This is a genomic window from Paenibacillus sp. FSL L8-0494 (genome assembly GCF_038003695.1).
Classification (GTDB): Bacteria; Bacillota; Bacilli; order Paenibacillales; family Paenibacillaceae; genus Paenibacillus_AQ; species Paenibacillus_AQ odorifer.
Genome location: NZ_JBBOPQ010000001.1, coordinates 3,515,137 through 3,572,807, shown reverse-complemented (window position 1 = coordinate 3,572,807; position 57,671 = coordinate 3,515,137). Strand labels below are relative to the sequence as shown.

Here is a 57,671-nt window from a genome sequence, read left to right as displayed (position 1 = left end):
TCATGCCAATTCTCCCAGAATGTCCCCGTCTGATCTTCCGCATTTACGGCAATGACGAAGTCTTTCCAAGATGAATAGGAGCCATTGCCCTCAGGCCCGATCCAACCATACCCGTTAGTTCCCCCAATATCCGTTTCGGCCATTCTTGTTAAAATGCCGATAATTTCAGGCATCAGCCGGGTTTGTTCCTCTGCTGTACAATCGGAAAGATTGCGACCTTCCATTCGCTCCATGATCAAATAGGTTAACTGATTAGTCCTCCCTAACCCCAAACATTTCGGGAAAGGGATACCTTGGTCGAGTAGCAAATTGGATACAAATTGTTCGGTCTCATATGCTCGTTCCAAATCGCTGAATTTCACAACATAGTCTTTTCCTTCGAGAATAAAAGAAAACACGTTGCTAATATTGCCGCCAGACATCGGTGTAATCTCAGCCGCTCCCTGTCCAAGATGATTCCACAGTACTTTTTCAATTTCACTCATGGTCAATTCCGGTTTTTCGTAAGCCATTTTTACTCCAACTCCTGCTTATTTGAGTCTACTATGAATTTATCCGCAGCATATCAAAAACACCATTATCCTAAATATCTCGTTCCTCATACTCAAAGGGTTCATCACATGAGTAAATTTCATGGAAAAATCCTACATATGGGATATCGTCTTCTATACATTTTATACGATATGACAGCTCTTCATCGCATTCCGGCTCTTCACCATTGTTCCGCATTACCTCGAATGCATCAACGATGTTTTCCATGAGGGTTACTTGGATAAATAATGGTAATGTATCTAACATCGAATCTTCGATCCTGGTCTCGGATCTGTAGCCATCAAGGACTGTTTTAAAATAATCATCCATAAACTTTTTGCGTTTATCAGTATCTTGTTCAAATTGTATCCAGCCCACTCCAAGTGTCCAGAGATTTGCCAGGTCATACATATACCAACAAAAGCAGGAGTTATCGAAATCAAACACAGTTATTTGCCCTGTATTAAAATCGATCATATAATTCCCATCGCAGTAATCAAAATGGACCATCCCAAAAGACTCGTGATCCCTGTCCATCCCTTCTAACGTTGTAAGGAGATCTACCAGCTTCTCCTTCAGCAGAGATAACGAGTCAGGTATTAGCTTATCTATATAATCGGCATTGTATTTATCAAAAAAATCATACCGAGAATGGACAGGCGTATATCCCTTCGATAATTGATGCATTTTCCCAAGAACTTTGCCACAGTTATAATAGTATTCCGTAATAGGAACGCCTTCCCGATACTGATAATTATTTTCCACGAGCATACCCCCCTTGGCCTTTTCAAACAAGCAGACAAAAAAGGTATGATTATTAAGGGTTATCGTTTCCAGTAGATTCCCCTTCTGGGAGTTGACCACATTCGAAACACTGCCGCCATGCTCGTACAAATACCTGATATATTCCACTTCACCCAGAATATCTTCTCGGCTTCTGTCACTTAAGAAGGCAATTCTGATTATTTTTGCTTCAGAATCAGCTTTATCACAGTTATATGCAACATTCCGTCCTCCTTCATGTGCATTGATAAGCCTGATTTCATAACCTTCCAATCCGTACAATTCCATCACTAATGGAAGTATGTGTGTATCAGCAATTTTAATAACCTCGTTATAATTCAGAATATCTCTCCTCTCCACTTCTTCAATATATGGATAGTTTACCAGTTCCAGCTGATAAACTGCATGGAGAAAACAACTATAACTGAAATATCCTGCTTCATTAGGTCATCGTTCCTAGGTACACACGAATTAAAATATCTTGGTCATGGTTACCGAATCCAGCCCCATAAAGTGTCAAACCACCAACATTAACAGCCTTCTCGTCAACTGCGAACCGAAGCGTCCAGAACTGTTCCCGTAGCAAAATATCTGCGACAGTAATGTCCGACATCCGTTCTTCATCAATAAATGTGCCCGAAGTATCAATGCGGATCGTCTTCAATAACCCGTATTGATTTACATTCCGATGCCACCAATCCGGAGTATATATGCCTCGTGCCGCTCTTCCAAAGTCTGCCGGACTGGTCCAAGTTCCAAGCTTCACACCGTTAAAAAAGAACTCAATATCCGAAGGCCAATGATCTCTCAAGCCCGGGGCTTCAGAAGCAATTTCCATTGAAATCTCGATGGCGTCGGGCATTTGACCGGGAAGTAAGTAGTTAGGCGTTTTGTACTCTACGTAACCTCTCCCAAACCACAAAATGCCGGCGTTGACCCGCTCGGGATCCAGAAAATAGCGGGGATCGTCCCAAACCCCAATTTCTTTCTCTTGTGTCCCAAGACCACATGTAGGATGAACATCAAACGAAGTATAATGACCGACTGAAATGGTCTGCTCTCTGATCCTCGGGGTTTGAGTGGCAGTGGGGAGTTCGATCTCAACTCTTTTTTGTTTAAGGAAGCACATTTTGTGCGTTCCTCCGTTTAGGCGTACCCTGTGGCTTCCTGTAAGTCCAGCTTGTTCGAGCTTTCGGATATGCATAGTAACTATGGAAGGGCTAAGCTCTAACTTAGCCGCGATCTCCTTCACATTCATTTCATTATCTGCAATGAGGCTCATAATCCTCCATCTGACTTCGCTTGCCAGCGCTTCATACAACGCCATGAATTTTGCTTCGCCGTTTGCTTTGATCATCATCATAATCACCTTACCTGTGCTTATTGAAATTACATATATATTAATTTAATAAATATAACGTATATCTTCAACCCCGATTCATTGAAAACCTATAAGCAATAGTGTTTAATTTTCTTAGTAGTTAAATATATTGAATTCTTATTTATATGAATTTATTAATGAGGTGGAGAAATGAAATACAATAATCCGGTCATCAAAGGGTTTTATCCTGATCCCAGCGCATGTAAAGTTGAAGACACTTATTATTTGGTCTGCAGTTCCTTTCAGTATTTTCCCGGTGTTCCGATTTTTGAAAGCAAAGATTTAATTAATTGGACCCAAATCGGTCATTGCTTAACCCGAAAAAACCAGATTCAACTGGATACTGTGGACAGCTCCGGTGGTGTATTCGCCCCCACCCTGCGGTACAATAATGGACGATTCTACATGACGACCACTAATGACACTTTGCGCCAGAACTTCTATGTCTGGACTGACAATATTTACGGCGAATGGTCTGATCCGATTAATGTAGATCAAGGCGGTATTGATCCGGACTTGTATTTTGAAGACGGCAAAACGTATTTCATGAGTAATGGGACAGACGATTACGGAGTTAATGGTATAATCCAATGTGAAATTGAAATTGAAACTGGGCAGAAGCTGTCGCCAAGCCGTTCAATCTGGCAAGGATCCGGTGGGCGTTATTTGGAGAGTCCTCATTTATACAAAATTAATGAACAATACTATCTGCTAGCAGCTGAGGGCGGAACCGAATATGGGCATATGGTCACTTATGCAAGGGGCAATTCTCCTGCTGGCCCATTCGAAGCCTATCCGCATAACCCCGTATTGACTAATCGAAATTTAGGCGGTTACGAGCTTCAGGGTGTTGGTCACGGAGATTTGGTACAAGATCATGAGGGGGATTGGTGGCTGTTACATCTTGGATTCCGGCAGACTGGCCAGTATCTTACCTATCACCATTTGGGGCGTGAGGTTTTTCTAACTCCGATTACCTTTGGCGAGGATGGATGGTTTACAGCAGGTCATGAAGGTACCACTCTAATAAGTTTCGAGACTGATCGTATTGCGGACACAGTCATTCAGCAGGAGAAAGAAGTCTATACGTTCGAGAACACAGATTGGAATTTGGACTGGTGTTACCTGCGTCACCCGGTTACAGAAGATTATCGGTTAGAAGCTGATAAAGTAAAGCTTAAAGGAACTCCAATAACGTTAGATATCCCGGCTACCCCGACATTTATTGGTATTCGTCAAAAAGACTTTAACGCGATTATTTCATGCGAAGTCAGCCTTACGAATGGTGAAGCCGGAATTACGCTTTACATGGACGAAAATCACCATTATGACTTGGCCTTGCGTAAACATCCAGAGGGTTATAAGATTATCGAACGGCTGAATATCGGAGATATCAAATCCATTGAAAAAACAAAAAATATAGGTCAATGCAACCATGCTTCATTAGTTGTCAAAAGCAGTCCAACGCATTATCACTTTTATATCCAGGTAGACGGTACTGAGATCTTACTCGGAGCTGCGCAAACCAAATATTTATCCTCTGAAATAGCCGGAGGATTCACAGGTGTGCTTATTGGTTTGTACGCCACTGGAGAAGACCAAGATTATAATGCGATATTCACAAATTTTAGCTGCCTTTATTCTTAAACCTCCAAATTAGAATGAACTGTACAAGGCTAAGGGTGTTCTTATAAATAAAAGACGGGTTAACCCCTTAATTATGGTTAACCCATCTTTTATCAAAACCAATAAGTTCCTAAGAAAAATTAGATATCCAGCTGCCTAGTACTTAACGCTTTTACCATTAAAGGATCTCTATGTGAAAAGAACAAACTCTCTTTTGTGTCTAACAGCGCAATTTGTTCTATATCCTCTGAATTTAATTCAAAGTCAAAGATATTAAAGTTTTCAATTATTCTTTCTTTCCGGACAGACTTTGGAATCATAACAACTCCTCTTTGCGTCAACCAGCGTAAAACTATTTGGGCAACAGATTTATTATATTTTTGAGCTATTGTTACTAATACTTCGTTCTGGAACATGTTGTTTTTACCTTCAGCAAATGGACCCCATGATTCGATCTGAACATTGTTTTCTTTCATGAATGCAGCACTTTCAATTTGTTGACAGAATGGATGTGTCTCAACTTGATTAACGGCAGGTGTTACTTCATTATGAATAATCAAATCAATCAGACGATCGTTCTGGAAGTTACTTACGCCAATCGCTCTGATTTTTCCTTCACGGTACAATTCCTCCAGCGCCCGCCAAGAACCATGCACGTCGCCAAAGGGCTGATGAATTAAATACAAATCCAAATAATCAAGTTGCAATCTTGAAAGGGATTTTTCAAATGCTTCCTTTGTACGTTCGTATCCGGTATCTTGAACCCATAATTTCGTAGTAATAAATAGATCCTCTCTTGGTACTCCACTCCGTTTGATGGCTCTTCCCACCGCTTCTTCGTTTAGGTAAGAGGCTGCGGTATCTATCAGTCGATAACCTGACATGATCGCATCGTAAACAGCTTGTTCACATTCAGCTTCATCTTGAATTTGAAAAACTCCAAAACCAAGTATCGGCATTTCAACACCATTGTTCAAAATAACTTTTTGCATAAAAAATCCTCCTATTAGTTGATGATACACCTCTAGTTAGAAGTGTGTACTATCAATTTCCATTTTAGACAAAGCTTCATTTAGTCTATCTACATCTTCCTTTGTTAATTTCAGATCAGCTCCATATAGGTTTTCTTCTAATCTGTTTAATTTTGTAGTGCCTGGAATTGGAATGATATATGGTTTTTGAGCTAATTCCCACGCTAATACGACTTGAGCCGGTGTTGCATTTTTACTTTCTGCAACTTGAGTAATTAAATCTAATAACACTTGGTTATGATCAATCACATCAGGTTTGAATCTTCCCATGAAACTTCGATAGTCATCTTCATCATATTTGGTTTCCTTAGTATATTTACCACTTAAGAAACCATTTCCTAATGGGCTGTAAGCAACAAAAGCAATTCCTAACTCTTCACATAGTTCAAACAACTCTTTTTCCGGTTCACGCCACATCATGGAGTACTGATTTTGGGTTGCAGTAATCGAACATACAGCATGTGCTCGTTTCATATAGTCAATCGGTGCATTTGAGACTCCCCATGTTTTAATCTTCCCTTCAGCTATTAAATCTTTCATTGTTTCTGCGACAGCTTCAGGTTCGACATTCGGATCCACTCGGTGCTGATAATATAAATCAATGCAATTAACCTTCAACCTTTTTAATGAATCTTCTATTTGTTCACGAATAGAATCTGGTGTGCTATTTAAAATAAGTTGAGGTTGACCGTCTACAGCTTCTTGTCCTAAAATTCCAAATTTAGTTGCAATCACAACTTGATCTCTTTGTGGTGCAAGAGCTTCGCCTACTAATTCCTCATTGGATTGTCCATAAAAAGCAGCAGTATCAAAGAAATTACATCCTAGTTCAACTGCTCTGCGAATTAATTTAACCATTTCATTACGATCTGCTGGCTTTCCATAGGCATGATCCATTCCCATACAGCCAAGCCCTATTGCCGAAACTTCCAAGCCACTATTTCCTAATTTACGCATTTGCATCTGTGATCTTCCTTTCGCATGAAGTTCAGTCAAAGTTCAACGTTCGACGTAGTCTGCATTATTTTCAGCACGTTAATCCAGCTAAATTAGTTTGGGTACTATTTTAGTATGCAACAATTTTTCACAAAACAGATATCATAATAGTATTAAATCATTGCCTATTCCTCTCATTTTAACGAATAGACAGATATATGAGTCACTTTATAGCGACTACAAGGATTTCAAACCAAATCTTAAGATTAGATAAATATTGATTCTGCTCCCTTTAAAACAAAATCCCCACAGGTAATAATGGATACAAACCTACTATTGGAGTGAACAGTAATGATTAACATACTCGTTGTTGAAGATGATAAGCATGTAAGAAGACTTCTTGAAGCTGTTCTGAAACGCGAAGGATACGATGTAGTAACTGCTGAAGACGGAGTTAAAGCTTTGGAGGTCCTAGATTCACAACATATTGATCTGATCATTCTGGATATTATGATGCCTAATATGGATGGTTATGAATTCGCCAAGGAAGTAAGAGATGCCGATAGCTTGGTCCCCATTCTTATGGCTACAGCAAAACAGCTGCCTGAAGATAAGAAAAAGGGGTTCCGGATTGGAACTGATGATTATATGACCAAACCCATTGATACCGAAGAAATGCTGCTCAGAATCCAAGCGCTGCTTCGCCGTTCGCAAATCGCAAGTGCCCGTAAATTAGTAGTGGGTAAAGTGATCCTTGATTATGACGCATTGACAGTAACCCGGGAGGACGAGAAACAAACGCTTCCGCAAAAAGAATTCTATTTGTTGTATAAGTTATTGTCCTATCCTGAACGGATTTTCACGCGCATCCAGCTTATGGACGAAATATGGGGCATGGAAAGTGAAAGTACGGATACAACCGTTAATGTACATATCAATCGCCTGCGGAAACGGTTTGACGCTTATCCAGAGTTTGAACTGGTTTCCGTCAGAGGTCTTGGATACAAGGCGGTGCGAAGCCAGTGAGCAAAATAAGTAACAAGCTCAGCAACAGAATCAGCCTTCCCATCTATTTTTCTCTTATCATATTTTTCATCTTTCTTATTACCGTTGTGATTACAGGACTACTCTTCTTTCTCGCACAGGTTTTTGGTTTGTTGAACGAAGAGCTTGCCCAGGATGGATTCGTACTACCCATAATGGTATTAATCGCTTGTACAATTATCGGTACCACGATATCAGCCATCACAAGCCGGAAAATGGTAAAATCCATCCGGATATTTATTGAGGCCACAGAGCGTCTTGCCAGCGGTGACTTCTCCATGCGGCTTCAGCTCAAAAGCCCGCCGGAGTTTGAAATTCTATCAGAGAACTTTAACCGGATGGCTGAAGAGCTTGGGGGTATTGAAATTCTGCGAACCGATTTTGTGAATAATTTTTCCCATGAATTCAAAACACCGATTGTATCTATCAAGGGATTTGCCGAAGTCTTAAAGAACGATGATCTTACCAAAGAAGAACGGAATGAATATCTAGATATTGTCATTGAGGAATCGACCAGACTTGCCTCCCTTGCTTCGAATGTACTGGAGCTGACACAAGTTGAGACGCAAAAGATTCTGACAAACAAAATGAGGTTTAATGTTGGGGAACAAATTCGCCAATCTGTGCTTTTGCTAGCTGCTAAATTTGAGAAGAAGCACCTGAAGCTGAACGTTAATATTCAGGATTATGAACTCTCCGGCAATAAAGAGCTTTTAAATCAAGTTTGGTTAAATTTATTGGATAACGCGATCAAATTCACTCCTGAACATGGCGAAATTGAAGTTACCATGAAGAAAAACGAAGATAACCTGGTGATTCTAGTTCGTGACTGCGGAAGCGGTATTCATCCGGAGGCTCTTCCCAAGATATTCGATAAATTTTATCAGCAGGATACTTCCCATTCGACTGCGGGCAATGGACTTGGATTAGCAATTGTTAAAAAAATCATTCATCTACACAATGGAACCATTTCTTGCGAAAGCATTCCATTACAAGGAGCCACATTTACAGTTACGATTCCGATTGGAATGTAGTACGAGCCCTGGAGAACCTCATCGTTCTTTCAGGGTTTTTTCATTTTTCAGAAAAGTTAACTTTCAGTTTATCTTCTTTCGTTATCATTTAAGCAACGCCACATAAAGGAGTCAGATGTATGGTAACTATACTTAAGTACTTAAAACCGAAGGAATGGACCCTAATCGGTATCAGCATCCTGTTCATTGTCACACAGGTATGGCTGGATCTGGAATTGCCCGGTTATATGAGCGAGATTACTCGTCTTGTACAGATACCAGGAAGTGAAATGAGCGAAATCATTACAGCCGGAGGCTGGATGTTGCTCTGTGCCCTCGGCAGCTTAGCTACATCAATCATAGTGGCAGGGATCGCCGCTAAAATTGCCGCTAACTTCTCTTCAAGATTACGCTCCAAATTGTTTGATAAGGTACAATCTTTTTCTATGGAAGAAATCAACAACTTCTCTACAGCTAGTTTAATTACCCGTTCAACGAATGACATTACACAAGTGCAAATGCTTATTGTCATTGGTCTGCAACTGCTGGTGAAGGCTCCCATCCTTGCCGTTTGGGCAATGCTCAAAATTACAGGCAAGAGTTGGCAGTGGTCGCTTGCTACCGGTGTCGCCATTGGGGTATTGATTCTTATTGTCGGCATAGTGATCGTGCTTGTGCTTCCGAAATTCCAAAAATTGCAGCAACTGACTGATAATCTTAATCGTGTTGCAAGAGAGAATCTTACCGGACTTCGTGTCATTCGTGCGTATAATGCGGAAAGCTACCAGGAAGATAAATTTAGCGTAGCCAACAGCGAGCTTACCCGAACGAATTTATTCGCCAATAATGTACTGTCCATGATGATGCCAAGTATTTCTCTCATTATGAGCGGTTTAAGTCTCGCAATATATTGGATTGGTGCTATTTTGATTCAAAATGCCAATGGTACGGCGAAGATGGGCTTATTTTCAGATATGATTGTCTTCTCATCCTATGCGATGCAGGTGGTTATGGCATTCATGATGCTGATCATGATTTTTATCCTGATGCCTCGTGCCCATGTATCCGCTAAAAGAATCAATGAAGTGTTGGATACTAAGCCAAGCTTAGAGAACGGATCACTTACTACCTCCAAGACAAATCGGTTGGGTGAAGTCGAATTCAAAAAAGTCAGCTTTAAATATCCGGATGCAGAAGAATACGTTATTGAGGATATCAGCTTTACGGTGAAAAAAGGAGAAACTGTGGCCTTCATCGGTTCAACCGGATGCGGAAAAAGTACTGTAGTGAACCTGATCCCTCGCTTTTATGATGCTACAGCAGGTGAAGTGTTGGTGGACGGTATTAATGTTAACCAATATGAGCAAACTGCACTGCGCAATAAAATGGGATATGTATCTCAGAAAGCGATTTTGTTTGGCGGCACGGTGAGCTCTAATGTTGCTTTTGGCGACAATGGCAGTGATCTGTCCTCTGATGTTGTAGATGCCATTTACACCTCTCAAGCTTCAGATTTTGTTGAAAAGATGGAAGGAAGCTACGAGGCTCATGTCTCTCAAGGCGGTACGAACTTGTCTGGCGGTCAAAAGCAACGTCTTTCCATTGCCCGAGCCATTGCCCGTCGTCCTGAAATATTGATCTTCGACGATTCCTTCTCAGCACTTGATTATAAGACGGATCGCAAATTGCGTAGTGAATTGAAGAAGAAATCCAGCGGTACGACGATACTAATCGTTGCGCAGCGGATCGGTACAATCAAAGACGCAGATAAAATCATTGTACTGGAAGCCGGACGAATGGCAGGCATGGGAACACATGATGAATTGATGCAGACCTGTGATGTCTACCAAGAGATTGCTTACTCACAACTTTCAAAGGAGGAGCTAGCTCAATGAACAAAAGCAAAGAGCAACTCAACACGTGGAGCAAACTTCTCCACTATTGCAGAAAATATATCCCTGTAGTCCTTATAGCTATTATTAGTGCAGCAATCGGTACGGTTCTGACTTTGCTTGGACCGGATAAGCTTTCGGAGATGACAGACTTGATCACGGCGGGCCTCGTCACCGGAATTGATATGGAAGCAGTAACTTCTATCGGCCTTTTCCTTGTATTTATCTATATCCTTAGCGCTGTGTTATCTTTGGTACAAGGATTAATTATGTCCGCAGTTACGCAAAAGGTCTCCAAAAACTTAAGAGCAGATCTCTCACGCAAAATGAACAAACTTCCGATTTCTTATTATAATAATTCTACAACCGGTGACATTCTGTCCCGGGTTACCAACGATGTGGATACGATCGGGCAAGCTTTAAACCAAAGCGTCGGTACACTGGTAACTGCCCTTGCCCTCTTTACGGGATCCATCATCATGATGTTCAAAACAAATGTGATCATGACTATTACGGCGGTTGTTGCAACTATCATTGGCTTTGGCCTCATAGCGGCAATTATGAAAAAATCCCAAAAGTATTTTCAAAGTCAGCAAGAATACTTAGGGAAAATCAATGGTCATGTGGAGGAAGTATATACAGGACATACTGTAGTGAAAGCTTACAATGGTGAATCACAAATGCGCAATACATTTGAATCCCTGAATATGAATCTTAAAGATAGTGCATTTAAAGCGCAGTTCCTCTCCGGTCTTATGATGCCGATTATGATGTTTATAGGCAATCTAGGTTTTGTGGCCGTTTGTGTCGTTGGTGCTGTACTTGCTATGAACGGAACGATATCCTTTGGGGTCATTGTAGCCTTTATACTGTATGTCCGTTACTTTACACAACCGCTCTCTCAGATTGCTCAAGCCGCACAAAGTCTGCAATCGGCTTCCGCGGCAAGCAAACGTGTCTTCGAGTTCCTCGATGCTGATGAAATGGACAATGAAAGTCATAAAGAAAGACATCTTAAAACTGCAACGGGCAAAGTGGATTTTGAACATGTGCAATTTGCTTATGAAAATTCAGATAAACTTGTGATTAAAGATTTTTCTGCAGAGATTAAGCCTGGGCAAAAAATTGCTATAGTCGGCCCTACCGGCGCAGGTAAAACTACACTGATAAATCTTCTAATACGGTTTAATGAATTAAAGGGCGGAGAGATTTATATTGATGGTACCCCCATCAGCAGCTTAACAAGAGAAAACATCCATGATCTATTCTGTATGGTCTTGCAGGACACCTGGCTTTTTGAGGGCACTATCAGGGAAAATCTGGTGTACAACAAAACAGGTGTAACCGATAAAGAAGTTGAAGATGCTTGTAAGTCGGTAGGCTTGCATCATTTCATTCAGACCTTAAGTGCCGGTTACAATACCATACTAAATGACAAGGTTAATTTATCCACCGGCCAAAAGCAACAGCTTACCATCGCCCGCGCGATGCTCAAGAATGCTCCAATGCTCATCCTCGATGAAGCTACAAGCTCAGTCGATACAAGAACAGAGCTCTTGATTCAGCAGGCAATGGATAAGCTTATGGAAGGAAGAACCTCCTTTGTTATTGCGCATAGACTCTCAACCATTAAGAACGCCGATGTGATTCTGGTTCTGAAGGAAGGCGATATTCTGGAAAGCGGCAGCCACGAAGAACTACTTGCCAAAAATGGTTTCTATGCGGAGCTTTATAATAGCCAATTTGATCAAGCCTCTTAAATCCTAGTTGAACTGTGAATTATATAGCGAAAGGACCTGCTTATTGTTCAGTATAAGAACAATAAGCAGGTCCTTTGTTCGCTATGAACGCATATTACCTACTGGCAAGGAATTCATCAAGCTGTTTTTGCTTTTCAGCAATGACTTTATCTAGGCCGGCCGATTTTTGGGCGGCGATAAATTTCGGTAATTCTTTGTCCAGATCAACCGAGCCGGTCTCAAGCATCTTCTGATATTCTCTTAGGACGTTTGCTAGTGCTCCAACTTCTGATTTGACTGGCTCACTGTCAAAGGTGAAGCCCAGCGCTGGTGACGATTTGGCCCCTTCGTTGAACTTTTTGAACTGCTCCCACTTGTCCGGAGCTTCCGAGCTCCAGACATAGTTGAGGAACTGATTTCCCAGCTCCCAAGCGACGCCCGGTGCGTACTGTCCTGACTTCTCCGTCTGCGTCATAACATTACCATTAAGTGTGAAATGTGTACCTTCAATACCGAAGTTAAGCAGATTAATAATCTCTTGATCTGTATGAAGCAGGTTAATCAGCATCATGGCGCGTTCCGGGTTCTTGGACGTTGATGAGATGGCTAACATGGCACCGGTAGTCTCCGATGTGGCGACCGTTTTACCTGTCAAAGTAATTTGTGCAAGCTTGCCATCAAGTCCTGTCGCGGATGCGATTTCCTCTGCTTTGCCTGGCTTGAGAGGCTCTACAGTGGAAAATACGTTGCCCGTCTTATAAGCATCAAGGGATGACGTTTGGGAAGTGGCCGCATCTTTGTTTAGATACCCCTTCTGGAAGAAATCACGGGTTACTTTTAATGCATTTAAGTATTGGGGATACTCTTCGGCCGGTTTGACTGTCGCCTCCGTGCCATTCTTATCGATAGCGCCAGGTATCGTCGTATCACCTAAAAAATCCAATTCCACAAAAGAGTGAGAGGCGAACGTGCCACCCGTTGTATACAGCGGATACATGGTTGGCTTCTTCTCTTTAACGATCTTATAAACGGCATCTAAATCTTCGATTTTTTGCACTTTACTCATGTCGATGCCGAGTTCATCGGCAATGTCCTTCCGGTACACAATGCCCCCTGACGATGCCAATTCTTTATTAGTAGGAACTGCATAATTTTTGCCGCCGATTTTGGAGCCATCGAGAAAAGCTGGATCCAAGCTATCCTTAATGCCCTGGCCATACTGATCGAGCAAGGGACCGAGATCTAAGTAAGCACCTTTGGCAACGTTCTTTGCATACCCGTTCCATGAGGCTGTAAATAGAATGTCTACGGGCTCTCGAGAAGCGATGATGAGGTTAGTCTTATCATCCCATGCTCCCCAATCGATTGGTGCGATATCTACCGTCGCGTTGATTTTTTCGGTCAAGATCTTGTTCAGCGCTTCCTCGACGATAGCCTCGTCCGCCTGTGGAGCTCCTTCGTAGACCAGCTTTAGTTTGTAGGGTTCCAGCTTCGAGGGCTCATTGGATGTGTTATCGGTGGTTGAATTCGCTGATGAGCTCGGTGTGGCGCTTTCTTTTCCGGCATTATCCGGTGTAGCGTTGTTCGAGTTGTTTGAATTGCCGCAAGCCGTAGTGGCTACTGCTGAGATAAGCATCAGTGTGAGAAGCAGTGAAGCCTTGCTTTTCGTATCCTTCATTTTCAAGTAATCCCCCCATAAAATAGAATGATATGCTAAACCATATACTGGTTTTAGCCGTTTCCGTGCCCACGTAAGTGATCGGCAATCTTAGCCTTTAACGGAGCCTACTGTCAGGCCTCTGATAAAGTATTTCTGGAAGAACGGGTAAGCAAATACAATAGGTCCAACACCTACAACCACCATCGCCATACGCACGGTTTCACTTGGGAAGTTAATCATTCCGCCAGCTCGGGTAATTTCAGCCATCGCGTTCGGGTTACTGGATAAGTACTGGATGTTGACCATCATCTTGTAAAGAAAGTACTGCACGGATATATTGTGGTTGTCTGTAATAAACATTAGGCTTAGGAACCAGTCGTTCCAGTATGTCAGTGTTTGGAACAGTGCTACGGTTGCCAGAACCGGCAGAGATAAGGGCAAGACAATTCGGATAAATATCCGTAGCTCCCCTGCCCCATCTATTTTGGCTGACTCCAGCACAGCTTCAGGTACGGTCTCCTTAAAGAAAGTGCGCATGATCAGTACCCAGAATGCGGACATGATCAGCGGCATGATCAGTGCCCAAAGTGTATCTTTTAATTCCAGCATCTGTACGTATACCAAGTACCAAGGGACTAAGCCGCCGGAAATCAGCATCGTTAGAAAAACAAAAAATGTAAAATACTTAGCCTGTGGGAAATTATTCCGGGAAATGGGGTACGCATACAGTGCTATTATGATGACGCTTAGTATCGTGCCGATCACCGTGACAGTTAGTGAGATTCCATAGGAATGAACGATTTGACTGATATCTTTCATTAGGAATCGATAGGCTGCCAGATTGAAATTTTCGGGCATAAATCGATATCCGTGTGTCATAACGGACTGCTCATCGGAGAACGATACCGAAAGAATCAGCAAAAGCGGTAGGATACAGAGCGCCGAATAGATGACGAAGAAGATGTTGATGAGGGTTGACGCCCATCCCGACAGCTGATTCTTTGGATTGGACCCAGATAAGGATTTACTCTTTGTATTGTTCATAAGGGCTCCTCTCTTAGAACAGCGCGTTCTCGCGATTAAAGCGGCGAACGACCCAATTAGATACAAAAACCAAGATGAAACCAACTACTGATTGGAACAGGCCTGCTGCTGAGGAAAGTCCGATATCCCCAACGGTCAGGAAGGTGCGGTAGACATAGGTATCGATAACGTTTGTCACAGGGAACAATGCCCCCGATTCACGCGGCACTTGGAAGAATAGGCCAAAGTCAGCATTGAAGATCCGGCCAACCTGCAGCAAAGTCATAATCGTGAGGACAGGCATGATCAAGGGAATCGTGATTTTCTTGATCTGTTGCCACTTGTTCGCCCCGTCTATCGTCGCGGCTTCGTAGTACTCCTCGTCGATACCAATGATTGCTGCCATGTACACAACCGTGTAGTACCCCATGTTTTTCCACGTGTTAATGATCGGCAAGACGATCGGCCACACTTCTTTCGTGAAGTACCAGCGTACGGAATCAAGACCAAGCGCCGGCAGCAATGTGCCGTTGAAGTATCCTCGCTCGTCGCTCATGAACCCATACACCAAGTACGAGATGACGATCATCGACAGGAAGTATGGCAGGAACATGATCGTTTGGTGTAGCTTCGAGAGGAAGCGGTTCTTCATCTCGTTAAGCATCAAGGCGAACCCTAGTGGAAGCGCCATGTTCAATACAATAAACAGCGAATTATAAAGTAATGTGTTGCGAATGATGATGTACGAATCCTTCGAGGCAAACAGGTATTCGAAATTTTTCATCCCTGTCCAGGGGCTTCCCAGGATTCCGTCCTGGTAATTGATTGTCTTAAAGGCAATAACGATCCCGAACAAAGGGATGTAGTTATTTATTACAAGCAGAACGATTCCCGGCAGCATCATTGCGTAGAACATCCAGTAAGTACGAAGATTCTTCACGATGGAAAAATTACGTACAGTACGTATCGGTTTCCTATTTGTAGGAAGTGGCATAGCTTTCAATAGAGTTGTTGCACTCCTTTCACTGTCTTACACACTCCCCACACCGTTGTTTAGGCGGTAATGGGGAGTTCAGGTTTTCGCTATTGAGCCGTAATGGCAATTGTGACGTTACTTATTGAGGTTCTGTTCCCCACTGAAGAGCGCCTGCAACATAGCCAGTCGTATGACTCCAATCGGTGTAAGTCGAATCGGTCGGATCGAAGGAGTAATCGCCCGTCTGCGTGTAGTTCGTCCAATCGGTCTTGTTCATGCGGATCTGAAGCTCAATGCTGTCTCCAGCAGCCAAACTTCCAGCTCCGCTCGTAAAGCCGATTTCCAGATAATGATCAGCTCCTGTCAAAGGAGCCGGCAACTTGACGAAGGCGCCAGTTACGTTGCTACTGCCGACAGTGGACCAATCGCACCAGAAATTCTGGTCCTTCTCCCCATCGATCGTGTAATAATAATGAAGCTTCACGTCGGACAGATTGATGGCAGTGGTACCGGTGTTCTTCAGCTTTATCCGTGGGCTCAACGAATTGCTCGTTGCCGTAACAGGAGAATTGTACTGCTGCACTGTGATAGAACCACTTCCGGTAGAGGAGGTATCGACCACGGAGACCGCAAGATTCGCACTTGCTCCTGTGCTAAAGTTGAAAGTCAGTGTCGTTGTTCCCACCGGTTGGGCAGCCAGATAAGCCTTCTGGATCGTCACTGTCGTGCCTGATACGGTGTAGTCCGTACCAGCAACTAGGGCAGTCGTGCCATTATTAATGCCGATGAGTGTGTTATCGTTCAGCGTCAAGGTCACCGGAATGTCGGTCTGATTCGCGGTTTGCTTGTCAAAGGTAGCGGTCGTCGGACTGATCGTCGAGTTAATAACCGACGAATCGTTCACAGCAACGGATAGCGTAGCAGATGAACCGGCGTTAAACTGGAAAGTGAGGTTGACCGTGCCGATTGGCTGCTGCGCGAGATAGCTCTTGTGTAGAGTGACCGTGTTACCCGAAACGGTATAGTCCGTGTCCACAACCAGAGATGTCGTACCGTTCTTAATGTCGGTGAGCGTGTTGCCGTTCAACGTTAGGGTCACCGGAATATCAGCTTGATTTGCGGTTTTCTTATCAAAGGCAGCAGTCGTTGGATTAATGGTCGAATTGGTGCTATTTCCGGTTGCGAATGCGGCAATGAATACCAACCCTGAATTCCAATAAACGGTATGTTCATTTGTAGTCCATTCTTGGAAGTTATCGGTATAGTTCTTGGCTGCAAATCTTGATATCTGGTTTCCTACAGTTATGTCATTGGAGTATTTATTCGGTCCTCCGACCAGATATCCCTTAGGTACACCAGGTAAACCATCCGTTCTATACATGATGCTGAACGGATATTTCACGCTGTTATCGCCGTAACCTGATACAAAAGATACGCCTACCGGGTTCTGCCCCAGAATCCAGTCTAACTGGCTATTGTTAATCTCATTAATGATAGCGCGGTTGCTCTCAAAAGTTCCCAGCAATTTCGTACCGATGATCATTTCCATCGGTGTGTCCGCAACCTGCATGGTAATTCCCCAATAGTAGTTACCATCTTTTATGATGCTTTTCCAAGGGCTGTCGTTGTATCTGCTCACTTTGTCATTGAACCATTGCTGGAATTTATCCGAATACCAGCTTAAGACTCCAGAGTCCGGATTAGCGGCTTTCAGATAGCTGAAGAAGCCTGTATTCCAGGTGTTTGCCCAACCACTGGCGAAATCAAGGGTATCCTCAAAAAATATTCCCATATCAGTGTAATTCGCCAGGAAATAATCGTTGTATTCGGCATCGCCGGTTGATCGGTACAGGGAGCCTGCAGCCCACAGACGATTCGAAGCGTCATCCGTCACATCGTAAGGCCATCTGCCCGTGTTAGGCGTCCGAATATTTTCCGGATGTGCTTCCAGGTACCCCCATGCGTCTATTGCCGCATCCAAGCAACTTTGGGCAAAAGCCGGATCAATATTCTGATACATTAAGTAGGCATGTGCCAATACACCTGCTGCGGTAGCTGTATCGGCGGTCGTTTTGATATCAGTCCGCGAGCTTACCGTATCCTTATCGATAATTTCTCTGTCTACCATATTGTCGTCATCCTGAAAGGTCACTCGCGCATAGAAACCGCCAGTTGCAGCATCCTGCATTTTGAGCATCCATTCCAGTTCCCACCTTGCCTCATCCAGGATGTCGGGAATGCCGTTTCCGCTCTCAGGAATATTAAATTGATTGTCCGTAAATTTCTCCGGCATCATTTCATAGGCCCAGAAGAGATCCGACAAGGCTTTGGCTCCTGCGTTAACGTACTTGCCTTTATCGCCCGCATCGTACCATCCCTTGGAAACATCTTTTTTGATGGAAGGATTGGACATTAAAGGCACTGCGGTGTCAGGAGTAAAATCTGTTCTTTGATAATTTTGAGTGTATGGGCTGGTAATATTAATCCCGGTTCTCTGGTAATAGAAGTATCTCGTTACGTCATTTAAAAAGGGTTCATAGATTTCGTTAGCTTCGCTGATAGTGAACTTGGGCGAATTCTGAAGACCCTGAACTGAAACATAATATTTTCCCGGAATCGTTAAATTTGTGAAATCGGCGGTAAAAATACGCTCCCCGCTGTCAATAGCATCATAATTCTTGGTGAGTACAAGCGTTCCGGAGTAAGCTGTGGAATTATTTGTGGCGTTAATAACGTTAAACGGAGTACCTGCATCGACCGTGAGCACATCCTCAAAACCGGTTACGAGCGCTTGCTTTACTCCATCTACGGGATAACCTAATTGATTGACCTTGATGGGTGCGTACTCTTTTTCCTTATCGGGAGACGTAACCCTAATGTCATTAAGCCAGACTTTTAAAGGTTGAAAACCATTATTCTTGATGGATAATGCATCTATGGAAGATACATCAATTCCTTGGGAGACCTGAATTAGATCCTTTAACGGGATCTTCACATGGGTCCAACTTGTAGTAATGCTGACGTAGTTGTTAATGTTTACTGTAGTGGTAATTTCATTGCCGGCAGCTCTTTCGAATACCCGGTCTTTGAAGCCCAGTAAAAAGGACTCTCCACCCGCATTTCCTTTGATATTAAACTCAAGGAATCCATTTGGATGATAAGAGGTAAAGTCATACGCTTTCCAGCCGGCAACCGTAATTAAAGCGTTGTACCAGGAAGGACTGGTAGGCGTCTTCGCATTCAACAATAATGAAGGCAATCCATTGTACATTGCTGTAGAATCTATGGGCAGCTTGCTGTTCTCCGTCTCCAATCCAAACCCGCTATCTCCTGCCCAGCCATCGGATATATTACTGAATATTTGGTAATCTAGTAAGTCTCTCCATCCTGCAGGCGCTTCGGGGGTTGCCGCATTAGTCTTGATCGGATTTGAAAAAAAGATAGTCACAAACATAGTTAATGCCAGAAACACGCTTACTTTTTTCCTCATTACCTCTCCTCCTAAAAAGTTTTGTGAGCATAAACTGCTTCGCTCCGCTTCAAACAAAACTCAGTTCGAAAGTTTACACTTAGTTGTGAGAGTTACTCTATGATTAGCTTCGTATACCATCACCTCTTTTTATTGAAAACGCTTTCTAATAAAATCATTTTAATTCAATAAGTTAATCCTGTTATATAGAAGAAATAAAGGAACATAGAAGAAAACAAGCCACAATATTATGGCTTGTTTTCCATGTACCAATTATTTACTTCTCTCGTGATTACGTCGCCGCCATTCTTGTAAAATTGGGCTACGAACTCATCAAAGTAGGAGAGCGGCTTCTCGCTATAAATGATGCTCAGATAACTCTCCGTTGCGAGTTTCTGCAGGAACACTCCGTGTTTCTCCATCCCGTCCGTTAAAGGTCCGTGGTACCGGTTCGGGATTTCGAGTCCCTGCTCAGCAATCGCCACCCCAGCCGCCGTAAGTTGAGCCGAGTTCAAACCTTTAATGGCTTGTTCGATCGGCGTCGTCACTATGGCTTCCGAATTTTCAGATAATTTTCTGATTGCATCCGCATTCATATAAGGCAAGGCTGGAGCGCCACCTGTTAGCGGATAGAGCATCCAGCGCATATCCATTGAAGACCCGTCCGCAAGCGGCCACTTATCATTCGGCACGCCTTCAGTCGCAAAATTGACAGTAATGACCTTGTCGTTCATGATCACATAATCGTAACCTTCGTGAAACCCTTGTGCGAATCGGGGATCGAAGTACGGATCATCCGGTCCGAAATTTTTGGCAAGCAACTTGTTATAATAAGCGAACCAGGCTTCCATATTCGTGAAATCCTTGCTGAACACCGTATAGATACCGTACAACGGCTTTTGTGCCTTGCCCTTTAACCCATCCGGTCCGGCAGGAAGGGAATAAGCCTCCCAATCCGCTTCCGGGTCGACCTTCACTGTATCGCCGAGCGGCCAGGCTCCCATCCAAAACGGGCCGAACATGACACCAGCCATTCCGTTAACCGCCAGTTCGGACGCTTGGCTCGGGTCCTGCATGCCTGCATCCCTGTCCATGTAGCCCTTCGCCATCCAGGACGCCATCGTTTCCAGGTATTTCTTAGCATCCGGATGTACGGCGCCAAAGATCAAGCTGCCCTTCTCGTCCTCATTCCAGAACAGTTTGATGTCAGACGTGCTAATCATCTGCCTTGAAAAAGCTCCGGCGATCGCATCTGTCTGCCCCATCCAGCTCCAGGGACCTTCCTTTAGCGGAACCGCCAGACCAACTTCGTCATCTTCGCCATTCCCATTAGGATCTTGTTCAGAAAATGCCTTCAGCACGTTCTCCAACTCACTTATCGTCGTAGGCGGGTTCAGCGACAGTTTCTCAAGCCAATCCTTACGGATCCACATGACCGTTCCCTCATCTCCTGCACTAAAACGGGGAAGTCCATATATCTTGCCGTCTTTGGTTACTTCTGCCATAGTATAAGCGTACTTCTCGAGCGCTTCTTTTAGCTTAGGATGCGCATACTTCTCGATGGCATCATCCAGCGGAAGCAGCTTGTCGGCTTTCAGCAGATACTTCAGGATGTCTCCTTCAGCGCTAAGGGTGTCCGGCAGCTTGCCATTCACAGCCAGCGCCAGCCGAATTTTGGTATCTGCATCCTCGAACTTGCTGACAATCCAATCAAACTTCGTGACGATTCCCAGATTATCTTCCATCCAGCGGGTGTGCACGTTGTCTGTAAGGCTCTCATCTGGCTTGAATGCGTTAGGCCGATTCTCGTCCACGATTCCTGTTGTGATCGTTATAGGCGGATCGTATTTAAAGTCCCATACCGGCTTCGTTTCCCCATTGGATGTACTGTTCTGTGCCGTTTTCCCTGTGTTACTTAAACAGCCGGAAACTAGCAGTACTCCGCTCAGAACTGCCCATAGAAATCTGGCCTTTCTTTTTTGCTTCTTCACCGGCTCAATCACTCCATTCCCGATCGGTATCTATCCCTGAATTCCTGCGGCGTCACCTGATAATAGTCACGGAATTTCCGAATAAACCAGTTGGTATTGGGATAGCCAATACTTTCACCAATATGGTAGATTTTATTATTTGTATGCTTGAGCACCTCGCAGGCTTTGAGCATACGCTGCTCGTAAATATATTGGGATACGGTAGTGCCTGTACACTGCTTAAAGATTTTTGACAGATGGTTAGGATGTACGAAGACGCGTTTGGCCAGCAAAGTAAGTGACAAGTCCTTGTCCAGCTCTTTCTGGATGTAGAGTTGCGTCTTCCGGACGATCACCTGGCTGTGGTCCTCGGTCTCCTCCCCTAGCTTATCGCGAAGTGTGCGTAGTAAGTCGAGCGCCCAGCTTTCCAGCTGCGACGCGTGCAGCATCGCTTTTCCTTTAACGAAAGCCGATTGCTCAGGAGTGAGCATTTGGGCCAGCGTCCTGCCGCTGCGATTCGCGATATACTGGAAGGCATTGGAGAGAAAGAAAAAGACATCGCGCATGAGGTAAGGCGAACCCGTATGCATTAGCGGTGATACAAACGCTCGGATCTTAGCTTCCGCCGCTTCCCATTGCTCCGTTTCCAAAAGATGTGTCAGCAGAGGCGTTTCATAGAGCTTGCGCATAAGACGCGCTTCCTCTTCATTCTGCTCGGGCACCTGCCCACCCGAAAAACCGTCACTATCTAATCGCGATTTAGCTGTCATATAACTAGCTTGCAGTCCTTCCGGGAATAGACAGTCGGTTTCCCCTACAGAAATTTTACCTTTAAGCAAACTCTGTACTTCTTGCTTTAATCGCTCTATCCGCTCAAGCACCCATTCCGGATCGGGTGGTGCTCCTGACAGGTCGTATACCAGAGCGAGCAGGTTTCCTTCATCATCCGCCGCCGACCAGCAGTCATAGCGGTCCATCAGCAATTCTTCCAGCATGTTTGTTACCGCGAACCGGATCAGTGACTGCGAATAGAGGTCTTGTCCATCGAAGGGGGAACCCAATCGGACCAGGCACATCGAGACATGACCTGGTATCGGAAGAGGGAGGTCAAACAGCTTTAACTTCTCTGCAAGCGCCTTGCTATTCAGATTTCCGCTGAGCACTTTGAGCAACAACCCTGCTTTCAGTTCTGCACTATTGTCTCGGTAGATACGGAAGCCCTGTTCGATTGATCGCTCCTGCTCAAGCTGCTTAATGATCCGGCCCATTGCCTTAAGTAGCTGCTCGTCCTTCGCGGGCTTCATCAGGTAATCGAGCGCTTGCAGCTCAATCGCTTTTCGGGCGTAATCGAAGTCCGCATAACCTGTGAGCAGCAGGCACTTCAGCCCTGGAATACGAAGCCTGGCCTGTTCGATCAGTTCCAGGCCGTTCATGCGGGGCATACGGATATCCGTCATAAGGATGTCAATGGGGAAGGTGTCTATCAGAGCAAGTGCCTCGCTCGCGCTGTAAGCCTTCCAAACGCGGGAGATACCAAGTGTCGCCCATGGAATTGTATCTGCCAGACTGTCCGCATAATGTTTCTCGTCATCAACTACAAGCAGGCTATTCATTGCTCTTCCTCCTTCGTTTCGTCTTTCATCCCAAGTCTCCAAATCAGCCTCACGTTTAGCCCCCCCAGTCTGGACGGGCAAAACTCAATTTGAGCGTCTGAACCGAAGTTGCCTTGCAGTCTTTGATATACGTTCCAAAGACCGCAGCCTGCATATTCACTGGCCGGAATATGAAGCTCCATTTGCAGTTGGTCCATCCGTTCTTTATTTAATCCTTTTCCGTTATCCTCCAATTCCAAGTGCAATTGATCTTCATTGACGTAAACTCTAATTTCAACCCGGCCTGGATATTCGACGTTCTCAAGTCCATGCACGATCGCATTCTCCACGATCGGTTGGATAAGAAGCCGGGGAATTCGCAGCTCCGCCAACTCTTCAGGCAGTTCGATGCTGTAGGACAGCGTCTCATTGCGAAGCCGAAGAATCTCGAGGTGAATGCGCACGAACGCCAGTTCTTCCCCCAGGCTGACTCCTTGATTATCCATTCGCGTCGTATACCGGTAATAGTCGGCCAGATGATACGCCATGTCTATGACAGCCCGATTCTTTCCCATCTTGGTCATATTAATGATGAAACCTAAACAATTGTACAGAAAATGAGGATGAATCTGTGCTTGTAGCTGTTTTAGCGTAGCATCGCGCGCAAGGATACGCGATTGTAGGACATTCTCGATGAGATCTTGGATCTGCGTCGCCATCTCGTTAAAGTTCTGCATCAGGAACGTGAATTCATTGTTTGATTTCTTCGGCAGGCGGTAGGCGTAATCGCCTTCCTTAATCCGCTGCACCGCACGCACAAGTTGAAAGATAGGCCGATGTACGTTCCAGTACAAGGCAGACGCGGCGGTAATACAGGATAGGAGCAAAATAATCGAAGAAGCTCCAAACAATAACCGCTGTTGCTTGATAGGTCCGATAATCTGGTTAAGTGGAACAGAATCGACGAGATGCCACTCAAGAATATTGGAATAATAATAGGTAATCAGATAAGGCCTGCCGTCGAAGGAATGAATTAAAAAACTTGAATCCCGGATATTGATCCTGTCGCCTAATTCCGCGATAATTTGGTCCATCTTGGGCCCATCTGCGGATCGGCTGGCGATGATGGCATGTCCTTCTTTGTAAAAAAACGGGTTGTCAGAGTGACCAGATTTGTAGGTATCAAGCAAATTTTCGAAGCTCCACTTGTAGAGGTTAATGCGAACGGCAACATCCAGATCGTCCGTACGGGCTGGTTTGTAACCCGTAGTGACATAAGTTCGAGTAAACCCGGAGCCAATCTCCAAATCTTCGCTGTAGCTCCACCCTAGCGAAAATCGGCTTTCAAACTCTTGAAGGTCATATTCATAGGAGGGGGAAGAAGAAATACTATCGTCTCGTTGCGGGAAATAGACGGTCACGTCATTGCGCCAGTTGCCCGATGCGCTGGCCAGCGACAGCTTCTCTTGGATCAGCAGCCTTGTTTTCATTAGGGAATAATCGCTCACGTTGAGGTTGTAAAGGTACTCCAGCACGTTCGTGTCAACGAGCATAGGTGCGGAGACTAAGTCGAACTTCTCAATGCTGGCATCCAGTTGTGCCACGAAAAGCTCCATCCGGTTCAGGCTGGCTTTGATAAGCTCCTCCTGTATGACGTTGATGCTCTTAGAGGTAGAATAATAGTACAGCGCCACAACCGGAGTTAGCAAAATCAGCAATAACACTAACATTTTCTGAAAAATATTAAATTTGATCCGCATGGGATTTCCATCCTTGTTTTGTAATTACACCTCAACCTGTATTTTACAATGGATAGAAAGCGTTTTCTATACAAATTCTTTGCGTTTCAACAAATTAAAATAACCTCATTCCCAATGAACTCTACTTAGGAATGAGGCTTCGTTAAAATTTAAAGGCATTATCAACCGTTATTTTAGGACTCCCCAAAAAGAATCTCCGCATTAAATATCTAGCGATCCTGCTATTTCCCATCAGTTTCATGCACGCTAGCGAGAAGTTTTTAATCCCTTTAGGGGATTTAACGATCATGCTGATTATCAACTGTTGAGCAAAATGCACAAAACGAATTTCCCGATTACGAATGGGCTGCAAACGATCTAAACGCTTGTATTCATGATTTGGCTCTAATTTTGATGCAACAATAAGTTCAGCTGTGACCAGCGCTGTTTCAAAAGCCAAGGACAATCCGATAGCTCCGAGTGGAGAAGAACAATGTGCAGCATCACCGATTAGAATACAACCCTTATCATGCCAATTGTCCACCATAAAAGTCTCTGATTGGATAGAAACGAACGATTTGAAATCACTGATTTTTTCAATGTCTTCTTCAAGCTCAGGAAAGGCCTTTATGAATTCAAGCTTTAATGGTTCGATGCCTTTTCTTTTTATGGTATTCCATTGGTCTTTCTTCATTGTAAAACCTATTTGCACACAATCAGAGGAATAAGGAAGCCCTATGAAGTTACTAAAATCAGACAATCTGAAAAGGAGTTTTTGATTTAGCTTGAACTCATTAGTCGATATTTTGCACCAGATTAAATCAAAATCTTCTTTTTTATACTTAAAAGAAAAATCGCTAGTCTTCCTAACCGTGGACATCCGTCCATCCGCTCCGACTACTAAAGAAGCATGGATCTCAGTCATTTGTCCATCTACTAAGGCGTTTACCCCGACTGTTCGATTTGTACTTTTAATAGTTGAAGTGACCTTAGCGTTAAAAATGAGCTCAAAATTAGTATAATCCTTTGCTAGATCGTAAAGAAAAGTTAACAGGACGGATTGTTTTATTTTAATTGCGTAAGGTGCCTCCGGCATTTCTTTTTCATAATCAATTTGAGTGATATATTTCTTATTATTCCATATTTCGGCATTAAATAATTTTATATGCTCATACTTTTCAAGACACTGTTCCAGGTTCAGCTCTTTCATGAGCCTTACAAATCGAGGCTGGAGAACTTCTCCTCTAAACTTGCGATTAAAGCTTGTTTGACTTTCCAGTACGGTAACTCTAATTCCGTTTTTGGCTAACAGCAGCCCTAGAAAGAGGCCAGAAGGTCCACCACCAACAATGCAAATCTCCGTTTCTTTAATCATTCCTATCACTCTGTGGGTAAAGAAGCAGCCCGTTCATTTTTTACTGCGGGTTCCCTAGCCGATAATCTAAGAAAAAGAGAGATTAAAAAACCTAATAAAAGAATAGAACCTAATATAGTAAAGGATAACGAATAATTTTCTGTTTTTAATAATTTCAAAGCTAATATCGGGCCTGTGCTAGCGCCTAGGAATAGAATAAATGCATTGAATGAAATAGCAGACCCTCTTGCATTTCCCCCTAATTGACTGACAATTGAGATGATAACGGGAGTTACCAGCGCGATACCAGCCACAAATACAACGCTCATTAGGACAAGAAGTGGCAGGTTCGTGCTAAAACCTAGAGCAAGCAACCCAATTGCAGCTAAAGCTAAGCCTCCCCTTAGAACAGCAGCCATTCCAAGTTTTTGAGCAATTCTTCCGGAAAAGGGTGCTAAAAGCATCCCCGCGATTCCAAATGCACGAATATAAAGGATATCCTGTGAGGAAAGTCCAAACTTAGCTGAGCTTAAATAACTTCCCAAAACGGTGTACATGCCAACTAAAGTTAATAGGAGCATAAAGGTTATCGCAAAAGCCAAAAGCAATTGTGATTGTTTTAGCAGAATTGTCATTTGTTTAAACTTCCGCAGAACATTTTCTTTCGGTCTTAGCATTTCATCTTTAGGAAGGAACCTTATTACAATCACTGAAGTAATACCATACACAATCCCCAAAATAAAGAAAATAGCACGCCAGCCAAGAGCTTCGTTAACAATCCCACTAAAAACCTGGCCTACTATGCCTGCCATTAACAGTCCTGAGCTTATAAATCCAACGGCTGTTAATCTTTTATGAGGCGGGAACATTTCCCCTGCATACACTAGCGCAATAGGTGCAAAAGCAGCAGCCACTAGGCCTTGCACTCCTCTGAGCATAATAAGCCCGTAAAAACTATCCACAAATCCTAGCGCAAGCGTAACTACGGTTAACCCAATAATGCTGGCTACTAAAAATACTTTACGTCCATATCTGTCTGAGAAAGGTCCATACAAAAGACAGCCCAGAGCATAACAAAGAGAAAATGAACTCCCAATCCAAGCCGCCTCACTCGTGCTAATTTGAAAGGCATGTGAAAATACTTCGGATAATGGAATTGTAATATACATGCTAGTTAAAATAACTAATCCACACCAAAATAAAATAATCGTCATTAATGAATAGTTCTTATTGTAATTCTGAACGTCTATCGTCTGATTCATAAAGTGAATATCCCCCGGTTTACTATTAATTTGCAACAGTGATGCCTTCCAAGACATGGATCAACAAATCCTTTATGTAATCCGCATCCGGAATTTTTTTATAGATGAGAATTTGAAAGTAAATGGGACCATAAAGCAGATCTAAAGTTATATCCAGGTTAATTGTTGACTTCAATTCTCCCTTATCTATGTCTGCTTGGAGTAATTGTTTGGCTTCATTTCTTTTAGTCATTAAAAACAATACGTAAAAATCTTTCGCGATTTCTTCGCTCTCTGTAACTATAGTTAAAGTGGATTTCCCGATTTTGCTATTGAGGATACGAGCTAAAGCTTCAAGCTGTTGTTTAAAGTTAACCTCAATGGATTTATTGCTATCAAATTCAAACTCTGATTCTACGGTCATTAGAAAAGCGTCCAATACAAGCCGTGCTTTATTTTCCCACCATCTATAGATGGTTGTTTTGCCAACTCTAGCTTGTGCTGCAATAGCCTCAATCGTTAATGATGAATAACTGTTAGATTCCAACATTTCTAGAGTTGCAGTAAGAATCTCCTTTTTACTTCGAGGTTCTTTGTTTTTCACGTTCAATTTCATTTCACCTCCTAGATGTTATTTATTAAAAGTATGTAATTATAGAACGATACGTATCGTTTCATTTGTTACATTATCTTATATCATTTTCATCAAATTTAAAATAGCTAATTTGAGAATTATTATTTTCTGGATTTAGGCATGCGTTAGATGACTAAACATAACTTGCGCATACAAAAACTAACGCTTCGGAATGGTCCGAAGCGTTAGTTTTTGTGGATATTTGCAATTTAGGATTTGATGACTAGTTTATCAACTATAAACATAATTAAAATAATAACAACAATAATTACGATAATTATACCTACTAGTGATTCGAAAAAAATGAGCATGAAATAAAGTAATATCGTCTCCCAAAATGACCAGTCAAAATCAACCATAGATTCCACCTTTCTGATAATCTTGGCGAAGTGATTAAACCTTCCTGTTCGTGGGACTTGTCCCGAGTGTTATGCTTGTAAGCGTTCCTATTCTATCTTATCAAGAGTCCCAGGCCACTCATTACATAAGGACGAACAATGTCCACAAGTAAATCGGTCTGATCAGCCTCCCCCTCAATTAACCAAGTAAATGCAGCGCCATAGATCGCTGAACCTGTCATTGCTGAAATGATCTTTGTATGTTGGCGGTCTGCGATATCATAATTAATCCCTTTCAAAAATATGTTTTCAATGATTTGCTGCAGCATATTTTTTACTTTCTCATCCACCAGCTTAGCAATAGATTTAGAATCCATTCTGCATTTCTGATAAAAATCAACGATGTACTGATGAGTCAACAAGATCAACTGGTTACATATTTCATCTGAAAACTCCCGTGCATTCATTACTTGTTCAGGAATCATCTGATGAAAAGAATGTTCTGTAAATTCATCGAGTAAAGCATATTTATCTTCATAATGGGCATAAAAAGTAGCCCGGTTTATCGTAGCTTTCTGTGAGATATCTTTTATTGTCATTGAATCAAATCCTTTAGTCTGTAAAAGATTTCTGAAAGCTTCTCTTATTAACAGGCGAGTCCGTATTACTCTCGGATCTTCTTGATGTACCATCTGAGTCTCCCCTTTCTAAAACATCAATTATCGGAATGTGTTGTCTATGCAACTCTTTTCTTACAATGACGGTTGTAAGCATAATCTTGTCATACTATTATCTTATCAAACAGATGTTGCTTAAACAATCAGTGACTAGTTAGTCGGAAGGAATGATAATAGTGAACATAAAACAAAATAGACTTCTAATATTTGGCGCTGGCGTAATTGGCAGTTTATACGCTCTTAGATTTGCACAATCGGGGTTTGACGTCACTTTACTGGCTCGAGGAAAAAGGCTGGATGAACTTAAGCGGAAGGGTTTGAGATACAACGACAACGGTACGATAAAGCAACTATCCATTAAGACGGTCGAAAAGCTTGTAGATGATGACATCTATGATTTTATCTTTGTTCCTGTACGATATGATCAGGCAGAATCTGCCCTGTCTGCGATCAAAAATAATCAGAGCAAAACAATAATTACACTGACCAACACTATTGGTTATAATTCCTGGCTTGAAATCGTGGGTGATCGGTTACTTCCAGGATTCCCTGGTGCAGGTGGAGACATTAAAGAGGATATTTTATACGCTCAATTTGGTTCCAAAACTTATTTTGGTGAAATAAATGGACAAACGACCGAAAGAGTTAAGGAGCTTGCTTTGATATTCGAAACAGCTGAAATGCAGTATGAAATACAAAAAGATATTCAAGCATTTCATGTTTCACATGCTGCACTCGCTGCAGTCAACAAGCATTTTTATACGAATGAAGGAATGGTAGATATTGAGACAGCAATAAGCGAAAGCATTCTTAGCAAAGTAGCTACAGATATCAAACAAAATCTTTACTTGGTAGAGCAAGCTGGAATCTCTGTAATCCCGACTGAAACGAAGTCAATGGGAGAACTGATGGAAGAAGAGATTATATCCCGGTATCGGCAGATGCTGAGTGATGAGTTTATCATTGATGTTAAGTTTGGAAACCAAGCTGTCAGCAGAAAAGCAGAAATAATATTATTGGATGAAATGTTTCATGAGAAGTTTTCGATTTGATCCAAGCAAAATTTTACCATAAAAGTTATCAAATGAGTTCACACCCCATATTACTTAATACTAAAACAATGTAATATGGAGGTGTTAGATTGCCACTGAATCAAGATCAGCAGATCTTTCAACAAAGCACAACAACTCAAAGCTGGGGAAATATCCAGGGACAGACCTTAGTTGCAGGCCAGGGTAGCTTGAGAAGAGGAATGAACTATAAGTTAGGCGCTCAGGCTATGGCACAAATCAATAATTTATTAAATAAATGGGCTGAATTAAAAATATTGGGGAGTGCCGAAGTTTCGCTTCTTCTCCAAGTACAGATACAAACGCCCCTGGATCTATTCGACGAAGCCGGGCTAGCTGGTCGACTTCAAGCCGTTCTTAAAGCGGCGGTAGCGGCTGGATTAAGCATGAATATGACAGTTAAAGAGTTATTGAAAATCCTGAAGAATAAACCGTCAGGAAATGGTTTATCCGGTGAATTGATTGAGCTATTGTTAGAAGAATCAGAGCTCGAAGGTTATTTGTACGCCCAATTTGCGGTTGGTTTTATGGCGTATGCCAATTTTGTTATGCTTGGTAATTTACATAAGACAGCTACTCTAGGGGAATCTGGATTCCAATTTGTCTATGAGGCGGGAATGGGATTTATTGCGGGGGGTGGCTATGGAGGTGGCATCAATTTTAAATTCCCCGATCCTGCAAAACTGGTCAATCGTTATGGGGACCGCTTAATTGAGGGCATTGTTAATAAAGCTATTGACACACAGCAGGAACAAGCATTAATGCTCGGTACTATGCTAAGGATAGGAGTGAAATCAGCCTATGAGGTCAGTAGACAATTAAATGAAGGTACCGGGAGCAATAACGAAAAACTAGCGCAAACCGTTCTTACATTTATTGGCGGACAGTTCCAATCGTTGTTCTTCTTGACTATGAATGTGTTCTTTAAGGAAGAGATCCTTCGTTTAATTGGCCTTGCTTCTTTACCAGCTGAACAAACCTCAGAAGTCATTCAAACCCTGCAAGGTTTTAATTCTTTTCAGTTAGTGCCGGATAACCATGAAATTTTTGTTCGTTTAGACTCATTATCAGCATTAATTCAAAACGAGCAGCTTAAGAAGGAGTTTGTCAGAAGTATTTCTGCTTTGTGGGTATCAGCTTTGTTGCTCCCCCTTGCAGTGCAAGCGGCAGATAAAGCAACCATGCCTACTTTTACGGCACAATTGTCTTACCAACCTCCTCCCGCTGTCAAAAGTGCAATTAATACAGATTTGAACCGTCCGTCTGACACAAATTTGAACCAGGGGGATCTTCTATCATTTCTACTTGATAAACCTTTGACGCTTACCATACAACATGTAGATAGCGTTCGGGAGATAGCAGCAATTCTCAAACCTGCCGTTTCAGGAACGGCCCAAGATGCAATGAAGTTCTTATTTAGTCCCTCATTTCCTTCGACTACAGGGGAAAACTCTTTTAGATCAACACTTGGAGCCATAAATCAAGCTTTCGATCATTACGTGGATACGGAAATAAGTGCTAGAAAAACTGCAATCTCGAACACTTTGGCTGGCGAGGAAGAGATTAAGATTCTATTTGAGCAAGCCCTGATTCCCTGCATACAACTGACTTCTGATGTTCTAATTCCAGAGATCGTTAATGGATTTCAAAATTTTGACATAAAAACTATGCAAGAAGTATTATCCAGCGTATTACTCACAATGCTTGGAAGAAGCGTTATTCATGTCATGGACGGAATTCAGACTTCAGTTAATAAACAAATCGAGGGTCTTCTTCGCGAAGCTGCTGGTCAGGCTGCAAATGTTCTTGGACCACTTGGAGCTCAAGATATTTTAAAGAAACCGTTGGAGGCAGCTGTTAAAATTATTGCGGAAATGGTAGCGCCTTTGACACCTGAAGTACAAGAACAACTTTTTGAGAATGCTCTAAACATATTTACTCCAATAAAAGGTAACGCCGTGGACTTCGCCAACCATTTGCAAAGCGATCCGATGTGGATGCCTCAAATGGCTGAAATAGAAGCAATAGCCAAAATTTTGATAAATCATTTAACTGATCATATGATTCAATTCGCTCTAAAACTGATTCCAGCGTTGTTTCAAGCCTTGATCGATGAGCTCCTGGCCATAATCGAACACTGGCTAAATGTAATAGCCAAGATATTAAATACTATTACCGATTTCATAACTAAGTTAATGCAAGAAAAATTAATGAAAGAACTGATTGAACCTGTAATGGAAATCGCTGAAAAAGCCGCTGACGTATTAACGTTTAACATTTTTTCTCTAATCGGTGCCGGTAAAGTAAAAGATGAATTTTTCAAAGGGTTAAGAGGAGCAGTCGAAGCTATAATTCAAGAAGCAATCATCCCTCCTGTTGTTATGACAGTGAAAGAAATCAAGTTCAATCCTCGTAAGCTCGTGGATCTTTGCCGAGACGTTTCCGACTTTACTTTTACTAAATTTTCTGAGATTTTTAACGATTATATTTTTGGGGAGATCCAGAATCAACTTGAAAAAGGTTTAAATATGAAAAATTTCAAATTGGATATTAAAGTGCCCGTTTCTTTTTCGATTGACTTACCATGGCCTTTAGGGTCACAATCCTTATCTCATACGTTTAGACTTACAGATGTCCTCATTCCGTCATCAATCGTTTTAGACATTGTAATGAATTTAATACGTAACAATCTAAAATTAGGAGGAACATCGGAGTATCTTTTCCAAATGGTTGTAACAACTATCGATAATTTCAAAAAAGTAGATCAATATAAATTGGATATGGCAGAAGCTTTAAAAAAGTATAGTAATTAAAGGAATATCTTTTAATTTTTCAACTTCGAAATGCTGCCTAATTGAAACCTTCTTCGCATTGTTGTATCTTTCAAACTAGCACCATCTATCGGACATAGATGACGCTAAATGCAGTATTATTGCACTTTTGGTAGGCTAACGGTCTTCATAGCCACTATTTGCATGAAATATACCACATATGAACCTCTTTATAAGCAATAGCGTCACTGGAGTCCGAAATGTTGTTCACAAGGCTGAAAATCAGAAAATAGTGTCATCTGAGTCCGAAACCCTCAGAGGCTCAGATAACGATGACACTGTTGAAGCTGGCGGCTACCAATAAACTAAAAGCAGCAAAAAACTAAGAGCAGCGAATCTCTCTTCATTAAGAGAATCGCTGCTCTTCAGTTTTTTACGATGCGACAGTCTGTTTTACTCAAGTGGAGAACGTAGTTTTCACTGTAGCCCCATTGGACTATTCATCCATATGAAATTTGACAGGTAACCTTAGCAATCGCCTGCCTCTGCCTATTGGATCAGCTCAAGAAGTTCTGCAACATTCGCCTTGTACTGTGGCTTGAAATCATCTGATTTCATATAACCCGCAAGACTGAATAAGAACTGTCTGCCTTCCGGCGTATCGCTAACCTTATCAGCATCCAATGCGCATATCAGCAGGTTGCCTGCTCCTACACTGCATTCCACTAGGAAACTCAGCTTATGATTGCGTTCAAAATTATCGATAGTCTGCACAACGGGATTCCAATCGCGGTCAGCTGCATCCATGATGAGCGATTTCGAATTCTCAACAATACTCCACCAGGGATAGGTAGAATATTCCTCGCTCGGGAACTCACGAAGCACCGGGTGCTTGTTATCAATCAACAGCCCCATAGTACCAATGGGTACTGGCCGGTTCATGCTCTCTGAGATCGAGCGGAACATTGGATAACACCAGAAATCTGTGCAGTAATAACCTTCAACGGCATTTTGGAGAGATTCCGGTTTCGGCATAAGCAGCACATTCTCACCTTGCTCCAGCAATGCAAGCGCATCATCAGACAGCTTGTCGAAGACATGGACACCTTCCAGCATGTTGCCACTCTTCACTGGATAAATCCACAGGTCGTAACTCTTACGGATATCTGTTCCCTGTATGGAGAGGGACAATACGATAGTACTCATACGGTCAACTTCAGGTAGTTTTATTGCCAGATCGCAGATATCGATATAATTCGTTCCTGCAGGTACGTCCACCTCGGTTGAACCTGCGGCGAGTATACCATTATCCGCGGTAAGCTCCCAATGCAGTTCAAATGCACTCGGCATACCACTGCGGAAACAGCTCAGTTCAACATGGGCATCGAACGATTCACCAGAGACATAGTTATACTTAGGGAATCTTGCCAACAGAACGGCATCATTACAAAAAGTTCGCCAGTCCTCCGGACTTATCATTCCTTTGGAATCCATAAAGGCGTCGAGGACACCCACCAGCGCCGTTCCCTGGCCACTGAAATCCTGCAAATCAAGCAGTTGGAAGCCCGCAAGCCGCCGGGAGCGGAATGCCGCCTCAAGTTCCTCTTTGTAGCAAGCTACTGCCAGTTGCCCCGAGGATTCAAAATATTTGGCGGCCAAATGACCCAACCCTTTACTTTCCAGTCGTTCACGGAAAATTTTGAAATTCTCAGCTTTGAGCGGACCGTTGTATTTATCGATTTCCTCATAATTAGGATAGGTAGCATACTGTCCGATCTCATGCGAGATTACCGGAATGTGCGGTATCCATTCTGCGGAAGCGTCTCCAGCCTTCACCGTCTTGGCTTCCGTACCATACTGGATCTGAATCTCTCCGCCAGCGGCAGCTTCCATCCCCTCTCCGTTGAAGAAATCCTGAGGGACGATCTGATCGTCATAGTCTTTCATCGTGCCTGGCAGATCGATCTGGACATGACCTAATGGAGCATCACACATCGCATAGGAACCTCTGAACAGCCGATCTCTGGAGAAGCGCACGCCGCTGAAGAAATCGTCATGTTCCAGAATTTCTGGCACCCATTGGTGGTTATTGGACCCCTGTGTATAGAGAATCCGGTTATCAAATGCTTTATAGTCCTTTAGGAAGGAATCAATCTTGGCTTTGCTGCCCCATAGCTCGTTGCCAAGCGACATCATCACGAAGGAGGGGTGATTGCCAAAAGCCTGAAGTATGGCATAGCCTTCGCTGATCAGATAGTTCTGCTCCGCTTGATTATGTCCCTCGTCGGTTTCTTCTGTGATTGTTCCCCAGAATGGAAGCTCTGGTTGCATGTAGATACCTAGCATATCCGCTGCGGTGAAAGCAGCTTCCGGCGGACAGCAGGTATGAAAGCGATAATGATTGATGCCGTAAGACTTGGAGATGCCAAGGATTCTTACCCATTCCTCGACGTCAGTCGGGGCATAACCGGTAAGCGGGAAGATCAGGCCGTCATGTTTGCCGCGGAGGAAGGTTTTTTCTCCGTTGATTGTAAACTTATCGCCCTCTGCCCGGAATTCCTTCAATCCAAAAACGAGCTCCTGTCGGTCCGTTATATATCCATCACTGTCTTTCAAAACAAGGTTTATGTTATAAAGATTGGGAGCGCCTTCACTCCAGAGCAGCGCGTCTTGACCAAGCTCATAGTTGACGGAAAAACTACCCGGTGAGACTGGGTACTCCCGCTGGTCCACAGCATGTGCATTGTCGCTGTTGAAGCTCTGCGCAGACACTGTAAGTATAGATTCGTTCCTGCTGTCCAAGGTTGCCGTGATTCGGACTGAGCGGGCTGAGAGATCCGGATCGAGCCGGATGCCGCTGAGCCGTGACTCACCGTAGAACTGAAGCTCCATACGTCCGGTAATCCCATTCCAGTTAGTCTGGGTATCCTGCGACGTTAAATGTCCACCTTTGGTTGGGTAACCCGTATTGTCCACACGGATGGTGAGCGTATGATTCCCAGGTTGAAGCTGCGGCAACTCGTATATATGTGGGGTGTTCAGACTGTTACGGCTGCCTATTTCCTGATTGTCCAGCCATAGAGTCGTCAGCCTCGTGCGTTCCAAATATAGGAAGCAGACTTTGCCGGCTAGTTCTTCCGGAATGACGACCTCTTTTGAATACCAGACTTGCCCTTCAAACAAATACTCATCCGTTAATGCGCTTACTAAAACATCCTCGTTCTTCGAACCTTTGCGTGCGTAGGACGTTGTTCCCGGCAGTGTGATAACATCTGTAAAAGGCAATGCCAGTCCTTGATTTCCCTCATCCAATTGCAACTTCCATTCGCCTTCCAGGCTGATCTTTGTCTGCAAAATATCACTCCTAATAATGATAATCTCTGAACTCCTGAGGTGTGGTGCCGGTTGTTTTCTTAAAAAGGAAGGCAAAATAAGCCGCGGTTTGAAAGCCCACCTGCTCGGCAACCTCGTAAACCTTAATATTGGGGTCACGAAGTAGTTCCTTGGCTTTGTTCATACGCGCTTCCTGCACGAAATCGGAAATCGTCCGGCCCATTTCTTTCTTGAAGAGAACACTTAAATAGCTGTGATTCAAGTGAAACTGCTCAGCAAGCTGCTTTACAGTCATGTTCTCATGCAGATGCTCCTCCAATTGGCGGGCGACCCGCTGGATAAGGTTATGCTGCTGAGCGACCTGCTCTCTTTGATTAAGCTTAGCATATTGCGCCAAATATTCCAGTACGACCTTCCTGACTTCATCTACGCCTGTACAGTCGATCAACCGCTGCCACATGAGGATGTTCAACTCTGTATCCTTCTCATGTATACGCTTCAGTTTTCTGGCTAGTTCGCTAAGCAAACCCATTCCGAAAGCCTGCACATAGGAAAAGGATACAGGCTCTCGCGCAAGTAACACTTCGAAAGCATGATTGAAATAAGCGGAAGCTTTATCGCTCTCTCCTCTGTCCAGTAGCTTAACGATTTCCGGAATGTATTCTTCACGCAACCGGAAATCATGATATTCATTCATCAAGTTCCGGTCGAAATAGAGGATTTGTCCGTAGCCGGCCAGCCTGGCACCGGTCATCATATGCCTTACTTCCTTATACAGCAACGGTATTTCCGTCCAGAACAAACACTCTCTGCTAATTCCGACCGAGACGGAGGCTTTATACTGCTCTCTTAGGATATCTTGGATAAACGCAAGCTGCTTCTCAAGTCTTGCCCGCACCAATGGCGTTGCGTTCAGCACAATGACGGCCAGTTCATCCGCTCCTGTCTTCCCTATATAGGTACCGGTGAAGCCAGATAGACCAGTCTTAACGCAGTTCAATAACCCTTCGCTAAGCAGGATCCGATCCTTGGCATCATGCGGATTATCTAGAAACCTGCGGTCATATCCGAACAGGAATAATGTTGCCTGCCATTCCCCATTAGGCAGATCCAGCAGACGCCGCCAGGATTCGAGCAGCTCATCACTGTGGATCCAGCCTTCGACCATATCTTTGACGAAACGTTCCTGCAGCACCTCATAGCTCTCTGTTACTTTCTCCCTAAGTACAGTGGTTTCCTGTTCAATCTGTTTTTTCTTCTCAACTACTTCTCTGAACGCAGTCAGTTTCATTTCGAGTTCTTCCGTCTTGATGGGCTTCAGAACGTAAGCTTTAGCTCCCAGATGTATAGCCTCCTGCACAAATTCAAACTCGTCATATCCACTGATCATCACAGTCTGTAAAGACTGGAGTAACGGATAATCCGCTCTGCATCTTGCGAGCAGTTCGATCCCTGTCATACCGGGCATCGAGACGTCAGCGATCAGCACATCCACAAGAGTTTCTCCTAGGATTGTTAGTGCTTCTTCACCAGATAATGCAGTTAACGGTTCCTCATACCCCAGAGCTTTCCAGCCAATATGACGAAGAAGCCCTTGAATCTGCATAGGCTCGTCGTCGACAATTAATGCCCGCATTAAGCTCCATCCCCCTTTTTTATCTCAGGACTTTCCTTGCAAACAGGGATATCAATGGTTACACAAGTCCATTCGTCTTCTACACTGTCAATCTCAAAGCCGCCCTCTGTGCCAAAATACAAGGCAAGACGTTCACGGATATTGTTCATCCCGAATCCGTTTTGCGTCCCCGTGTAGCTGCCGGTACGGATCTGTTCCAGCTTCTCACTGCCAATCCCTTTTCCATTATCAAAAATCTGAAACTGCACCGTATTCTCCACTCGTTTGATCGTAATTTGTATAAAAGCATGAGTTCTAGTTGTGATGCCCCCGTGCAGATAACAGTTCTCGACCGTTGGCTGTAGAATCAGCTTAATGCTGTACAGGTCAAGAACGTCAGGCTCTACCAGCCACTCTACGGATACCTGACCGGGATAACGCAGCTGCTGAATTTCGATATACGCCTTAAGATGCTCAATTTCATCACGGATCAGCGTCACATTAACCCGGTTATTGAGTGCCAGCCGATAGAATGTCGTCAGCGCATCTATGGTTCGGATTTGCAATTCGTCCTGCTGATCTAATGCCCGCCAACGGATCAGACTTAGCGAATTATAGATGAAATGAGGGTTAATCTGTGCCTGCAACGCCCTAAATGATTGCTCCCGCTCTTTGAGCATGGCCTCTGTATGTTCTTCGACCAGTTTTCTCAAACGGCCAGACATGGAATTGAACAATATCTCAAGTTCACCCAGCTCATCGTTGTCACGGTTTCTCACTGTAACTTCGAAATAGCCCTGTGAGATATCTGTCATTCGGATGCCCAGCTTGCGGATCCGCCAAATCACATTTTTAAGTACAATCATGATTAGAAAGATGGACAACAGCAGGAAAAATGCAATACCTGCTCCGATATAGTACATAATCCGCGTAGACTGCTCCTCCAGTCGGTCAAGATGCACAAGCGCGGCAACCGTCCAGCCAGACTTAATCTCCTGAGTGATCAGCATCATCCCGCTTTTTGTCGCCGATGTTTCCAACGAGTTATTCCAGTACTGACCTAAGGAGGATGAGGATAACCGGCTGCCAATTTCAGAAGGCTCCGAGGATGCAATAATTCGTTCGTTGTCGTCAACAATATACAATTCTCCGGCCCCTTCAAAAGGATGCTCGAACGATTCCATGAAGACACCGTTATAGTTCAGTAACAGGTACACAATCCCGTAAACATCTCCATATGCGTTCAGAATTTTATGGGATACCACTAGCTTAGTCCTGTCGTCAGCTGCATTAGTCCATACCAGATTGTCTGTTGTGCGAAGCATTTTCGTATACCATTCCCGCTCTCGAATTCCCGAAAGGCTCCGTTCTTCCGGCTTCCACAGAAGCCCTCCATCTTGCACTAGTGTATCGTTGGTATGATAGATCCGGAAATTCTCAATACCTGGCAAGTATTTACTGGTGAGCAGGAAGGAACGGTCCACATAATTGACCGTACCCAATTGTTCATCGATATCCGCATAGTCCCTGGCTAATCTAGAGATCAGCTCACCATCCGTAGCCGTCCGGGTAGCCAGCAGATCATAGCTTTGCTTCCTGAATTCAATACTCTGCGCACTTTGCCGAACGGCTTCCCTGATCGTAAGCATATAATTGGCCCGCACCGTATGAAGCATCATGTACCCTGCACCTGCAGCCAGCAGTACGGTGGGGAGAAATACAATTAGTCCGTAGAATAATACAATCTTACTCCTCAGGTTCATAGAACGGGTCATACGGATGATCCATTTCTCTATTTGTTGTTTAATCATAGATTTCCCCCATGAAGTGCAAAGGGAGCCCCCTCCAAGTGAGAGGTGCTCCATTAATTTTTTTATCGTTTAAGATCCGCGACTGAAAGAGCATCACGGTTGTCTATTGCAAGGCGGTTACTTCCTCCTTGTACGTATCCAGCCACTCCTGCTTGACTTCACTCCAGTGCCCACGCTTCTCTAGTGCTGCTTGGAAATCGCTCCAATTCTTCTCGAATTGCCCCTCGTCTTTGGCCATTAAAAGCTTGGCTCGATATTCCTTGCGGATATTTTCGATCTCCGGTGAATATTTCTCCCATGCGCCGCCCTGTTTCATCTGGAATAGATCATAAGACTCTGCCACGCGGATCGTTCCCATTTTGCCGATAGCTTCTGTGAACTTAATTGTCTTAGCAGCTCCGGCTTTTCCTGCATCCTCTGTGTTCCACCATGGGTACCATTCATTGCTGTAAGAGGCAGTCATGTAAAGCTCCGGGGTGACTTTAGCTTTTTGTGCGGTGTCTCCGGAATTGCGGCTCGTCTTGTAGGTTTCGTCTGTGAATTTCCATTTACCCAACGGTTGATCAATCCAATCCCAGTATAATCCCGCCGGTCCTTCATTAATGACCTGCTGCTGTTCGGGTTTCGGCTGCAAGGTATAATCGAAGAATTTCAGAATAGCTTCCAGATTTTTAGTTTTTTCACTAACATAGACATCATAGCCTGGATTCGGATTGGTAACCTGATTAATTCCGACTTTCTCTACACCATCCACTTTAGGAAAAGGGATCGCTTCGTAAAACCACCCTGGCTCTGTTGGGCCGTCCAATGTCTCCCAGGTTGAGGCAGGAATGTTCCAGAAGCTGCCGACATTGAAGGCAATACGACCTGATTTGTTCTTTTCTGTATACTGTTCTTTTTTGCTGGTAACGACCTCTGGATCGATCAACTTCTCCTGGTACATCTTGTTCATCCATTGATAAGCTGCTTTATAATTGGGATCGTCGTAAGCGAATACAAAATCATCGCCGCGTTTATCAACGCCATTACCCGCTGTAGTCACCCCAAATGCTGTCAAAATCGCGTTTTCATCACTCCAGCCCAGATTATCACTAGTGTCCATCAGGAATGATAGAGGAATAAGCGATTTGCCGGAAGCATCCTTCTCTTCAGCAGCTCTCCGAAGGAAGGTCTCAACTCCTTCTAACGTTGCTAAGTCCTCTTTGGTCATACCTGTTTTCTCCAGCACATCACTTCTGACAATCCAGGCTTGAGATGCCCAACCTGGCCACGGATCTTCCGGGTTTTGGTCAAACCAGGTAGGGATGGACCAGATATGGCCCTCATTATCCTTCATAAGTTCCAGATACTGCTTTGGAATAGACGCCAGTCCTGGATATTTGTCAGGCATATCGAAATACTGCTCTAGCGGCATAAGCTGTTTCGACCGGTTCATCGCGCTTTTGACCGTTTCGTTTCGGCTGAAGATAGCTGCATCCTCAAAGCCGCCAGTGTTTATCTTCAAATTAAGTGCAGTCATCGCGTCGCCTTGGGTGGTTTCCAGCTTCACATTTACTCCAGGCTCCTGTTCACGCCAATATTTCTGGACCATACTATCATTATTGATGGTTGCCGTCCATCCGAGCCAGAGATTAAAGGAAGTCGAGCCACTGGCGGGCTGGTTATTTGACGTTTCATTGTCACTTCCAGGCTTGTTCGCAGTATTCCCACCTGATCCGGAGCATCCGGCAATAGACATCAGTAAGGTTGCTGCAGCCAAGGCGACTAGACCCGTTTTTTTGATCATCATTGTTTAATTCCCCCTGTTCTATTATTGTAGATCAACCTTTTACTGACCCTACAAGAACTCCTTTCACAAAATATTTCTGCAGGAACGGATACACGCACAGGATGGGGATTGCACTCACCATAACGACTGCCATCTTAATCGACATCAGCGTAATATTCTGCATTTGTGAGCTCCTCGCCAAAGCTTCCTGGTTGGTATTCGAGCCAAGGACAGCGGATAAATCCTGAGCAGCGAGCAATTGCTGCAGGAAGGTCTGCACCGGAATCAGATTCTGCTTCGTGACGAAGAAAGCACCGGCGAACCAATCATTCCAGTGTCCCACTGCGGTAAACAGTCCCAGCGCTGCAAGCATAGGTTGAGAGAGTGGAATAATAATCTGAATCAGAGTACGAACAGGACCGGCTCCATCTAGTTCAGCGGATTCTACCAGAGCTTCAGGGATTCCCTGTATAAACTTCAGCATGACAAACATGTTCCAGACCGAGAACAGCCCGGGGAAAATATACACCCAGAACGTGTTGATAAGCCCGAGATTATTAAGCTGAATATAGAAAGGAACCAGTCCTCCACTGAATAACATGGTTAAAAGAATATAGCCTAGTATCGTGCTTCTTAAGGGAAGACCGCGGAAGGACAAGCCAAATGCCACCAGAAGTGTGACGATAAGTCCTGCGAATGTGCCAATGACTGTCCTAGCGATTGTAATTAGATAAGACTGCCGGATAATTTCATTTCCTAATACGATCTCATAATTTATTAATGTGAAATTCTTGGGCCATAGATACACGCCACCTTTGGCTGCACTTGCACCGTCATTCAGTGAGATTGCCAGCATGTACAGGAATGGATATAGTACAGACAAGCACAGACCGGCCAGTACTATGACGATGACGTATTGAGCTATTTTTTCACCTCTGCTGAGCTTCATATGCCATCACCATAATCCTTCACCATTTATTTTTCTGGATAACTGATTAGTCGAAACAACCAATATCAAGCTGATCACTGAGGATAACAGTCCTACTGCGGTCGCCATCCCAAAATATCCCTGCTGCAATCCGTTGCGGATGATATACGTATCCAGTACATCCGCGACCCCTTGATTAGCAGAATTCATCAGCGGATAAATCTGATCCATCCCTACAGTAATCAGGCTTGGGATACTTAGAATTAGCACAATCGATATCGTCGGTAGAATACCCGGGAAGGTGATATGCCGAATCTGGGCTAGCTTTCCTGCCCCCTCTACCTTGGCGGACTCATACAATTGCAGATCAATCGTTGTGATCGCAGCCAAATAGAGGATCGTGTTCCAGCCGGTCTCTTTCCACAAGCCGCTTAATATAACCATGGGCCGGAACCACTCCGTGGAACCTAGAAAAAATACGGGATCACCACCTGCTTTCTCGATGAACTGATTGACCAGCCCACCATCCAAAGTCAGAAAAGACTGCAGGATGTAAGCGACTACAATCCATGAGAAAAAATGTGGCAAATAGCTGACCGATTGCACGAATCGTTTAAATACAGGCCGGGTTACCTCGTTAATCACCAGCGCCAGCAGAATCGGTGCCGGGAATCCGAAGATGAACTTAAGCACGGATATATATAACGTGTTTTTGACAACAGTTAAAAACTGGGGATCTTGCAGGAAAGAAAAGTTGTCTAATCCCACCCATACGCTATTCCAGATCGAGGTGCCAATCTGAAAGTCGCGGAAGGCGACCTGAATCCCTGCCATCGGAATATAGCTGAACAGAAATAGCAACAGAACTCCCGGAAGAATCATTAAATATTGCCATCGGTACTTGTAGAACTTAGCGTACAATTTACATCCCTCCTTGATATTTCTATCATAAGCTGCAGCGGGAACCCTGCCTATATAACAGTGATTGGTTATCTATTGCTCTGATTGGATATTTAAAGCGCTTACGTTGATAGACAAGCTCCGCGCGCACGCAAATAAACGCAGCCTTAAACGGCTGCGTTACATTTTTTATGACGAAAGCTAAATATTGAAATTCAAATTAATATTATTGTTAATGTATGGCTTTATGCCCTGCCGGTTGAGATGCCTTGGAATAGCGGTTCTCAGGCAATGGAATACCGAGATTTCCACGCAGGGTGCTACTTTCGTATTCAGTGCGGAACAGACCCCGCTCTTGCAGAATCGGCACTACCCGATCGACGAATTCCTCCAGTCCGTTAGGAACAGCAGCTGCGATCATAAATCCGTCTGCTCCTCCACCCTCAAACCAGGTTTGAATCTGATCCGCCACTTGCTCAGGTGTGCCAATAAAGCTGCTGCGCGGGGTAGCGGATTGTAAGGCGACCTGTCTTAGTGTTAAGCCTCTCTCCTTCGCGTCCTTTTTGATTTTATCCGTGCCGCTCTGAAAACTATTGCGCCCCAACTCGCCAAGCTCAGGGAACGGTGCATCCAGCGGATATTGCGAGAAATCATGATGCTCGAAGAATCTGCCCAAATAGTTCAGTGCATTCTCAATCGTCACGAGACCAGCAACCTCCTGATATTTGCGCTCTGCTTCCTCTGGTGTGTCGCCAATGATTGGTGCAATGCCAGGAAAGATCAGCACCTCATTCGGATCCCGGTCAAATGAAGCTACCCGTGTCTTAACATCGCTATAGAATGCCTGGGCATCTTCTAGCGTTTCGTGGCCAGTGAAGATAGCATCCGCTTCCTTTGAGGCGTAATTTTTACCAACTTCTGAGGAACCTGCCTGAAACACGACTGGCTGCCCCTGCTTCGAACGAGCAATATTGAGCGGTCCCTTCACGGAGAAGAACTCACCTTGATGGTCCAGGGTATGCATTTTTTGCGGATCAAAGAATACACCTGATTCCTTGTCTCGGACAAACGCATCATCTTCCCAGGAATCCCATAATCCGCGCGTCACCTGCAAATATTCGGTAGCAATGCGGTAGCGCTTGCCATGGTCAGGATGCTCTTTTTTGCTGTAATTAGAGGCAGAGCCTTCCAGCGGTGAAGTCACCACATTCCAGCCGGCCCGGCCTCCGCTGATTACATCCAGTGAGCCGAATTGACGCGCGACAGTAAACGGTTCACTGTAGGAGGTGGACAGGGTACCAACCAGACCGATGTTGGTGCTGACGGCGGCGAGTGCGCTAAGGATGGTCAGCGGCTCAAACCGGTTAAGGAAATGCGGAATGGACTTTTCATTAATGTACAAACCGTCTGCGATGAAGATCAGATCCAGCTTGCCTTCTTCTGCCTTCTGTACCCACGCTTTGTATAATTCAAAGTTTACACTTGCATCCGGCTTAGCATCAGAATGGCGCCACATCGACGTGCTGCCTCCTACTCCATGCAGCAGTGCGCCTAGCTTCAGTTGTTTTGGTTTGGTCATGTTCATTCCTCCTAAAAGTTTTGTGAGCATACGATTCCCAGGTTTTACTTTGTGCAAAACTCACTTTATAAGCATTTATTGCACGAACGATGCATTGGCAGCGCCCTGCTTGATTCGCTCGATCTGGCCAAGATGCCTTTCCACATGTGCGGTGAAGCTATGGACGATATCGGAAATTTTCACGATCTCCCCCTTGAAGTTAATCCCGCTTTTCTCCCAATCCTCTGCGCTGAGCCGTTCAAACAATAGACTGTTATAATAAAGCAGGCTGCGGAACAACTCCAAGCTATCGGAAGCATAACCACTGTTGGCGTACTGGCCGCTGACCCAAGCGTCCTGATTGAAGACTGGCAGCTGCGCAGTTGTAGCAGCGAGAATATCACGGATGCGGAACGAAACCACAATGCTGTGATCAGCTAGATGAGCCAGCACCTCAGTGACACTCCAACTTGTTGGTTCCGCCTTCCATTTCAGCTGTTCCTCTGTTAACCCTGCAGTTGCATGCACCAGCTGGTTGTAAGTACTTAAAAAATTACTGATTTGAACTTTGCTCATTAAATCCCCTCCAATATAAAGCCTGCTTGCGAATGATCAGGTGCAAAACGTGATAACGAAAAAGGTTGGATGTTGTGGTTGGTAGCTCCACTTGTCGCCATATCAGCAAGTATTTCACCTACAACACTAGAAAATTTAAAACCATGCCCTGAGAACCCTCCGGCTACCAGCACATTGGAGTGGAGCGGATGGCGGTCAATAATGAAATCTTCATCAGGCGTATGCTCATATTTGCATACAGAACCTTTAAGTAATCGGCCAGCTGCACCCGGCATATAAGACTCCAGTACTCTACGAAGGTCTTGCTCATCGCTGGCTTCACTGCCAAAGGGAGCAAGTAGTGTGCCTGGTTTCCATTCCAGCCCCGTATCGTGCCGGCCGATCTTCAGACCGGTTCCATCAATGCTGGGAAAGCCATAATAGCCACCTTCCTCAGCCCCTAGCGTGAAGCCAGGGAAGTTACCGGCTGAAAAAGCAGGTGAGCTCTCAAACCAGCCCACAACTTTGCGGATCGCCTTGATTGGCAAATGCACAAAAGGCGCTAACGCTCCAAACCAGGCTCCGGCACTAAGGATAGCTGACGCTCCGTGATAATCGCCGTTTGTTGTATGAACTGTCACACTGCCTTCGCGGGCGGTGATGTTTACTACCGAAGTGTTCGTCAACAGCTCCGCACCCTGTCCAAGGGCAAGCTGGCGGTAGGCGGAGATACAGCGCTCGCTGTACAAATACCCGGCATCTGGTTCATACATTGCTGCGAATGTTTCTGGTATGTTCAATCCCGGCCAGCGCCGCCGGATCTCTCCGGCATCCAGATGCTGAACCTGCACCTTCCGTTTCTTCGCTTCCGCGAGACGACCGCTGAAGGAATACACTGCACTATCTGCTAGATTCAATACGCCCGAGCGGACAAGCAGTTCTATTCCACTCAACTGCTCGGCTTCTTTCCATAAACGATCTGCCCGCAGAGCCAAATCAATGTAAGCGGGATCACCACTGTAAGCGTGCCGGATCAGCCGGGTTTCCCCGTGATGGCTTCCCTGTGTATGTGGAGGATCAAAGGCATCAATTAACAGCGTCTTCACTCCGCGCCTCGCAAGATAGTAACCGGCGCTCATGCCCATCGAGCCTGCGCCGACGATAATTACATCGTAACTGTTATATTCAGCTATAATTCTGCACCTCCATCGGGACTGTACTGCACTAGGGAACGAACAGCTACATCCGCAAGGAAACGTGCTGCCACAGGGAGTGCACGTTCATCCAGATTGAAGGCCGGATGATGCCATTCCTGGCTTCCTTCAGTACCAACAAAAACGAACAGTCCGGGTATCACGCGCTGATAGAAGGCGAAATCCTCTCCAGCCAGAGAAAGCTCTGGCTGAATCGCTCGGTAACCAAGAGCTTCGACCGATTCAACTCCAAGCGCTGCTAGGGAGGGGTCGTTGATAACCGGAGGTGGCCCTTCTATCCAGCGAACGGTAGCTTCTGCTCCAAAAGCCGCTGCTACACCGACCGCCACTTCCTGAAACCGGTTCAGCACTTTGCTGCGCACCGTTTCATCAAAGGTGCGGATCGTCCCTTCAAGCACGGCTTTTTCGGGGATAATGTTCCATGAATTGCCGCTGTGAATCTGCGTCACACTGACCACCGCACTCTGCAGTGGGCTGACATTGCGACTTACAATGGACTGGAATGCCGTCACAATATGCGAAGCCGCTACAATCGGGTCTATGCCAGCTTCCGGAACGGCAGCATGAGAACTGCCACCCTGCACTTCAATCACAAACCCGTCAGCTGCTGCCATTAAAGGACCCCCCTTAATACCGATGGTTCCGACTGGCAAGTCTGGCTTGTTATGCAGCCCGATCACTGCCCGGACGTCTTCTAGTGCCCCGCTAGCAATGATTCGCTGTGCACCCTGCGCCTTCTCCTCCGCTGGTTGGAATAACAGGCGCACCGTTCCCTGTAATTGCTGCTCTCGCTGTTTCAATTGATAGGCGGCACCCATCAAGGCAGCCGTATGGAAATCATGCCCGCAGGCATGCATTTTGCCGGGATATAATGAAACAAAGGATACTCCACTTTCCTCCTGGATTGGCAAGGCATCAATATCTGCGCGCAGTGCGATGACCGAACCAGGCTTTTTGCCGCCAATCTCTGCGATCACGCCGGTAGACAGACCGTATTCTACGATCCTGACTCCTGCCCGCTCCAGCAGGGAAATAATATATTCTGTTGTGCCATATTCTTCATTGGACAGTTCCGGGTGCCGGTGCAGATGACGGCGTATCCCGATTAATTCTTCTTCAAGCGCTTCCGCACTTAACTCTTTAGCTTTACTTGTCATATACAGTCACCCTCCTTTACACGATTTCCTGTGTGATACCGAGCCCGCCCGCTTTATGCCTCTGCCGCCACTTCAGCGATTGCTTCGCTCAATAGCTCAAAGGATCGGAGCCGTTTGTCAAAGGGCTGTACATTCGTCGTTATGATGAACTCCTCGACACCGGATGCCTCTGAAAGTTCCAACAACTGTTCACGGACAGATGATTTAGTTCCTTTGGTAATCTCCGGTTCCAGCTCTTCAATCGTGTAGGCTTCATTGCTCTGGCGGGCAAATTCTTCCGCCTGTTCCAAGGTCCCTACTGTCAGCTTCTTCCCGCTCGCCAGTTGAATCCGGATCAGCTTATGCGCACCTGCCAGTTCTTTCGCTCCCTCCTCAGTCTCAGCCACCACTAACGATAAAGCGATAATCGCTTGCGGTTGTCTGCCCTGTGAAGAAGCAAAACCGCTGCGGTAAGCACGAATGGCATCCAGCGCTACCGCCTTATCGCTGTTAATAAACAGGGAGAATACGTACGGTAACCCCAGTTCAGCGGCAATTTCCGCGCTACTTACACTCGCACCAAGGACATACAACTCGGGAGGAATACCAGGAAGGGGACCTGCCTTCAACCCTGCCAGCGGATGGTTTTCTTCGAGGCGGTTATGTACATACTTTTCCAGCTCGATGATTTTGCCCGTCAGGTCTGGGGTTTCAGCTTTTCCCTGCTGCAGTGCCTGTGTGCTGCGCGGGAGTCCACCGGGAGCACGTCCCACACCGAGATCCACTCGTCCAGGAGCCAGTGTAGACAGCACATTGAAGTTCTCCGCTACCTTATACGGGCTGTAATGCTGGAGCATGATTCCACCGGAGCCAATGCGGATTCGCTCTGTTTTAGCCAGAAGATGTGAGATAAGTACTTCCGGGGAAGAGCCGGCTACCTGCTCGGAGTCATGATGCTCTGAAACCCAGAACCGGTGGAATCCAAGCTCTTCGGACAATTGTGCCAGCTTGATCGTATGCTGGAATGCTTCCTCCGGCGTTTCTCCCGGATAGATCGGACTTTGATCAAGTACGCTGATTGTAATAGCCATTGTTTTTCCTCCTATATGGAATAGTTAAATTCAGGTGTGATCCGCTTCAGGAACTGCTTCGTTCTTTCTTCGCGCGGATGGTTAAACAGCTCTGCCGGAGTCCCTTCTTCAACAATGACGCCTCCGTCCATAAAAACCACATGATTCGCCACATCACGAGCAAAGCCCATTTCATGAGTCACCACAATCATTGTGATGCCTTCCTTAGCAATTTTACGGATGACGGCCAGCACCTCACCCACTAACTCTGGGTCCAACGCCGATGTGGGTTCGTCGAACAATATAACCTCCGGCTCGAGTGCCAAGGCACGGGCAATGCCAACCCGCTGCTGCTGGCCTCCGGACAGCTGACTTGGATAGGCGTCCAGCTTGCTGCCAAGACCAACCTTTTCAAGTAGAGCAATACTCCGCTTTTTCGCTTCTTCCTTCGGAAGCTTTTTGACAATCAGCAGTCCCTCCATCACGTTCTCCAGCGCGGTTTTATGGCGGAATAAATTGTACTGCTGGAACACCATTGCCGTTTTTTGCCGGAGCAGATGAATCTCCTTTTTACGGGCGTGCTTGCAGTTCACTTTGAAATCGCCGATGGCGATCTCTCCGCTGCTTGGCTTCTCCAGATAATTCACACAGCGTAAAAGTGTCGTTTTGCCTGAGCCGCTGGGACCGAGAATGACGACAACTTCACCTTTCGTCACCGTTAAATCTATATTGTTGAGCACCTGATTCCGACCGAATGACTTCGAAATTTGCGCAAGCTTGATCATGCTACTCCACCTCGATTGTACAGATTAATTCTTTTTTCAATCAGCGACGTCACGCGTTCGATCAGGAACGTAAGTCCCCAGAAAATCAGTGCTGCCGCCAGATAAGCCTCAAAAAACTTCCAGTTCGTTGAAGCAACAATTTGCGCCTTAGCATTGATATCCACCACCGAAACGGTAAAAGCAAGGGTAGATCCATGCAGCATACCAATTACCGAATTTGAGAGATTGGGCAGACTCGCCGCCAGCGCCTGAGGAAAAACAATCCGCCGCAGTGCCTGGGGCGTGGTCATGCCGATAGAATGTGCCGCTTCCAACTGACCGCGATCCACCGCAAGCAGACCGGAACGGACGACTTCGGACATATAGGCTCCCGCTGTAATCGAGAACGAAATATAGGCAAAACCGATCATCGGAATCGATACTGACCTGAAGCTCCAGCCGAACTGTACCGCCAGACCATCGATTAATACGGGAAGCCCAAAATAGATGAGCAAAAGATGCGTCAGCATCGGTGTCCCGCGGATGAACGTAACATAACCGACAGCCAGCGGATACAGCAGCGGAATTCTGTATATCCGGATCAACGCTACAGCCACACCAATCACAAATCCAATGAGTACTGAGACAACAGTAATAGATAAGGTCACAGGAATTGCACTTAAAATTTGCACCAGAGCAGTCCAGATAAAAGAAGGATCCAGCTTCATAACCTGCCACCTCCTTTACCCGGTCCAAGTTCAGCAATGATGCGGCGGTAGGACCAGCTTTTGTTGATTTTGAACGATTTTTTCTCCGGTGTATTCCGTTTCTCATGCCGCAGCAGCCGGCGTTCTGCTATAAGCAGCAGTTTCTCGATTGTAAAGCTGATGACCAGATAGATTAGCGCAAGCGCGATATACGTTTCAATAAAATGCTGAGTTAAGCTGCCTAGCGTCTGTGCTTTGCCTGACATTTCCATCACTCCAAGAGTAAAGGCCAATGACGTATCTTTCAGTAGAGCAATCACCAGATTGGAGAATACCGGAACTGCGATTCCGAGCGCCTGCGGCAGCACGATTCGCGTAAAGGCTTGAACCCCCGTCATTCCTGTAGCATAAGCAGCCTCTACCTGCCCCTTATCCACCGCCATTACAGAAGCCCGGATCATTTCGGACATGTATGCCCCCGTATGCAGCCCGTAAGTAAGTATCACAAAAACAAGCACGGGAGTCCGGGTCATATCGACATGAACCAGCTTCATAATTTCGGGCAGACCATAATAAAACAAGAAGAGCTGGATAAGAATCGGAGTTCCCCGAAAAAAAGAAATATAGATTTCGGAGATGGTTTTTAACACAGGCACTTTATAAAGTCTTGGCAGAGCTACGAGAAAGCCGACAAGAATTCCTGTCAGTAGAGAACAGGCGACAATCAGAAGCGTGGTGCTTAAAGTCTCTAGTAACTTAGGCAAAAACGAAAATACAAAGCTGATATCAAACTGTGCGCCCATATATTCCCTCCCTTCCCGTGCTCACCGGCTCAATCATTTAACCGAATCCGCTGTAACATCCGCACCCAACCATTCCGTACTAAGCTTGCCTAGTGTGCCGTCTGTCTTCAGCTCTTTAATCGCACTGTCAATCGCATCTGACAGCTTTTGCGAATCGGCATCATCCTTACGGAAAACATAGAGAATGTCCGCGGAGGACAGCTCGTCGCCCGTTGCTTTTAGCTGATTCTGCGGATCAATGATCGGCAGGACAAAATCTGCAGCCAGCGTTGCGTCCACACGACCAGTACTAATCTGTGCGACGGTATCATTCGCTGCACCATTCTGATACACGATATCAATCGCATTGTCATTCTCTTTATTGTAGTTCTCGAGTATTTGTGCTTGTGCACTCGTTGCACCTACAAGCACCTTTTTCCCTTTGAGATCATCAAGCGATTGGATTGAATTATTATCCTTTGCCACTACAATGCGGTTTCTCCAGTGGGCATAGGCTTCTTTGTTAAAAGAGTATTTCAGCTCCCGTTCCGGATTTTTCTCCATGACATGGGCGACCAAATCGATTTTTTTGGTTTCCAGGCTCAGCAGCAGATTGCTGAAATCCATGGTTTGAAATTCGAATTCATATTCTGGAAGCTGCTTATCGATTTCTTTGAGCAGTTCCACATCAAATCCGGTGAGTTTGCCGTTCTCATCAATGAAGCAGACTTTCGGAAAAGCAGTACCCGTGCCCACAATGATCTTAGTTACCTTAGCCGAATCCTTTGCCGGTGCCGCAGCTTCTGCTGTATTTCCCTTCTGATTGCTGCTAGCGCTGTTACTGTTGTTTCCGCAGCCGGCAATCGCCAGTGTCAATATCGATGCAAATACTAGTGAAATGGACTTTTTCATTGTTTTATCCCCTTTGAATGAACTGTGGTTTGTCTGTAAGTGTTTTTTTCAGCAGATACATAATGCCGTCACCATTCTGCTGATCCAGTTCTAGAAACCGTTCGTACCCCCGGCGTTCATACATTTGAACCAACCACGGATGTTTCTTCGCCGTTGCCAGCGTGACCGCAGCCGAACCTAACTGTCCAGCAATAATGTTCTCTTCCACCCATTCCAAAAGTTTTCCACCATAACCTCTGTTACTGTAATCTGGATGAGCAGCAAACCATTTAATAAAAGGCAGTGGGCTAATCTTCTTAATCTCTTCTTCCTTTGAAAGGGTTATGGTCGCAACTATCGTTCCGTCAACTTCAAGCACATAACACTCATTCGTAGCTATATTGTCTTCAATAAGCGCCAAGTCGGCTGTGGCCGCCGGCCAATGCAGCCCGAGTTCACGAATCAGCTGATAGGCACGATATGTAACATCCAGCAATTGCTCCGCATCCTTCAGTTCTGCCAGCCTGTATACCTCACTCATCACATGCCCTCCAGCCTTTCGAAAATTAACTTTATAATCCCTATCGAAATAGTCGTGATTATATGCAATTAACTTTATCACTGCATGTGTCCATGCGCTAATAGAGTTTTTTAATACATCTATACAATTAGTCGATCTCCCACTTTACCAATCCCCAGTTCAAGCAGGGTTTCGATGAATTCTGCGTTCTCTCCATTTAGCGAAATCAGGCTGGTTCGCAAGGAGATGCCTTCCGTCTCCGCAATATCCACCCGGATCAGCGACCCCGTCGCCACTTCCTCTTGCACACTGAGGGCGGGAAGGAAACAGATGCCTGCTTTTTTCAATACCAGCTTTTTGGCTGTCTCCAGGTTATCTACCTGATATTCAATCTTCGGCGGCTGTTCCATGCTCTCAAATACACGATGCAGCCGCATCCAATCTAAAGAGCCACATTCAAAAAAAACCAACGTCTCCTGGCGGATATCCTCCAGTGAAGCCCGCTGTGCTCTAGCAAAGCGATGTCCCTCATGTACATACAGTGAGATGGGGTCCTCGCAGAAAGGAAAGGTTTGAATTGCCGGATTTACGATCTTACGGATAAAAGCCAAATCAAGCTCCTTCGATTTCAACTTTTCAGTCAATACTTCCGTAGAAGCTGTCATCAGCTTGATTGTGATATGAGGATATCTGCGCTTTAAATGGAGCATCAGATGGGGCATTAAATAATTGGAAACCGAGACCGTACTGCCGATTCTCAGTTCATTTGGAATGTGTCCCTTAGCCTGAACCTGATATTTACCGTTCTGATAGATCTGGAGAATCTGCTGGGCATAGGGAAGAAACTGTTTACCTTTATCCGTCAGGTTAATCTGCTTGCCCAACCGATCAAACACTTTGCAATCCAGTTCCCTTTCTAGCGATTGAATCCGGGCCGTTACTGTCGGCTGTGAGATATATAGAACTTCGGCCGCTTTATTGAAGCTTCCATAATGGTTGATGTAGACAAAAGCCTCAATATTTTCAATGTTCATCCCTAATCCCCCTATGCTTTTATTAATTTAACTATTCCGATGTAAAAACAATGAATTATAGCGATGCTTCCCTATAGATTTTGTTTATATCTTAGTCATCGCCCTATTTTTTGTCAACAATTAATTCCGTGTAAATCAATCGGATTTCGGATCAAACGTTATGTTTATTTCGTATAGAACTTTTCTATTCCTATATCAGAATTATGAAACCCCTCTTATTCCACTGGGAATTATCATGTATAATAATTTCATTCGAATGAACATTACATTTGTCTGAAAGGGGATAGCGAAAACATGTCACAAAAGATCATTATCCGTGAAGCTGAGAATAAAGATCGAAATGCTATCGCCGATGTGCTGTTAGATGCATACCACCAATATTCGGAGATCATGCCTGAGCCGTTGTGGCTGGAGTATCGGAAATCGCTTCTTGATTCCGTTCATGGTGATGCCCCGCTCGTTCGGATCATCGCTGAAATCGACAGGAAAATCGTTGGTAGCGCACTCTTGTTCAGTTCCTCGGAAACGGCATACGGGAAACCGGAGCTCGGGATTCACTCCCCTATCCTACGTCTGCTAGCCGTATCTCCATCCGCTCGTGGTCTTGGCGTTGCAACTCTTTTGATTCACGAAGCTGCACAGAGATCACTACAGTTGGGTGCCACCACCTTGAACCTGCACACCTCGGAAATGATGTCTTCAGCCATCAAACTGTACCAGCGCTTAGGCTTTAATCGTGCGTATGAGACCGATCTTATGAACGGTGACACCTTGGTACAAAGCTTCCGACTAGACCTGCTGTCCTCCGTGCGTTCTACAGCGGGACAATTATAGAATTCGAGAATTCTTTAGTATTTGTCTTTTAAATATAAAAAGAAGCCTCGGAAAGCTTCCCCAATGATCTTGTGTGATCGTTACGGCGAACTCCCGAGGCTTATTTATTTTTCTTTTTTATAAGTAATTTCTTTAAAACTCACAGTGATTTCGCCCGTATTATCGGCATCGCCCATTCGAAGATCTGTAGTAACGGTAGCACTGGAAGGGATGGACGAAAAGCTTGCCCCCTTCTGCTTCTTTTTTACATCATAGAGATAATAAGAAACATCCTTAACATTAAGCCCTATATTATCCTTGTGCATAAGTTCTACAGTATATGATTTTATCACGGCTACATTAGCGTCCATCCACTCCACAACTTCAATAGCCGTATCTTCATGATTGCCTTCAGTCTTAATGGATCCGATGGAAAGACCATCCTGATTATAAAAATTAATTTTTTGTGCAGCTATTTTCAGATAATCGATATCGATGTCAAGAATTCGGTTTTCGTTGATTTCTGCTGTATCCATCCAGGCAATCGTGCCCGCCGGGTTCCACTTTATTTTCTCAGAAGGTACATATTGCTCTTGTGGTAACGGTACAGTACGTAGCGAAACTCCTTTATTATCGTAAAAGGTTAATTCGCTGCTCTCATCATCATGTACAAATCTCTTAAAAGTTGGTGAGAGGAACAGGGATGGCGCCCCGGTCGTCGAATGTGGGATTACGCGATATTTCAGAAGATGGACATCGTCCTTTCCTGTTTTCAGATCAAAGATCCATACATTGCCGAGATAACTCTGCATAAACAATTTTTGCTCATCAGCTTTCCATTGAAATTTATAAATGTAATCATAATCATCAGAAAGCGGCCAGAAGTTTTCCCGAAGTCGTTCAATCTTTCCTGTAACAACATTATATGAGGACAAATGATATTGCCCGGCTTTTTTCGTCACATCCGATTCCAGAAATAATAGATGATCCTCATCCAGCGGGATTAGCATATTATAGTTGCTCATAAAAGCGTTATTCCATCGATTATTGGAATCGTTGAGTTCGTCGCTCCATTTCACCTTCACCTCATCCGTAGCAGGATCATGGGCTAACAAAGCGTTGACAGCATTGTGGTCGCCATAGAAAAGATGAATGGTATGATAAGAGATCCCTTGCAGTTCAACTACTGCTCCACCATTTAATAGATAGTTATTTTCGGATAGGTCCATCGGTTTGGCCACCAGATCTCCAATAGAGTTCCGTTCTGTATTAAACTCCAAACCATTAAATTTTGCTTCCGAGAACAGAATTTTTTTTAACTCAGCAGTTGATTCCTTAGTAATTGTGTAGCCTGTATCCGTTTCGTTCACATTCATTAACATGCCTTGCTCGCTTGTCTCGTTAATCCATAAATGAAAGGCATATTTATTATTATCTGAAATTAGAACGATATCGTAGTTAGGCGTTGCGGTATTTAAATTCCCTGGTATTTGTTCAGCGGTACGGATGGCTCGGACGAAAGTATCTATGGTTTCATGATCTGTGTATTCATCCTTTATGTTAGCATTCACTGAACCATGTGCTAGAGAGTTTGCTAATGTGATTCGCTTGATGGTCTCATCGATCTTTAGATTATCGGATTCTACATGCTGATCATTTGATTCAAATAAGTTAAGCAAAGCAGCCTTATCCGTTTCGGATAACTTGTAATGCCCATTTTGTCCTGATTTGGTGAAAAGACCATTATTCTTGCCCATAATCCAGAATGAGAACTTTTCGTTTTCTTTATTCTTCAATTCAACAGTAGCCTCATATTCAGGTGCTGCAATATCAAGCTTCCCGTTGTCATACTCAGCAGTATGTATAGCTTTATTGAAACGTTCTATTAGCTTTTGGTCCTTTATGGTTATTAATCCGCCGCTATCATCATGGATTGTAATGGAGTCCACAGAACTCAGATCGATTAGCGTTTGATTCGCTTTATCTTTATCCCCTGTATTGACACATCCAACAAAGATTATTGAAATAACTGCTAAAAGGGCTAGTAGATTTAACTTTTTCATATAGGCTCCCCCTTCTTATTCTCTCTTCTTTGACGCCGGTTAGAGGATAAAGTTGCAAAAAATGAGATTTTACACCTATTTAAAAAGACCTAAATAAGCCAAATCTAGCCTGTAGCCATTGGATCAGATTCTTGATCTGAGCAAAGTTACAGTGTCTGTAGCGATAAAAAAAGCCACCGCACAGGCCTGTTCTCCTGTAAGGCAGCTTCTTCTTTATCTCAATATATCTCTTACAGCACCTGTCAGCACACCAATAACTTCTTGCTCGGTGGCCAGCGGAGAATCTCCTTCTACTGTGTGGGCTAGCATACCGGCCGTGGCCGCAAAGGCTACAGTATGCTGAGGATCAAAACCTTCCAGCTCTCCGTGAATTATACCACTGGCATATGCATCTCCAGCCCCGACTCTATCAAGCACCGGAAAGCTTAAGGTCTCGGAATATGCGAAGCGACCGGATTTGAAGATATAACCGCGCAACGAATGGCGGTTATCTTCATGGATGGACCGATGCGTTCCTGCTATCGTACATAGACTGTAGCGTGAAGCTACTGCGGGAATTAGCTCCTGAAGTTGTTCTTCCCTTGAAGTTCCCTCGGGCTTCATACCAAGGATTAGCATTGCGTCTTTTTCATTCATCAGCACGATGTCGGCCAAATGCAGCATGTCTTCGTAATGGAAACGCGCCAGCTCATAGCCTCTCTCTCCCCAAAGCGATGGGCGGTAATTGCAGTCAAAAACGACTAGACCACCGCGCTGCTTAACCGTTTCTGCATAAGTTTTCATCGCTTTTCGCACACCGTCGTTCATTGCCAGCGTTATCCCACAGAAATGAACAGCATCCGCGAGGTCTGCCAGCTCTGCGAATGGATAAGTGCCCGGAGGAGCAGTATTGAAGCTGCTCTCCGGGCGACCGGAATAAGTCACTCGGGAGGGGCGAGCCCCGAATCCGTTTTCAAGAAAGTACATCCCTATACTTGAGCCCCCGCGCTGGATATGCTCCGGCTGGATACCCAGTCGCCGAAGATAGGCTGTTGCTGCGTCACCAATAGGATTCGCAGGCAGCCTCGACACCAAGCTTCCTTGATGTCCGTATCGGGACAATGCAGACAGTACATTGACGCCGGTGCCGGAAAAGGAATACTTCAGCAGGTTACCCTGAGATAACAGTTCAAAGCCTGGTACCTGTAGCCGCATCATTATTTCACCAAAAGCGGCGATATGTTTAGGCATATTGATCCGCCAGCTTTTTCATCGTCCGATACAGCTGTTGTATGTCCGCCACTCTCGTTCTTCCGCTCTGCGGATCGATGATCGATGTATAGACATGGGGAATCACCTGCGGCACTCCTGCTTCCAATATAATGGACAAGATCTCTTCAAAGTTGTCCAGATCGATACCGCCGGTCGGCTCCAGCGCAAAACCCTCTTCCGCACAGGCTTTGGCCACAGCGATTAGCTCCGCTTTACGGCTCAGCCCCTGCATCGGAAAATACTTTAAAGCATTTCCGCCCATATCCCGAACCAATGCAATCGCCGCATTTACGGGAATTACAGCTGGTACAGATTGTGCCGCACTGGCCGGGCCGGTGGAGATATTCACAAAACCAGGTTGTCCCGTTGGTGCGATCATGCTGTTAATCCAACTATTTTTCGCTCCAAGGTTGGCACGGGTCGCACCAACTGCTGGGAACACCTGATTAATATGGCTGCCAGCATAGG

44 protein-coding genes (2 of these 44 only partly in view) are annotated in these 57,671 nt (G+C 44.7%); 8 read left to right on the top strand and 36 right to left on the bottom strand.

What is annotated here, in order from left to right:
- The 3 genes from NYE35_RS16300 to NYE35_RS16290 form a co-directional block, all read right to left on the bottom strand.
- Positions 1-512, bottom strand: the 5' portion of a protein-coding gene (locus NYE35_RS16300) for a phosphotransferase family protein (RefSeq protein ID WP_326047153.1). The gene continues 412 nt to the left of window position 1, outside the view; the window shows 512 of its 924 coding nt (coding positions 1-512); its start codon is at positions 510-512; the stop codon falls past the left edge of the window.
- Positions 513-582: 70 nt separating this feature from the next.
- Positions 583-1,602, bottom strand: a complete 1,020-nt coding sequence (locus NYE35_RS16295) for a phosphotransferase enzyme family protein (protein ID WP_179088400.1) — start codon at positions 1,600-1,602, stop codon at positions 583-585.
- Between the two features lie 154 nt (positions 1,603-1,756).
- Positions 1,757-2,671, bottom strand: a complete 915-nt coding sequence (locus tag NYE35_RS16290; protein WP_076099187.1) for an ArsR/SmtB family transcription factor — start codon at positions 2,669-2,671, stop codon at positions 1,757-1,759.
- Positions 2,672-2,845: 174 nt separating this feature from the next.
- Between NYE35_RS16290 and NYE35_RS16285 the strand changes: the two genes are divergently transcribed.
- Positions 2,846-4,342, top strand: coding sequence for a glycoside hydrolase family 43 protein (locus NYE35_RS16285; protein ID WP_341121655.1), 1,497 nt, complete (start codon positions 2,846-2,848; stop codon positions 4,340-4,342).
- Positions 4,343-4,461: 119 nt separating this feature from the next.
- On the opposite strand, the gene NYE35_RS16280 is transcribed toward NYE35_RS16285, so the two are convergent.
- Complete coding sequence (locus tag NYE35_RS16280; RefSeq protein WP_341121653.1) at positions 4,462-5,313, bottom strand: aldo/keto reductase; 852 nt, start codon at positions 5,311-5,313, stop codon at positions 4,462-4,464.
- 36 nt (positions 5,314-5,349) lie between these two features.
- Positions 5,350-6,315 (bottom strand): aldo/keto reductase, encoded by a 966-nt coding sequence (locus NYE35_RS16275; RefSeq protein ID WP_076099190.1) that lies wholly within the window; start codon positions 6,313-6,315, stop codon positions 5,350-5,352.
- A 324-nt stretch (positions 6,316-6,639) separates the two neighbouring features.
- Here NYE35_RS16275 and NYE35_RS16270 point away from each other — a divergent pair, with 324 nt between their 5' ends.
- The 4 genes from NYE35_RS16270 (at position 6,640) to NYE35_RS16255 (ending at position 11,997) form a co-directional block, all read left to right on the top strand.
- The gene (locus NYE35_RS16270; RefSeq protein ID WP_036677195.1) at positions 6,640-7,314 is read left to right on the top strand and encodes a response regulator transcription factor; all 675 of its coding nucleotides are present in this window, start codon (positions 6,640-6,642) and stop codon (positions 7,312-7,314) included.
- Positions 7,311-8,366 (top strand): HAMP domain-containing sensor histidine kinase, encoded by a 1,056-nt coding sequence (locus tag NYE35_RS16265; RefSeq protein WP_341121651.1) that lies wholly within the window; start codon positions 7,311-7,313, stop codon positions 8,364-8,366. The genes NYE35_RS16270 and NYE35_RS16265 overlap by 4 nt, the downstream gene beginning before the upstream one ends.
- Before the next feature lie 119 nt (positions 8,367-8,485).
- Positions 8,486-10,240 (top strand): ABC transporter ATP-binding protein, encoded by a 1,755-nt coding sequence (locus tag NYE35_RS16260; RefSeq protein WP_339209949.1) that lies wholly within the window; start codon positions 8,486-8,488, stop codon positions 10,238-10,240.
- Complete coding sequence (locus tag NYE35_RS16255; RefSeq protein ID WP_341121647.1) at positions 10,237-11,997, top strand: ABC transporter ATP-binding protein; 1,761 nt, start codon at positions 10,237-10,239, stop codon at positions 11,995-11,997. The genes NYE35_RS16260 and NYE35_RS16255 overlap by 4 nt, the downstream gene beginning before the upstream one ends.
- Positions 11,998-12,091: 94 nt before the next feature.
- Here the strand turns inward: NYE35_RS16255 and NYE35_RS16250 are convergent, their stop codons facing one another.
- From NYE35_RS16250 to NYE35_RS16200, 11 genes are all read right to left on the bottom strand, one after another.
- On the bottom strand, positions 12,092-13,654 hold the full coding sequence (locus NYE35_RS16250; protein WP_340951013.1) for an ABC transporter substrate-binding protein: 1,563 nt from the start codon (positions 13,652-13,654) through the stop codon (positions 12,092-12,094).
- 90 nt (positions 13,655-13,744) lie between these two features.
- The gene (locus NYE35_RS16245; RefSeq protein ID WP_340951010.1) at positions 13,745-14,680 is read right to left on the bottom strand and encodes a carbohydrate ABC transporter permease; all 936 of its coding nucleotides are present in this window, start codon (positions 14,678-14,680) and stop codon (positions 13,745-13,747) included.
- Between the two features lie 13 nt (positions 14,681-14,693).
- A complete protein-coding gene (locus NYE35_RS16240; protein WP_038574490.1) occupies positions 14,694-15,653 on the bottom strand; it encodes an ABC transporter permease in 960 nt (319 codons plus the stop codon).
- 121 nt (positions 15,654-15,774) lie between these two features.
- Positions 15,775-19,125 (bottom strand): glycoside hydrolase family 9 protein, encoded by a 3,351-nt coding sequence (locus NYE35_RS16235; RefSeq protein ID WP_341121644.1) that lies wholly within the window; start codon positions 19,123-19,125, stop codon positions 15,775-15,777.
- A 227-nt stretch (positions 19,126-19,352) separates the two neighbouring features.
- Positions 19,353-21,095: an extracellular solute-binding protein gene (locus NYE35_RS16230; protein WP_076296659.1), complete on the bottom strand. Its 1,743-nt coding sequence runs from the start codon at positions 21,093-21,095 to the stop codon at positions 19,353-19,355.
- Positions 21,096-21,103: 8 nt separating this feature from the next.
- Positions 21,104-22,687, bottom strand: a complete 1,584-nt coding sequence (locus NYE35_RS16225) for a response regulator (RefSeq protein ID WP_076272581.1) — start codon at positions 22,685-22,687, stop codon at positions 21,104-21,106.
- The gene (locus tag NYE35_RS16220; protein ID WP_076272580.1) at positions 22,684-24,426 is read right to left on the bottom strand and encodes a sensor histidine kinase; all 1,743 of its coding nucleotides are present in this window, start codon (positions 24,424-24,426) and stop codon (positions 22,684-22,686) included. Before NYE35_RS16220 ends, NYE35_RS16225 begins: the two co-directional genes overlap by 4 nt.
- Before the next feature lie 142 nt (positions 24,427-24,568).
- Complete coding sequence (locus NYE35_RS16215; protein WP_036677213.1) at positions 24,569-25,780, bottom strand: FAD-dependent monooxygenase; 1,212 nt, start codon at positions 25,778-25,780, stop codon at positions 24,569-24,571.
- A 5-nt stretch (positions 25,781-25,785) separates the two neighbouring features.
- A complete protein-coding gene (locus NYE35_RS16210) occupies positions 25,786-26,973 on the bottom strand; it encodes an MFS transporter (RefSeq protein WP_340960229.1) in 1,188 nt (395 codons plus the stop codon).
- Between the two features lie 73 nt (positions 26,974-27,046).
- Positions 27,047-27,616: a TetR/AcrR family transcriptional regulator gene (locus NYE35_RS16205; protein ID WP_076099198.1), complete on the bottom strand. Its 570-nt coding sequence runs from the start codon at positions 27,614-27,616 to the stop codon at positions 27,047-27,049.
- Between the two features lie 469 nt (positions 27,617-28,085).
- Entirely contained in the window at positions 28,086-28,664 is a 579-nt protein-coding gene (locus NYE35_RS16200; RefSeq protein WP_038571167.1) for a TetR/AcrR family transcriptional regulator, read from the bottom strand.
- Between the two features lie 161 nt (positions 28,665-28,825).
- On the opposite strand from NYE35_RS16200, the gene NYE35_RS16195 reads away from it, so the two are divergent.
- Both NYE35_RS16195 and NYE35_RS16190 read left to right on the top strand, forming a co-directional pair.
- The gene (locus NYE35_RS16195; protein WP_076099199.1) at positions 28,826-29,701 is read left to right on the top strand and encodes a ketopantoate reductase family protein; all 876 of its coding nucleotides are present in this window, start codon (positions 28,826-28,828) and stop codon (positions 29,699-29,701) included.
- Positions 29,702-29,790: 89 nt separating this feature from the next.
- Positions 29,791-32,532: a hypothetical protein gene (locus tag NYE35_RS16190; RefSeq protein ID WP_341121641.1), complete on the top strand. Its 2,742-nt coding sequence runs from the start codon at positions 29,791-29,793 to the stop codon at positions 32,530-32,532.
- A gap of 507 nt (positions 32,533-33,039) precedes the next feature.
- On the opposite strand, the gene NYE35_RS16185 is transcribed toward NYE35_RS16190, so the two are convergent.
- The 17 genes from NYE35_RS16185 to NYE35_RS16105 form a co-directional block, all read right to left on the bottom strand.
- Positions 33,040-35,844, bottom strand: a complete 2,805-nt coding sequence (locus tag NYE35_RS16185; RefSeq protein ID WP_340950992.1) for a glycoside hydrolase family 2 TIM barrel-domain containing protein — start codon at positions 35,842-35,844, stop codon at positions 33,040-33,042.
- Positions 35,845-35,854: 10 nt separating this feature from the next.
- Positions 35,855-37,459, bottom strand: coding sequence for a helix-turn-helix domain-containing protein (locus NYE35_RS16180; protein WP_341121639.1), 1,605 nt, complete (start codon positions 37,457-37,459; stop codon positions 35,855-35,857).
- Positions 37,459-39,249, bottom strand: coding sequence for a cache domain-containing sensor histidine kinase (locus tag NYE35_RS16175; RefSeq protein WP_076144082.1), 1,791 nt, complete (start codon positions 39,247-39,249; stop codon positions 37,459-37,461). Before NYE35_RS16175 ends, NYE35_RS16180 begins: the two co-directional genes overlap by 1 nt.
- A 103-nt stretch (positions 39,250-39,352) precedes the next feature.
- Positions 39,353-41,038, bottom strand: a complete 1,686-nt coding sequence (locus tag NYE35_RS16170; protein WP_094900814.1) for a hypothetical protein — start codon at positions 41,036-41,038, stop codon at positions 39,353-39,355.
- A gap of 31 nt (positions 41,039-41,069) precedes the next feature.
- On the bottom strand, positions 41,070-41,966 hold the full coding sequence (locus NYE35_RS16165; protein ID WP_076144086.1) for a carbohydrate ABC transporter permease: 897 nt from the start codon (positions 41,964-41,966) through the stop codon (positions 41,070-41,072).
- 6 nt (positions 41,967-41,972) lie between these two features.
- Positions 41,973-42,866 carry an ABC transporter permease gene (locus NYE35_RS16160; RefSeq protein ID WP_081390243.1) on the bottom strand — a complete coding sequence of 298 codons (894 nt, stop codon included), beginning with the start codon at positions 42,864-42,866 and terminating at the stop codon, positions 41,973-41,975.
- 211 nt (positions 42,867-43,077) lie between these two features.
- Positions 43,078-44,424, bottom strand: a complete 1,347-nt coding sequence (locus NYE35_RS16155) for an LLM class flavin-dependent oxidoreductase (protein ID WP_036677270.1) — start codon at positions 44,422-44,424, stop codon at positions 43,078-43,080.
- Positions 44,425-44,499: 75 nt separating this feature from the next.
- On the bottom strand, positions 44,500-44,979 hold the full coding sequence (locus NYE35_RS16150) for a DinB family protein (protein ID WP_036677271.1): 480 nt from the start codon (positions 44,977-44,979) through the stop codon (positions 44,500-44,502).
- The gene (gene solA / locus NYE35_RS16145) at positions 44,979-46,151 is read right to left on the bottom strand and encodes an N-methyl-L-tryptophan oxidase (RefSeq protein ID WP_094900816.1); all 1,173 of its coding nucleotides are present in this window, start codon (positions 46,149-46,151) and stop codon (positions 44,979-44,981) included. Before solA ends, NYE35_RS16150 begins: the two co-directional genes overlap by 1 nt.
- Entirely contained in the window at positions 46,148-47,329 is a 1,182-nt protein-coding gene (locus tag NYE35_RS16140; RefSeq protein WP_094900818.1) for an amidohydrolase, read from the bottom strand. Before NYE35_RS16140 ends, solA begins: the two co-directional genes overlap by 4 nt.
- Before the next feature lie 53 nt (positions 47,330-47,382).
- Positions 47,383-48,399 (bottom strand): LLM class flavin-dependent oxidoreductase, encoded by a 1,017-nt coding sequence (locus tag NYE35_RS16135; RefSeq protein WP_094900819.1) that lies wholly within the window; start codon positions 48,397-48,399, stop codon positions 47,383-47,385.
- An 11-nt stretch (positions 48,400-48,410) separates the two neighbouring features.
- Positions 48,411-49,163, bottom strand: coding sequence for an amino acid ABC transporter ATP-binding protein (locus NYE35_RS16130; protein ID WP_076099209.1), 753 nt, complete (start codon positions 49,161-49,163; stop codon positions 48,411-48,413).
- Positions 49,160-49,870 carry an amino acid ABC transporter permease gene (locus NYE35_RS16125; RefSeq protein WP_036677282.1) on the bottom strand — a complete coding sequence of 237 codons (711 nt, stop codon included), beginning with the start codon at positions 49,868-49,870 and terminating at the stop codon, positions 49,160-49,162. Before NYE35_RS16125 ends, NYE35_RS16130 begins: the two co-directional genes overlap by 4 nt.
- Positions 49,867-50,652, bottom strand: coding sequence for an amino acid ABC transporter permease (locus tag NYE35_RS16120; RefSeq protein ID WP_094900821.1), 786 nt, complete (start codon positions 50,650-50,652; stop codon positions 49,867-49,869). Before NYE35_RS16120 ends, NYE35_RS16125 begins: the two co-directional genes overlap by 4 nt.
- Before the next feature lie 33 nt (positions 50,653-50,685).
- Positions 50,686-51,543: a transporter substrate-binding domain-containing protein gene (locus tag NYE35_RS16115; protein WP_076099211.1), complete on the bottom strand. Its 858-nt coding sequence runs from the start codon at positions 51,541-51,543 to the stop codon at positions 50,686-50,688.
- Positions 51,544-51,547: 4 nt separating this feature from the next.
- Entirely contained in the window at positions 51,548-52,063 is a 516-nt protein-coding gene (locus NYE35_RS16110; protein ID WP_076099212.1) for a GNAT family N-acetyltransferase, read from the bottom strand.
- A gap of 119 nt (positions 52,064-52,182) precedes the next feature.
- Positions 52,183-53,076 (bottom strand): LysR family transcriptional regulator, encoded by an 894-nt coding sequence (locus tag NYE35_RS16105; RefSeq protein WP_038571124.1) that lies wholly within the window; start codon positions 53,074-53,076, stop codon positions 52,183-52,185.
- A 294-nt stretch (positions 53,077-53,370) separates the two neighbouring features.
- Between NYE35_RS16105 and NYE35_RS16100 the strand changes: the two genes are divergently transcribed.
- Positions 53,371-53,910: a GNAT family N-acetyltransferase gene (locus NYE35_RS16100; RefSeq protein ID WP_076099213.1), complete on the top strand. Its 540-nt coding sequence runs from the start codon at positions 53,371-53,373 to the stop codon at positions 53,908-53,910.
- A gap of 104 nt (positions 53,911-54,014) precedes the next feature.
- Here NYE35_RS16100 and NYE35_RS16095 read toward each other — a convergent pair whose 3' ends face one another.
- The 3 genes from NYE35_RS16095 to dagF form a co-directional block, all read right to left on the bottom strand.
- On the bottom strand, positions 54,015-55,952 hold the full coding sequence (locus NYE35_RS16095; protein WP_094900825.1) for a hypothetical protein: 1,938 nt from the start codon (positions 55,950-55,952) through the stop codon (positions 54,015-54,017).
- Between the two features lie 213 nt (positions 55,953-56,165).
- On the bottom strand, positions 56,166-57,182 hold the full coding sequence (locus NYE35_RS16090; protein ID WP_036677293.1) for a sugar kinase: 1,017 nt from the start codon (positions 57,180-57,182) through the stop codon (positions 56,166-56,168).
- Positions 57,175-57,671: the 3' portion of a 2-dehydro-3-deoxy-phosphogluconate aldolase gene (dagF, locus tag NYE35_RS16085; protein ID WP_094900827.1), read on the bottom strand. The gene runs 259 nt beyond the window's last position; the window shows 497 of its 756 coding nt (coding positions 260-756); its start codon lies beyond the right edge, outside the window — the gene reads right to left on this strand; its stop codon occupies positions 57,175-57,177. Before dagF ends, NYE35_RS16090 begins: the two co-directional genes overlap by 8 nt.

What these genes read in the sequence shown, in the direction of transcription:
- NYE35_RS16260 (WP_339209949.1), top strand. Translation starts at nt 8,486, where the DNA reads ATGGTAACTATACTTAAGTACTTAAAACCGAAGGAATGGACCCTAATC.
- NYE35_RS16165 (WP_076144086.1), bottom strand. Translation starts at nt 41,966, where the DNA reads ATGAAGCTCAGCAGAGGTGAAAAAATAGCTCAATACGTCATCGTCATA.
- NYE35_RS16215 (WP_036677213.1), bottom strand. Translation starts at nt 25,780, where the DNA reads ATGATTAAAGAAACGGAGATTTGCATTGTTGGTGGTGGACCTTCTGGC.
- NYE35_RS16115 (WP_076099211.1), bottom strand. Translation starts at nt 51,543, where the DNA reads ATGAAAAAGTCCATTTCACTAGTATTTGCATCGATATTGACACTGGCG.
- NYE35_RS16105 (WP_038571124.1), bottom strand. Translation starts at nt 53,076, where the DNA reads ATGAACATTGAAAATATTGAGGCTTTTGTCTACATCAACCATTATGGA.
- NYE35_RS16280 (WP_341121653.1), bottom strand. Translation starts at nt 5,313, where the DNA reads ATGCAAAAAGTTATTTTGAACAATGGTGTTGAAATGCCGATACTTGGT.
- NYE35_RS16150 (WP_036677271.1), bottom strand. Translation starts at nt 44,979, where the DNA reads ATGAGCAAAGTTCAAATCAGTAATTTTTTAAGTACTTACAACCAGCTG.
- NYE35_RS16125 (WP_036677282.1), bottom strand. Translation starts at nt 49,870, where the DNA reads ATGAAGCTGGATCCTTCTTTTATCTGGACTGCTCTGGTGCAAATTTTA.
- NYE35_RS16275 (WP_076099190.1), bottom strand. Translation starts at nt 6,315, where the DNA reads ATGCAAATGCGTAAATTAGGAAATAGTGGCTTGGAAGTTTCGGCAATA.
- NYE35_RS16210 (WP_340960229.1), bottom strand. Translation starts at nt 26,973, where the DNA reads ATGACGATTATTTTATTTTGGTGTGGATTAGTTATTTTAACTAGCATG.
- NYE35_RS16255 (WP_341121647.1), top strand. Translation starts at nt 10,237, where the DNA reads ATGAACAAAAGCAAAGAGCAACTCAACACGTGGAGCAAACTTCTCCAC.
- NYE35_RS16220 (WP_076272580.1), bottom strand. Translation starts at nt 24,426, where the DNA reads ATGCGGATCAAATTTAATATTTTTCAGAAAATGTTAGTGTTATTGCTG.
- NYE35_RS16240 (WP_038574490.1), bottom strand. Translation starts at nt 15,653, where the DNA reads ATGCCACTTCCTACAAATAGGAAACCGATACGTACTGTACGTAATTTT.
- NYE35_RS16295 (WP_179088400.1), bottom strand. Translation starts at nt 1,602, where the DNA reads ATGGAATTGTACGGATTGGAAGGTTATGAAATCAGGCTTATCAATGCA.
- NYE35_RS16200 (WP_038571167.1), bottom strand. Translation starts at nt 28,664, where the DNA reads ATGGTACATCAAGAAGATCCGAGAGTAATACGGACTCGCCTGTTAATA.
- NYE35_RS16270 (WP_036677195.1), top strand. Translation starts at nt 6,640, where the DNA reads ATGATTAACATACTCGTTGTTGAAGATGATAAGCATGTAAGAAGACTT.
- NYE35_RS16180 (WP_341121639.1), bottom strand. Translation starts at nt 37,459, where the DNA reads ATGCGGGCATTAATTGTCGACGACGAGCCTATGCAGATTCAAGGGCTT.
- NYE35_RS16235 (WP_341121644.1), bottom strand. Translation starts at nt 19,125, where the DNA reads ATGAGGAAAAAAGTAAGCGTGTTTCTGGCATTAACTATGTTTGTGACT.
- NYE35_RS16170 (WP_094900814.1), bottom strand. Translation starts at nt 41,038, where the DNA reads ATGATGATCAAAAAAACGGGTCTAGTCGCCTTGGCTGCAGCAACCTTA.
- NYE35_RS16100 (WP_076099213.1), top strand. Translation starts at nt 53,371, where the DNA reads ATGTCACAAAAGATCATTATCCGTGAAGCTGAGAATAAAGATCGAAAT.
- NYE35_RS16095 (WP_094900825.1), bottom strand. Translation starts at nt 55,952, where the DNA reads ATGAAAAAGTTAAATCTACTAGCCCTTTTAGCAGTTATTTCAATAATC.
- NYE35_RS16205 (WP_076099198.1), bottom strand. Translation starts at nt 27,616, where the DNA reads ATGAAATTGAACGTGAAAAACAAAGAACCTCGAAGTAAAAAGGAGATT.
- NYE35_RS16245 (WP_340951010.1), bottom strand. Translation starts at nt 14,680, where the DNA reads ATGAACAATACAAAGAGTAAATCCTTATCTGGGTCCAATCCAAAGAAT.
- NYE35_RS16250 (WP_340951013.1), bottom strand. Translation starts at nt 13,654, where the DNA reads ATGAAGGATACGAAAAGCAAGGCTTCACTGCTTCTCACACTGATGCTT.
- NYE35_RS16120 (WP_094900821.1), bottom strand. Translation starts at nt 50,652, where the DNA reads ATGGGCGCACAGTTTGATATCAGCTTTGTATTTTCGTTTTTGCCTAAG.
- NYE35_RS16285 (WP_341121655.1), top strand. Translation starts at nt 2,846, where the DNA reads ATGAAATACAATAATCCGGTCATCAAAGGGTTTTATCCTGATCCCAGC.
- NYE35_RS16130 (WP_076099209.1), bottom strand. Translation starts at nt 49,163, where the DNA reads ATGATCAAGCTTGCGCAAATTTCGAAGTCATTCGGTCGGAATCAGGTG.
- NYE35_RS16140 (WP_094900818.1), bottom strand. Translation starts at nt 47,329, where the DNA reads ATGACAAGTAAAGCTAAAGAGTTAAGTGCGGAAGCGCTTGAAGAAGAA.
- NYE35_RS16155 (WP_036677270.1), bottom strand. Translation starts at nt 44,424, where the DNA reads ATGACCAAACCAAAACAACTGAAGCTAGGCGCACTGCTGCATGGAGTA.
- NYE35_RS16290 (WP_076099187.1), bottom strand. Translation starts at nt 2,671, where the DNA reads ATGATCAAAGCAAACGGCGAAGCAAAATTCATGGCGTTGTATGAAGCG.
- NYE35_RS16135 (WP_094900819.1), bottom strand. Translation starts at nt 48,399, where the DNA reads ATGGCTATTACAATCAGCGTACTTGATCAAAGTCCGATCTATCCGGGA.
- NYE35_RS16175 (WP_076144082.1), bottom strand. Translation starts at nt 39,249, where the DNA reads ATGATTAAACAACAAATAGAGAAATGGATCATCCGTATGACCCGTTCT.
- NYE35_RS16225 (WP_076272581.1), bottom strand. Translation starts at nt 22,687, where the DNA reads ATGAATAGCCTGCTTGTAGTTGATGACGAGAAACATTATGCGGACAGT.
- NYE35_RS16090 (WP_036677293.1), bottom strand. Translation starts at nt 57,182, where the DNA reads ATGCCTAAACATATCGCCGCTTTTGGTGAAATAATGATGCGGCTACAG.
- NYE35_RS16110 (WP_076099212.1), bottom strand. Translation starts at nt 52,063, where the DNA reads ATGAGTGAGGTATACAGGCTGGCAGAACTGAAGGATGCGGAGCAATTG.